The sequence below is a fragment of the Paraburkholderia sp. MM6662-R1 genome, from assembly GCF_050436245.1.
GTDB lineage: Bacteria > Pseudomonadota > Gammaproteobacteria > Burkholderiales > Burkholderiaceae > Paraburkholderia > Paraburkholderia tuberum.
Genome location: NZ_JBNDLV010000004.1, coordinates 1,147,587 through 1,203,686 on the forward strand (window position 1 = coordinate 1,147,587; position 56,100 = coordinate 1,203,686).

Genomic DNA, 56,100 nt, shown 5'->3' on the forward strand with positions numbered 1-56,100 from the left:
ATCGTCTTGGCTTCGAGATCGTCGGCGAGGATCAGACACAGTTTCACATGCGACTTGCAGCGCGCGCGCCGGCGGAAAGCGAAGCAGAACGAATGTCGGATAAAGACTGATACGGAACGAGCCTGGCAATGAACTCTGATATGACTTTTCGCGTTGCTTCAGCGATACAAAGCTGGCACGCGCACATCTACTTCGACCCGGCGAGCCGCGATGCCGCCTGGGCGTTTCGCGAGCAGATCGACGCGCATTGGGGCGACAAACTGCAGATCGGGCGCTTCCACGAACGGCCGGTCGGGCCGCATCCGATGTGGTCGTATCAGCTCGCCTTCGCGCACACGCAGTTCGCCGACGTGGTCGGCTGGCTCACGCTCAATCACGGCGCGCTCGATGTCTTCCTGCATCCGAACACCGGCGACGCGCTGCGCGATCATCGCGACGCCGCCGTGTGGATCGGGCACTCGCACGAACTCGTGCTGAAGGCGCTGCTATAGCACCGCTGCGAACGCTACGGCGGCGTGCTCACATATTCGTATACGCGCTGCACCAGCCGCGCGACGCGACCTGTTTAGTGCCGAACAGCGTGCAGCCGCCGTATGCGTCCGATGCCTTGCCCTGGAACAGCGAGCAGTTCGCGCACGATTGCCCGGCCGCGAAGTTCGGAAATCTGGCCTTGTCGACCTTCGACGCATCTTCGGTATAGCCGACCGCCTGCGCCTGCGAATCGCTCTCGCTGAGCGCATTGGGAACGGTCGCGGCGAACGCGACCCGAGACAGCGCGAGCGAAGAGCCGACGCCCGCGCTGACCAACAGGAAATGGCGCCGCGATGTTTTCATTGTCGTTTGCCTCTGGGTGGGGACTGAGGGATGCGTTCAATCGAGAAAGCGCGCGAAGCGCTCGACCGGTTCGCGCTCGGGGCGCAGCGTATTGACCGGCGCGTTGGGGTCGCCGAAACCGAGCGACATGCCGCACACAAATTGCTCGTTTTCGGGCAAGCCGAGATGTCCGGCAATCAGTCGATGAAACTGCATGAACGCGGCCTGCGGACAGGTGTCGAGACCGCGCCCGCGCGCGGCCGTCATGATCGCCTGCAGGAACATGCCGTAGTCGAGCCAGCTGCCGCGCTCGAGGCTGCGATCGATCGTGAACAGCAGGCCGACGGGTGCGTCGAAGAAACGGAAGTTGCGCGAGTGCTGTTCGTGCATGCGCGCCTTGTCGCCCTTCTCGATGCCGAGCAGGCTATACATGTCCCAGCCGATCTTGCGACGCCGGTCGATGAACGGCGACTGCCACTGGCGCGGATAGTACGCGTACTCCTCCTGGTACAGCTCGTCGCGCTGCGGATCGTCGTAGGCGGCGAGCAGATCGCGCGACAGACGCGCGAGCGATTCGCCCGTCAGCACGTACACCTTCCACGGCTGCGTGTTGGTGCCCGACGGTGCGTGGCTGGCGGCTTCGAGAATCGCTTCGATGTCGGCGCGCTGCACCGGTGTCGGCAGAAAGGCGCGCACCGAGCGCCGCGTGGTCAGCGCGGTGTCGACGGGGTTCGCGGGAGAGGTCATCGGCGGATGGCGGCAGAGCCTGCGGAGTAGGTCTGCGACGATTCTAGCGCGTACCGCTCAAAGCCTGCCCGCCAGCGCGCAGGCGTCGCCCGAAGCGTTGCGCTGCGCCCTTACATCGTCCCCAACACCACCGCCGCCGCAATCGATCCGACCACGAGCGCGAGCCCCACCGTCTTGCGCTTGTTCAACTCGGTCCACAACAGCACGCCCGTCAACGACAGCAGGATCAGGCTGCCCGCGAGCGTATCGATCAGCAGCACCCAACCGACGCCCAAGCCGACACCCTTGTGCATGTTCGTCAGCATCGCGAGAAAGGTGTTCGCGCTGCGCTTGACCGTCACGGTGTGGTTGCCGACCCAGTATTCCGCCGACGTGTTTTCCTTCGGCGACCCGAAACTCAGTTGCCAGTGCTCGGGCTGCACGACGCTGCGATCGCCCCACGCCACCGGATGCTCGGCTTCCTTCTGCACGCGCCCCGGATTGCCGGCGATTTTCAGCTCCTGCTTGAGCCACTTCGCGAGCTCGCGCGGCGTTTGCGGCGCCGGTTGCGGCAGCGGCACCTGCATCACCGACACCTGCGGCTCGCCGGTCGAGACGCGCAGCGGGCCGCCGCGATGATTCAGAAAGAAGCCCGTCGTGCCGAACAGCAGACCGAGCGCCGCGCCCCACAGTCCAACCCACCCATGCACCTGGCGCAGCCACTTGATGAAGGTCGCGCGACGCGAGCGCTGCCGGCGCGATTTCAGTTTATGGTCATCGAGCCGACGCGGCTCCTGCGCGTCATGTTCGCGCGGCCGCGGGCGGTTGAATGTCGAGGGTGTCCGAGACGCTCACGTTTCACTCCAGGTGCGCAGCAGATTGTGATAACAGCCGACGAGGCTGCGTCGCGCAGCTTCGTCGGCATGGGTGGCATTGAGCCGTTGAATCGCGGTGTCCATGTCGAACAGCAGCGCGCGATGCGTGTCGCCGCGCACGAGGCTCTGCACCCAGAAGAAGCTCGCCACCCGCGCACCGCGCGTGACCGGCGTCACCTGGTGCAGACTCGTCGCCGGATAGACGATCATGTCGCCGGCCGGCAGTTTCACCTGCTGCACGCCGTAGGTGTCCTCGATCACGAGTTCGCCGCCGTCGTATTCGTCGGGCGCGCTGAGAAACAGCGTCACCGACACGTCGGTGCGCAGCTTCACGCCGTTCGGCAGCACGCGCACCGCGCCATCGACGTGGCTGCCGAACTGCATGCCGCCCTCGTAGCGGTTGAAGAGCGGCGGATAGACCTGGTTGGGCAGCACCGCGCTGATGAACAGCGGATTGCGTTCGATCGCCGCGAGAATCACATCGCCGAGTTCGCGCGCGAGCGTCGAGTGCTCAGCGATCTGCTGATTGCGCTTGACCGGCGCGCCCTGATAGCCCGCGGTCGCGCGGCCATCGACCCACGCGTCGCCGGCTCGATCGAGCCGCTCGCGCATGAAGCGCAATTGCCCGGCGTCCAGTACCTTCGGAATGTGCAGCAACATAGTGTGTCCTTCGCGTCGGCTTGCCGTTTGCAGAAGCGGCAAGCCGTACGCATGCGCTCAGTGCGTATCAAAAGCGCGTGTCAAAAGCGGTAGTTGAACGTCGCGAGCAGCGTGCGGCCGATGCCCGGCACCGAACGTCCGCCGTCCGACGGAATCAACGCGTCGTAGTAGTACTTGTTGGTGAGGTTCAGCAGGTTCAGGCGCACGTCGTACTTCTTCGCGTGATAGGCCGCGGTCGCGTCCCAACGCGTGTAGCCCGGCACCTTCACGTAGTTCGTATTCGACGCATAACGTGGCGACATGTAGATCGGACCGCCGCCGATTTCCCAATGCGGCGTGATCGCGTACGTGGTCCAGAACGTCAGCGTGTTGCGCGGCGTGTTGGCCGGCGTGTGGCCCTGCGTGCCGTCGGCCGCTTTCAGGATCGTCGCGTCCATGTACGTGTAGCCGCCGAAAATCTGCCACTTGTCGGTGATGTGCCCCGTCACGCCCGCCTGGAAGCCGTCGACGCGAATGTTGCCGGCCAGCTGGTACTCGGTCGGTGACACCTGTGTGCGCGCGTTGTCCTTTTCCTCGCGGAAGATCGCCGAGGTCACCGACATGTTGCCGCCGAACAGATCCCACTTGCCGCCGATTTCATACGACTTCGTCGATTCCGGCGCGAGGTTCTGAGTGAGGTTCGTGACCGTCAGGTTTTCGAGCGACGGGTTGAACGACGTGCCGTACGACACGTAGTACGACTGCCAGTCGGTCGGCTGATAGATGACGCCGGCGCGCACGCTCGTGAAGTAGTTGGTCTGGCTCGCGTAAGCCGGCGCGCTAATCGTATTGCGGATTCCCGCCGAGAAACGATCCCAGCGCACACCGCCGATCAGCTTCCAGTGCGGCGTCAGCGTAATCGTGTCGTTCAGGTAAGCGGCAATTTCGTTCGCGCTCGAATCGGCGTAGTTGCCGACCGTCGTCGTCACGTTCGACGGCGTGCCCATGATCGGCGGATTGAGCATCGGCACGATCGGCAGGTTGTTGCGCGTGTACGCCTGGTTCGTATAGCTGTCGTGGCCCACTTCGACACCGACGATCAGGTCGTGCCTGATCGGTCCGGTGTCGAATTTGTATTCGAGCATCGTGTCGTTGTAGATCGCATGATTCTGGATCACGCGGTCATGACTCTGCAGCTTGATGAACAGCTGCGATGGCGACAGCGTCGTGAAGTTGCCGTTGGTCAACGCTGTGCTGGACGACAGCGGTCCGGTCAGCACCGCTTGCGGCGCGGTTTCGCGCGCGTCGGTGGTCGAGTGCGAGATCTGCGTCTGGTTCGTCAGCGTCAGGTCCTCGGAGAACTTGTGCTTGATCGCCGCGGTAAAGATCTGCACGTCCTGGATCGTGCGGTCGCTGGTAAAACCGTAGAACGTGTTCTTCGGTACCGGCGACGGGCGGCCGTTCAGCGCCTGGATGCCGTAGTCGGGCATGTCGTGGTTGTGCTGGATCAGCGCGGACAGCGTGATCTCGGTCGGCGTGCCGATGCCGAAGCGCAGTTCCGGCGCGACGCCGAAGTCCTTGTTCTTCATCACGTCGCGCGTCGAGCCGAGGCTCTGGCCGAATGCATTGAGGCGGATCGCCGAGGTGTCGGTGAGCTTGTGGTTCACGTCGACGGTGGAGCGGTAGCGGTCGTCGGTGCCGATCATGCCGGAGACTTCCGCCGAGTCCGTCAGGTTCGCCTTCTTGCTGACCTGGTTGATCACGCCGCCGGTCGAGCCGCGGCCGAACAGCATCGACGACGGACCGTACAGCACCTCGAGCGATTCAAGATTGAACGTGTCGCGGTAGTACTGGTTGCGGTCCCGAAAGCCGTCCAGATAGATGTCGTTCTGCGCGGTGAAGCCGCGCAGGTTGATGTTGTTGCCGATCTGGCCGCCTTCGGCCGCGCCGATCGTCACGCCGGGCGCGTTGCGCAGCGCGTCCGCAAACGACGTCGCGCCCTGCGAGGCGAGCAGGTCGCGATTGATCACGGTGACGGTCTGCGGAATGTCGCGCAGCGCGGTCGGCGTCTTGGCGCCGACGGTCGCCCGGTCGGCCTGGAAGTCCTGCTGAACGGCCTGAGCCTGCACGCCGATGGTCGGCAGCGTCGGCGCGGCGGCGGGTGTGTCGTTCCGTGCGCTCGTTTGTGCGTTCTGCGGCGCGCTTTGCGCGAGCGCCGGGGCCGACAAAGGAATGGCAAAAGCGAGCGCTAGCGCTGTCGCGAGCGGCGTGTGATTGAGCATGGAAATCCCGTCAGAAATGCGTTTGTCAGATCCGCATCACTGACGTCGAATTCATGACAAAGCCGCAAATGGCTGGCTGCCGCTCTCCGTAGTGTGAGAAGGAGATGACGGGATGGCTGGCTAGGTTTAAATGAGAATCGATATCATTTCACATCTACTGGATGTCAGCAATCCCGGCGTGCGTCAGGCACATCGAATCGCGACTCGGTTTATCCTTTTTACAACAATGTAGTTTCATCGCTTCGGCAGCGCTTTCCTTCCCTCTGGAGTCGACTTTATGCAATATCGCCAATTCGGCCGCACCGGCCTGACCGTTTCTCGCCTGTGTCTCGGCACCATGACCTTCGGGCTGCAAACCGAAGAAGCCGCATCGCACCGCATCCTCGACACGGCCGCGGACGCCGGTGTCAATTTCATCGATACCGCGAACGTCTATCCGCTCGGCGGCGACGAAAATCTGGCCGGGCGCACCGAGGAAATCGTCGGACGCTGGCTGAAGGGCAAACGCGAGCGCTTCATCGTCGCGACCAAGGCGGTCGGCAAGATGGGGCCCGCCGCGTGGGACCAGGGCGCGTCGCGCAAGCACCTGCTCGATGCGATCGACGCGTCCTTGCAGCGCCTCGGCACCGACTACGTCGACCTGTACCAGCTCCATTCCGACGACGCGAAGACCCCGCTCGACGAAACGCTCGAAGCGCTCGATGCGATCGTGCGCTCGGGCAAGGCGCGCTATATCGGCGTGTCGAACTTTCTCGCCTACCGGCTCGCGCGCGCACTGGGGCGCGCGGACGTACTCCGCGTCGCGCGCTTCGTGTCGGTCCAGCCGCGCTACAACCTGCTGTTTCGCCAGATCGAGCGCGAGCTGCTGCCGCTGGCCGCCGAGGAGCAACTGGCCGTGATGCCATATAACCCGCTCGCGGGCGGACTGCTGAGCGGCAAGCACCGGCTCGACGCGACGCCCGCCGAAGGGCGCTTCACCGAAAGCGTCGGCAAGGCTGGCGCGATGTATCAGGAGCGCTACTGGCATGAGCGCGAGTTCGACACGATCGAAAGGCTGAAGGCGATCGTCGCGCCGACCGGCGAAGCGCTGACGAAGGTGTCGCTTGCGTGGGTGCTCGCGAATCCGCTGATTACGTCGGCGATCATTGGTGCGAGCCGCGCGGAGCAGTTGAGCGATACGCTCGCGGCGGCCGGGCTCACGCTCGACGCCGCGATCAAGACCCAGCTCGATGAAGCGAGCGTGCAGTATCGCTGGGGGGACGCGGCGCGCTAGGCGCCCGCCGGCAGATCAGGCGCGGCCCAGCGTTCGGCCGCGCGTCTTCATCGTCCGTAGCGCAGCACGGTGCTCGTCGCGGCGAGCACGTGATCCTTGATCGCGGCGTGGAACGCGTCGCGCGTCAAGCCGGCCGGCAATGCGTCGGGCGGCAGATCGAGCGCATAGACCTGCGCCAAGTAGTGATGCGGTACCTCGCCGACGGGCGGACACGGGCCGTAATAGCCGGGGCCGCCGGTGCGATTCGTGCCGGCGACGCTGCCCGCCGGCGCGGCTTCGCCTTCGGCGAGTCCGGTCGTGGTAGGCGCGATGCCATAGACGATCCAGTGCACGATGCCGAGGCCTTTCGCGCCGTCGGGATCGAAGATCGTCACCGCGAAACTTTTCGTGCCGGCCGGCGCGTTATGCCATTGCAGCGCCGGCGACACGTTGCCGCCGCCGCAATTGTTCGCGCTCGCCGCGTGGCTTGCGTTGAGCGTGCCGCCATCGGCCAGTCCCGGCGACGACACCGCGAAGGCCTGTGCCGCATACGCATGCGCGCACGCGTAAGCGAGCAGCGCGCACGCGCCGACGGAGAGGAGGCGCCGCGCGAGGTTCAGGTGGATGCGAGTCATTGGGAGTCTCCAGGGTTGGACGTGCCGTTGAGAGCTTTGCAGTTCAGAGAGCAACTATAACGAGAATGTTGTTTTGAGATGGAAGAAGCGGCATATTGCGCATGGGGCTACGCGAATCAAACAGATAGCGATCCTACGTGATCGATTGATTAATTCGTTCTCGCCCCTTTGTCGTTCAAAGAAAGAAATGGAGTTGCCTGAATGTCTACAAAACACGCCCACTCGCATCGCCCGACGAAGACTGCGCCGCCGCAATGGAAAGAGAAGCCGGCAAGCATTGTGCCGCTCACGGTTCAGAATGCGCTGAAAGACGCCATGCGCACCGAGCGCATTCCAGACACGGATTTCAGCGATCTGCTATGGATCATGGCTCAGGAATCCGCCGGTGTCGTCGATGCGCGCAACGGGACTTCAACAGCACGTGGCCTGTTTCAACTGCTGCGCGCGCAATACAGCTTGAACCCGCGCGGAGAGGCATCATTCGGTAATGCGAAGGAGGAGTGCCAAGGCGGCATCCGTTACATTTATGGCCGCTACCATTCCGCAAATATGGCTAGGGGATTCTGGCAACAACACCACTGGTATTAAAACGATGCGTCTTTCGTCCTGGCTTATTGCCACATTGATGTTCGGCGCAGTATCCGGTTTGGCCCTTGCGGAATCGGTTCTCAGGTTTGAGGATTGTCCCGCCACTGTCGAGTCCAGGCACGCTGCGATGCCACGCATGATATTCACGGACGCGACGGCACGTCATTACCGCAGCATTCTTCGTGAAGCCGCAAAGGAGCCGATTAACTTCGCGGGCCACTACGTTCTCGCTACGTGGGGATGCGGTGCTGGCTGCGTGATGGCGGCGGCAATCGATACGAACTCGGGCCGCGTCACTTCGCTGCCGTTCACGGTTTCCGATTGGCCGCTGGACATCACGGATCCGCTTGCCTATCGCGCAGACAGTTGCCTGCTGATCGCTCACGGTAGCCGCAATGAAAACGCCGAGCACGGAACCTACTACTACGCGTTCGACGGCAAAACATTTACCTTGCGCGCGAGTACGACAAACGTCGGGCGTTAGACAAACCGCGGAAGCAGTGAACGAGACCGTCACCCCGTGATGGACAACTGGATTGCGCGAAAACTACTGTTACGACCACTGCTATTTCAACGAACCTGAGGCGAAGTATCGCACTGACCGCGCGAACTTCTGGAGTTTACCGTGAAGAAGGTCGGGGTTGGCATCCTAACTGGTTTTGCCCTCATCTTCGGCATGTCTGCTTGCTATGCAAAAGGCGATCAACGTGCGACTCCTCAAGCTGGAGCACGTACTTATGCACAGAATTACAAAGACATGGTTCTGGCTACTTGCATAGCGACCGCCTACAGGAACGACAAAGATGCTGCTATGGATGCGGGAAGCAGCGTCAGTGCATTGCGAGACTGGACTTACTACGACTTGGAGAAGGCTCCAGACGCAATCAAAACCTTGGTGGACAATTATTTGGCGCGAAATTATCAAAACCCGCTGGTTGAATCGGAAACTGAAGGTGTCCGTTTCGATTTCCTGAAGTGTCTGGACCTGTATCACAGTAAGGAATTGGACGCACAGGTCAAGCGTTTGGTCATTAACCCCAGGCGCACTTACCGGCAAGATAATCCGTTGCCAGCAAAGCCGAAGTAGTTATGAGCACGTCCAGCGTCGAAGCGCTGACCGGTGCTCGGGCACGGATCGCCTTGGCAATCGTTGAGGGGTTGATATGAACCCTTGGACGTGGAGCCGCAGCACTGGATACTTGATGGCAGCGGCAATCCACCCCCCTCACTTCGGCTTGAACCGCCCCGTCTTCTGCGTCGCCTCGGGATACTGTCGCGTCTCGCACACCGACAGCGGATGCCACAATTTCGCGCCGCCCTCGATCCCCGCGTCGTTCGATACGGTCGCCACGTTCGCCGGCAGCGAAAACTTGATACGCGCCGCGTTGCCGCCGCCGATCCACAGCTTGTCGTAATTGACCAGTGACTCGAGAATGCCGATCACCTTCTCGACACGCCGGCTCCAACGCTTGTTGCCGATCTGCTCGCGCGCGGCCTCGCCGATGTATTCGTCGTACGCCACGCCCTTCTTGCTGACCGGATGATGCGCGAGCTCCAGATGCGGCATCAGTTCGCCATCGCGAAACATCGCGGTGCCGGCGCCGGTGCCGAGCGTCAGCACGAATTCGAGGCCGTGGCCTTCGATCGCCGCGAAGCCTTGCATTTCGGCGTCGTTGATCATCCGCACCGGCAGTCCGCCCAGGCGCTGCGCGAGCGAATCCGCGAGCGCAATGTCGTGCCATCCTTCGATGCCGAAGTGCGGCGCGGTCAGAATGCGGTTGTTGCGCACGACACCCGGAAACCCGATCGAGATACGGACGGGCCGCACCTGCTCGATGAGCGGAGCCACGAGTTGCGCGAGCGCGTCCACCAGTTGATCCGGCGTGCACGGATGCGGCGTCGCAACGCGCACGCGTTCGGTTTTCATCTGCCCGTCGGCGTCGATGATCGCGGCCTTCAGGCCGGTGCCGCCGACATCGATCGCGAGGATGTGCTCGCCGCCGCTTGTCGGCGCATTCCGTTTCACTGCGTTCTTGTTGTGTGTTGCCACGATGTCTCCCGATTGTGTTGAGGCGGTTGTGATGCGGGTCTGCGGGTTGGTTCAAAGTTGCCGCTACGACTTGCCACCGGGCGCTTTCTGCTGCAACGGGCGCCACGCATGGCCATCGCGCGCGAGCAGCGCGTCGGCTTCGGCCGGCCCGTCGCTGCCGGCCGCATAGCCGCGCACGGCAACCGCGCCGCCACTCCTCGGATGCAGCACGTCGTCGACCGCGCACCAGCTCGTCTCGATGCTGTCGGCGCGCTGAAACAACGTCGCGTCGCCAAACATGCAGTCGTACAGCAGCGTCTCGTAGCCGACGTTCGCGCTTTCCGCAAAGAAGTCGCCATAGTTGAACGACGACTGTACCGGACCGACCTGCATCACCGGCCCCGGCACCTTCACGTTGAAATCGAAGCTCGAGCCGTGCTCGGGATCGATGCGAATGGTCAGCACGTTCGGCGTCAATGCGTTGACCGGCGTATCGCGGAACAGGCGGAACGGCACCGGCTTCAGCTGCACCGAAACCTCGGTGCGGCGCACCGCGAGCCGCTTGCCGGTACGCAGATAGAACGGCACGCCGGCCCAGCGCCAGTTCTCGACGAACACGCGCGCCGCCGCGTAGGTTTCCGTCGTGCTGCCGGGCGCGACGTCGGGCTCCTCGCGATAGCCCACGCCGGCTGGCCCTTTTTCGTACTGGCCGAAGACGACGTCGGCGGACGTCAGCGGCTGGATTGCGTCGAACAGCTCGGCCTTCTTGTTTCGCACGGCTTCGGCCTCGAACGAATTCGGCGGCTCCATCGCGACGATGCCGAGCAGCTGGAACAGGTGGTTCGGCACCATGTCGCGAAACGCGCCGGTCTGCTCGTAGAACCTGCCGCGCCCCTCGACGCCGATCGTTTCCGCCGCCGTGATCTGCACGCAATCGATGTACTCGCGCCGCCAGATCGGCTCGAACATCGCATTCGCGAAGCGCACCGCGAGGATGCTCTGCACGGTGTCCTTGCCGAGAAAATGATCGATGCGGTACACCTGCGACTCCCGCGCATACGACAGGATGTGCGCGTTCAGATCGCGCGCCGATGCGAGATCGGTGCCGAACGGCTTCTCGATCACGAGACGCCGAAAGCCGCCGTTTGCGCCGTCGCCTTCCTTCAGCAGGCCGGCTTTGCCGAGCCGGTCGGTGATCGGTTTGAAAAAACGCGCGCCGACCGCGAGGTAGAAGATCGCGTTACCGCCTTTCGACTGATCGAGCTTCTGCTTCAGCTTCGCGAACGTATCGTCGGATTCGAACTCGCCCGCCATGTATTCGAGGCGCTGCGCGACCCAGTTCCATGCGTTGTCGTCGAGCTTGCCGGCGTGAAAGGTGCTGGCCTTGTCGGCGGCGAACTTCTGCAGCGAGGTATGCAGTTCGTCGCACCATTCGCGCGTTTCGCGCTCGCCGTGATTGACGCCGATGATCTTCATGCTGTCGTCGAGCAGGCCATCGACCGCGAGGTTGTAGAGCGCCGGCATCAACAGACGTTTGGTCAGATCGCCGCCCGCGCCGAAGATCACGAGCGTGCACGGCGGCGCGGGCTTCTTGCCGGCCGGCGACGACAGGGCGTCGTATCGGTTCGCGCTGAGCTTGCAGCTCAGGGCGGGCGTTGCGTTGGGTTGAGCGGGAGAAGCGGAAGGGTTCGGTGTGGTCGACATGGGATTCACTTGGACCTCGGTAAGCCAATAGAACGAACGCGGCGATACATGAAAGACCACGGGCGCTGCCGCACAGTTCAATTGCGTTCGCGCGTGAGCGTGCGGCGTGCTTACTTCGTCGTCGTGGCCGCGAGCGACGGTACCGGTTCTTTCGCCACCGCCGGCGTTACCGCGGATGCAGAAGCCGCCGGCACCGGAATCGGCGCGGGCGCGGGCGCCAGCGCCGGTTCCCCCGCCAGCGGCACGTTGCCCGATGCCGCCATCGCGCGCGGCTGCAACAGCAACGCGACGAGCCCGGTCCAGCCGGTCTGATGCGAAGCCCCGACGCCACGACCGTTATCGCCATGAAAATACTCATGGAACAGGATCAGATCCTGCGAACGCGGGTCCGCCTGCAGCAGCGGGTACGCGCCCATCACCGGCCGCTCGCCGTTTTTGTCCTTCAGGAACAGCGTGGTCGCGCGGCGCGCGAGTTCGTCGGCAATTTCGCTCAACGAGAACTTCTGGCCCGACCCAGTCGGATACTCGACGCGGAAATCATCGCCGTAATAGCGATGAAACTCGTACAGCGATTCGATCAGCAGATAGTTGACCGGCATCCACACCGGCCCGCGCCAGTTCGAATTGCCGCCGAACACACGGGTATCGGATTCGGCCGGCAGATACTTGACGCAGAAGCTGTTGCCGTTGTGCTGGTACACGAACGGATGATCGCGATGGCAACGCGACAACGCCCGCACGCCGTGATCGGAAAGAAATTCACTTTCGTCGAGCGCGCGCCGTAACAACGCCTTCATCCGATGCCCGCGCAGCAGCGACAGCAAAAGCGCGTTGCCCTTGCCGGGCTCGTTCCAGCGCGACACCAGCTTCGCGAGATCGGGCCGATGCTCGAGAAACCACACGAGGCGCTCGCGCAAGCTCGGCAAGCCGCCGTGCAGACGCTCCTCGAGCACGTGCACGGCGAACAGCGGTATCAGTCCGACGATCGAGCGAACGCGCATCGGCATGCTGCTGCCGTCGGGCAGGCGCAGCTTGTCGTAGAAGAATTCGTCCTCGCTGTCCCACAGGCCCGTGTCGCAGCCGTCGTCGCAACTGACCGCTTCCGCGATGTACAGGAAGTGCTCGAAGAACTTCACACCAATATCGACGAACACATGATTCGCGTAGGCGAGTTCGAGCGCGATACGCATCAGGTCGAGCGCATACGCGGCCATCCACGCGGTGCCGTCGGCCTGGTCGATGTGGCCGCCGGTGGGCAGCGGCGACGAGCGGTCGAAGATGCCGACGTTGTCGAGCCCGAGAAAACCGCCCTGAAAAATATTGTGGCCGTCGGCGTCCTTGCGATTCACCCACCACGAGAAATTCAGCAGCAGCTTGTGAAACATGAGCTCCAGAAAATCGCGGTCCGCCTTGCCGGTCAGCGCGCGGTCGATCTCGTACACGCGCCACGCGGCCCATGCATGGACCGGCGGGTTCGCGTCGCTCAATGCCCATTCGTAAGCGGGCAACTGGCCGTTCGGGTGCTGATAGCGGTCCTTCACGAGCAGCAGCAACTGCTTCTTGGCGAACGCCGGATCGATCAGGGCAAACGCGGCCGCGTGAAACGCGAGGTCCCACGACGCGTACCACGGGTACTCCCACTTGTCCGGCATCGACACGATGTCCGCGTTGCACAGATGCCGCCAGTCGGTGTTGCGGCCGTGCTTGCGAGCGGCGGGCGGGCTCGGTTGCAGCGGATCGCCGTCGAGCCAGCGCTGCACGTCGTACTGGTAATACTGCTTCGACCACAGCATGCCGGCGAGCGCCTGACGTTGCACGAGACGCGCATCGGGGTCGGTGATCTCGTGTTGCAACGCGCCATAGAATTCGTCGGCTTCGGCGCGGCGTCGCGCGATCAACGCGTCGGCATCGAATGGCGCTTCATCGGTCGCCGATTGCGGGTGCCAGCGCAGATACACGACCGCGCGTCCGTGCGGCCCGAACTCGAGCGCCGCATGCGCGGCGGCCCGGGTGCCCGCGTCGTGACGGATCGCGTTCGCGTCGCCGTGCACGAGGTAGTCGTTGAAGCCGTCCTTGAACGGGCCCGCGCCGTCCATGCCGAACAGCCGCTTCACGTTGGTGTCGTTCTCGCAGAACAGCCATGCGAGTTGCGGCGCGTCCTTCGACCACGCGGTCACGACGATCGGTTCGTGCACATGGTGATGGCCAAGCAGACGCACCGAGCCGTCATGACCGGTACCGGCGACGAGCTTCGGCTTGTCCTTGTTCTCTTTCCACGACCACGAGTTGCGCGCCCAGATCTGCGGCAGCACATCGAGCGACGCCGCTTCGTCCGCGCGATTTTCGATCGTCACGCGCATCACGATGTCGTCGGGCGTGTGCTTCGCGTATTCGATCTGGACGTCGAAATAGCGCTGATCGTCGAACACGCCGGTATCGAGTACTTCGTACTCTGGCATATCGCCGCCGCGGCGCGCGTTTTCGTCGATCAGGTCCTGGTAGGGATAGGCCGCATGCGGGTACTTGTACAGCATGCGCATGTAGGAATGCGTGGGCGTGCCGTCGAGATAGAAGTACAACTCCTTGACGTCCTCGCCGTGATTGCCCTGCGAGTTGGTCAGGCCGAACAGGCGCTCCTTGATGATCGGGTCCTTGCGGTTCCACAGCGCGAGCGACACGCACCAGCTGAGCCGGTCGTCGCCGAAACCGGCGATGCCGTCTTCGCCCCAGCGGTAGGCGCGGCTGCGCGCATGGTCGTGCGGAAACGAGTCCCAGGCGGTGCCGTTCGCGCTGTAGTCCTCGCGCACCGTGCCCCACTGGCGCTCGCTCAGATACGGCCCCCAGCGCTGCCAGTGGCCGCATTCGGGCGAATGCAGCCGGGAACCTTCGATCGTGGCGAGCAGATTGGCAGCGCGCAGCGGTGGCATGAAACGTCCTTGCAACAGGCCTGGCGGTGGGACCCACATCGTAGCGCGGTTTACGCGCCGTTGTGCTCGAACCGGGCAAGCAGACTTTCGACGCGCAGCAATTCGCCTAGCGACCAGGCCTGGAACGGCGTGCCGGCGGGCGCGTGCGGCGCGTCGCCGGCGGTGATCTCGGACAGGTGATCGAGGCCCGCGTGATCGAGATGCGCGTACAGCGGGGCGAGAAAGCGCGCCCTCGCCTGCGCGAGATTATCGGCACTCGCGCCATTCACTCGCAGCCACGCTTCGACGAACGGGCCGATCAGCCACAACCACGCGGTGCCCTGATGATAGGCGCCGTCGCGTTCGCGCGGCGCGCCGCCGTAGCGGCCGCGATACGCGGGATCGGACGGCGCGAGCGTGCGCAGGCCGAGCGGCGTCAGCAATTGCGCTTCGACCTGACCCACCACCGCGCGCGCCGCCGCGCCTTCGAGCAGCGGAAACGGCAGGCCACCGACCGCGAAGATCTGATTCGGCCGGATCGAGCGGTCGACCGTGCCCGGCACATGATCGACGTCGACGTTATCGAACAGCGCCTGGGTGGCCGGATCGACGAAGCGCCGGCGAAACGCGAGCGTCGCGCGCTCGGCAGCTTGCCGCCACTGCGGGTTCCATGCTGACGCGATTCGCAGCGCGTTGATCCACAGCGCCTGCACTTCGACCGGCTTGCCGATGCGCGGTGTGACGACCCAGTCGCCGACTTTCGCATCCATCCACGTCAGTTGCACGCCGGGCATGCCGGCGCGCAGCAGGCCGTCGTCCGCGCACACGCCGATGTTGAAGCGCGTGCCGTTCGTGTAGCCGGTCAGGATCGTTTCGGCGGCCTGCTGCAGATGCGCGCGCGTTTGCGCGCCCGCATGCGGCGTCGCCAGATAGTCGTGAACCGCGACGATGAACCATAGCGACGCGTCGACCGAGTTGTATTCGGGCGCGTCGCCGTAGTCGGGGAAGCGGTTCGGCAGCATGCCTTCGGACAGCGTGCCCGACCATTCGAGCAGGATCGCTTCGGCATCGTCGAGACGGTTCGACTCGATCAGCAGGCCGCGCATCGCGATGAACGTGTCGCGGCCCCAGTCGGTGAACCACGGAAAGCCCGCGAGGATCGTGCGGCCTTCGTTGCGCGTGACGACGTAGGCGTCGGCCGAACGTTGCAGGCGCGAGCCGAGTGCGGCGCGGCGTTGTTGTTCGGTGTGGGCGAGTTGGGCGGCGTGGGCGGTGGTTTGGGCTTTGTCGTTCGCGCATTCGGTGGCGGACGTGCTAGACGCGCTCAGAATCATCACCGCGTCGCCCTCCGCGAGATCGAAGCTGAACACGCCGGGCGTCGCGAGATCTTCGCTGCAATCGAGACCGCGCTCCTGCTCGCGCACGTAGCAGAAGTTGCGATACCAGTCGGGCGCATGCGTATAGGCACCGTTCGTCGCCGCTCGCACGACCGGCAGTCCGCCATACGGTTGCCAGCTCGCGCACGATTGATCGGCGCTGACTTGCACGCCGAAGTTGAAGGCCGGATTCTCGTGATGCAGCGCATGATAGTCACGGCCCGACAGCAACGGTCTGATCTTCAGCACGGGCGCATCGAGTTCGCCGCCTTCGAGCCGCCAGCGCAATACCGTTTCGCACGTCGCTTTGCTGACGAACACGTCGGCGATCATCGCCGCGTGCGCACCGAGTTGAATGCGCCACCTCGGCCACGGCGCGGTGTCGAAGCCGGCAAGGCGGCCGCGCAGATCCGGATAGATCACGTCAGGCCCATAGCGTTGCATGGTCAACGCGAAGCGCTCGCCGCCCGCCTCGACCCACGCCTCGATACCGTTGACGAGCACCATGCGCCCGCCCGGCGCGCGCGTCGCGGCTAGCAGCAGCGCATGGTAGCGGCGCGTGCGCAACATGCCGAGCGTGCCCGAAGCAAAGCCGCCGAAGCCGTCGGCTTCGAGCCATTCGTCTTCGAGTTGCGAGATGTCGATGGGTGAATCGATGCGAGTCATTGAATCGTGCCCATGCGCGAACGATAAAGCAGCAAACATAGCGCAGATGGCAGCGCCATGAACATTGACCTTCCCAATACTTTCCATTTTCTTTCGATCAACCGACGATTTATCGAAAGTTATGCCGGGCGCAAACGTTTCACAATTATTTCTTGAAAGGAATGGAGACTGCACCCGCTTTCATCGAACCGGATGCAGACATGAGAACAATCAGTTGCATCGCGAGCGCCGCATTGCTGGTGCTTGCCACGATAGCGTTGAACGGTTGCGGCGTGGACGACTCCTCTTCCACGAGCATCGCGACGACCACGAGCCTTGCGCCGAACGACGCGGCGCAACGACCCGCAATGGCGGCAGCGGCAGCGGCAGTGGCGACTCCCAACGCCTCAGCGCCATTCGCGGACAACGCGGCGAACAACACGGCGAGCAACGCGGCAAGTGGCGCAACCGCCACCGACGCGATCACGCAAAACATGCAGGCCAGTCTCGCGGCCGACAGCCAGCAGGTCGCGCCGGTCATGCGCTACGCGCCCGGCGACAGCGCGAACAACTAGTTCGCAACTGATCAGCAAGAGCAACGCGTAACCGACCACGAAACACCCCAAGGCACGCTCACGCGCGCTATTCTTCCCCTACGCAGAAGGTGATATTCGATGACATCAACTAGCCGTCGCCGTTTCCTGCAAACCGTGGCTTCATCCGCGGGCGCCGCCGCCGCGATGACCGCATTGCCCGAGTCGATCCGCAACGCGCTCGCCGTGCCTGCGTTTTCGCGCACGGGCACGATTCGCGATGTCGAGCACATCGTCGTGTTCATGCAGGAGAACCGCTCGTTCGACCACTACTTCGGCCACCTGCGCGGCGTGCGCGGCTACAACGACCGCTTCCCGATTCCGCTGCCGAGCGGCCTGCCGGTGTGGAATCAACCGTCGAAGGAAGATCCGACCAAGCCGGTGCTGCCGTTCCATCTGGACACCGCGACGACGAGCGCGCAGTGCGTCGGCGATCTCGATCACTCGTGGTACAAGACCCAGTACGCGATCGACGGCGGCCGCTACGACCAGTGGCCCGCCAATAAGACCGACATGACGATGGGCTACCACCTGCGTAGCGACATCCCGTTCCACTACGCGCTCGCCGACGCCTTCACGATCTGCGATGCGTACTTCTGCTCGTTGCCGGGACCGACGCACCCGAACCGCGCGTATCTGATGACCGGCATGGTCGACCCGACCGGCACGATGGGTGGTCCGCTGCTCGACAACAACGACTGGGTCGACGGCGATGGTCCGCCGAACTATCAGTTGCTGTCGTGGACCACGTATCCGGAGCGTCTGCAGGCCGCGGGCATTTCGTGGCAGATCTATCAGCAGGGCACGTCGGGCGTCGATCCGCTGAACGGCAATTACGGCACCAACATCCTGCAGAACTTCACGAACTTCATCAACGCGCAGCCGGCTTCGCCGCTCTACGAGCGCGCGCAAACCGTGCGCACGATCGACGACCTGAAAGCCGACGTGCTCGCGAACCGGCTGCCGCAGGTGTCGTGGCTGTGCCCGCCGGCCGCCTACTCGGAGCATCCGAGCTACACGCCCGCGTACGGCGCCGAATACACGTCGCAGATTCTCGACGCGCTGACGTCGAACCCCGAGGTGTGGAGCAAGACCGTGCTCTTCATCATGTACGACGAGAACGACGGCTTCTTCGATCACCTCGTGCCGCCGCAACCGCCGACGACCTCCACCCAGGGCAAGTCGACGGTCACGACCGACGGCGAAATCCACAATGTCGTCAATCCGCTGCGCGGCGGCAGCTACACCGCCGACGGCTATCCGTACGGCCTCGGCCCGCGCGTGCCGATGACGATCGTGTCGCCGTGGACCAAGGGCGGCTTCGTGTGCTCGCAGGTGTTCGATCACACGTCGGTGATCCGCTTCATCGAAACGCGCTTCGGCGTGCATGAGCCGAACATCACGGCATGGCGTCGCGCGGTGTGCGGCGACCTGACCACCGCATTCGACTTCCGCACGCCGGATGCGAAGATGCCGTCGCTGCCGGACACCAGCAACTACATCAGCATGGCCGACAACCAGTGCAAGACGCAACCGAAGCCGACCGTGCCGACGACGCCGACTCCGGTCGATGCGCAGGAAGCGGGCATCCGTTTCGCGCGTGCGTTGCCGTACGAACTGCATGCGAACGGCGCGGCGAACGCGGGCAACGACACGTTCGAAATCACGATCGGCAACACCGGCGACCAGGGCGCGCACTTCTACGTGTACGCGACGAATCGCACCGACGGTCCGTGGCGCTACACGGTCGAAGCGGGCAAGTCGCTCAGCGACACGTTCGACCTGAGCACGACGAACGGCGTGTATGCATTCGACGTGTTCGGCCCGAACGGCTTCGTGCGCAAGTTCGCGGGCAACACCCAGGCGAGCACGCAAAGCACACAGAATGGCCATGGCAACGGTCATGGCGACAACCAGCCGGCGCGGCCTGAAGTGACCGTGCAATACGACGTCGCGAATGGCAACGTGTTCCTGAAGTTCACCAACAGCGGCGGCGGCATCGCGCATCTGACGGTGATCGACAACGCGTACGGCGCGCGCCCGCGCACCGTGGTCGTGCCGGCCAATGCGCGTATCGACGAAGGCTGGGTGCTTGCGTCGAGCCATCACTGGTACGACCTGACGGTGACGAGCAGTGACGACGCGAGCTTCTCGCGCCGCTTTGCCGGTCACGTCGAGAACGGCCGGCCGAGTATCAGCGATCCGGCTGCGGTTGCGCCGGTGCTGACCGCGAGTTGAGGCAACCACCGCCAGCCCCGCTTACTTGCGGCCTGATTCGGCTTCCTGTCCCGCCTACGTGGCGGACAGGGTGCCGATGTTTTTTAAGGCTCGTATTGAAACGCGGTGCTTAGAGACCGACGTCCGGCAGCGCCGGACGCGTGGCGAGCGCCTTGGCGACGATGTCTTTGACTTCGGCGAGCGCGTCGCCTTGCAGCGCGAGGCGCGGCGGACGCGTGACGGCGCTGCCGCGGCCGAGCAGTTCCTCGCACAGCTTGATGCATTGCACGAGGTCGGGGCGCGCGTCGAGGTGCAACAGCGGCATGAACCAGCGGTACAGCGACAGCGCTTCATCGAAACGCTTCTGCGTGGCGAGGCGGAACAGCGTCTCGCCCTCCTTCGGGAACGCGTTCGACATGCCCGACACCCACCCTTGCGCACCGACCGCGATGCTTTCGACGACGACGTCGTCGAGGCCGGCGAACAGCACGAAGCGGTCGCCCACCGCGTTGCGCAGATCGATGAAGCGTCGCGTATCGCCCGACGAATCCTTGAAGCAGACGATGTTCTCGCAGTCCTGCAGTGCGATCAGCACGTCCGGCGTGACGTCGTTCTTGTAGATCGGCGGGTTGTTGTAGATCATCACCGGCAGATCGGTGCTGGTCGCGACCGAGCGGAAATGCGCGGCGGTTTCGTGCGGCTTCGCGGAATAGACGAGCGCCGGCATGACCATCACGCCATCGACGCCGACACGCGCGGCTTCACGCACCGTCTGCCGCGCGAACTCGGTCGTGAACTCGGCGACACCCGCGACGACCGGCACCTTGCCGCCAGCCGCGTCGCGCGCGGCCTCGATCACCTGCAGTTTTTCCGACGTGCTCAGCGAGGTGTTTTCGCCAACCGTGCCGCAGACCACCAGACCCGACACCCCGTCCTTGACGAGATTGCTGACCACGCGGTGCGTCGCGTCGATGTCGAGCGAAAAATCCGGCTTGAACTGGGTGCTGACGGCGGGAAACACCCCGCTCCATTGGATAGCCTTGCTCACTTTGTCCGTCTCCTTCAAAAAGCCGGCCGCGCCGACACACACGTTGAGTATGACGACGAGTATCGGCCTTTATCCGAAGGCGGGCTTGGGCTTTTTCGTGGCTGAAAGAGATTAAATCCGCACAACAGGCGAGGCGCCGGATCGCCGACCGGGCGGCGCCGGCTACTTCGCAGCAAGGCGGCTGAGGCGCACGTCAGCACCGTCGCGCGAGGCGTCGAGGCGGCCCCTGGATGCCGAGTCCGGCATAGCCGCTACGCGATCAGGCGCCCAGCAACACGCCCGTTCGGATCGGCCGCGTGCCGGTCACGCGACCGAGCGGCGCACCGGCCGTCACGAAACGGATCGCGCGCCGCATGTACAGCACCCCTTCGGTCTTGCTCGCGATCGTGGTCGTCTTGTCGGTCAGCGGATCGACGATATCGAACAGCGGCTGGCCGACGCGGATCTTGTCGCCGATCTTCGCGCGGTGCACGAGAATCCCGCTCACCGGCGCATAGAACTGCTCGCTGCCCGCGAGCGGCGTCGCCGGCGACAGCAGCGGCGGCAACGGTTTGGCCTCGCCCCGAATCGCGCCGCGCCACACCAGATAGTCGACGAGCGCGTCGGCATCCTGCTGCGCGACTTCATACGACACGTCGCGCTGGCCGCGGCATTCGACCGTCACCGCGATCGAGCCGGTCGGCACTGGCTTACTCGCCGGCATCTGCTGCTGCAACGTCCACCACAGCAGGCTGTGGGTTTCGTCGAACGCGCCGCCGCCCGAATCGGTCGCGAGCAACGACGCCTCTGCACCGAGATAGCGCGACAGCGGCTCGAACTCGGCCCAAGCGGATTCGCTCGTGTACACATGCATCGCCGCTTCGAGCGAGCAATGCAGATCGATCACGACGTCCGCGTCGCACGACAACTTCAAGAGCGCCAGTTGCAGCGACTCGAATTCGGTCAGCGGCTTCTGTTGCGCGAGTTCGGCCGCGAGCAGCTCGCGCACGATGCGGCGGTTCTGGTTCGCGTCGGCGCCGAGCGCCTCTTTCGCATTCGCGACGAGCTTTGCGAACTGCACGAAATGCCGGTTGAAGTTCTTGCCACTGCCGAGATCGAAGCGGCCGATGAACTGCCCGAGCACGTGTTGACTGAGCCCGACCGGATTCGACACCGGCACGAGCACGATTTGAGCGCTCAGCGCGCCGGCTTCCTCGAGCTCCCGCAGACGCCGCTTCAGCAGCACCGTGGTCAGCATCGCGGGCGTTTCGTCGGCATGCAGCGACGCCTGGATGTAGATCTTCTGCCCGCTATTGGCCGGGCCGAAATGAAACGACACCAGTTCGCGGTGCGTGCCGATGGCTGGCGACACAAGCGGAATCGATTGCCTGTTCATGAATGGAAAGCCGTGAAGATAATGTTGGAAATCTGCATCAATTGCCGTACGGATCGAAGTCGAAGTACTTCTTCGCGATCCGCGCATAGGTGCCGTCTTTGCGCATCGACGCGATCGCCTCGTTGATCGATGCCTGCAACGCGGTTTCGTCCTTGCGCAAGCCGATGCCGACGCCGCGATCTCCCATCGAAAGCGGCTCGCCGACAAACGCGAAGCCCTTGCCCGCGGGCGTGCGCAGGAAGCCGTAATCGGCCTCGACGGTGCCGAGCAACGCGCCGTCGAGCCGGCCGTTCTGCAGATCGGCGAACACCTCGTCCTGGCTCTTGTAGGCGACCACGTTCGCGCCGAGCGGCGTCCAGTTCTTCAGTGCGTAGCTCTCGAACTGCGTGCCCGACTGCACGCCGATCTGCTTGCCGGCAAGTCCGCTCGCCGTAGGCGCGAGCGACGAGCCTTGCCGCGCGATCAGCCGCGACTTGAACTGGAACAGCTTCGACGAAAACAGAATCTGCTGCTCGCGCTTCTCGGTGATCGCCATCGACGACAGCACCGCGTCGATCTTGCGCGCCTGCAGCGCCGGGATCATGCCCGAAAACTCGAGTTCGACCCACTGACAATGCGCGTGGATGCGCCGGCAAATCTCGTTGCCGAGATCGACGTCGAAGCCCTTCAGGCTGCCATCGGGCGCCTTCGAGTCCATCGGCGGATAGGTCGGATCGATGCCGAGGCGCAACGTGTTGGCGTCAGCGGCGAACGCGCCGCTGCTGAAAGCCAGCGCGGCGCAGAGAGTCATCAGTGGAGTTTTCATGGAAGGCGACGATGAGCGGATCAGGACAGCGTGATCGTAAGCCGCTGTGGCGCCTCAAAGAAGTCCCGTTCGGACTATCATGATCACTTTTACCGATCAGCAAACCCTGTCGCCATGGCATTGACGATTTCCCAGCTGCGCGCGTTCACGGCGGTCGCCGAGCATGGCAGCATCCGCGCGGCCTCGCGCGCGCTCGGCATCGCGCAAAGCGGCATCACGCAGCAGTTGCAGAACCTCGAATCGATGCTCGGCGCGACGCTGTTCACGCGCACCAATCGCGGCATTGCGCTGACCGCGCTGGGCCAGCGGCTGCTGCAGCGGGCCGGCGCGATCCTCGGTGAATGCGAGCGTGCCGAGGAGGACGTGCGGCAACTGCGCGGCGACTACGTGGGCGAGGTCACGTTCGGCATGACGACAGAGCCGCTCGTCGACGCGTTCGCGCCCGTGTTGATGGAATTTCGTGCGCGCTTCGAGCGCGTCGCCGTGCATCTGCGCACGGGCACGTCGCGCATGATGATTTCGTGGATCCGCGAAGGCACGCTGGATTTCGCTGTCGCGCTCGTATCGAAGCAGACCGACACCGCCGATCTGTCTGTCACGCCGCTCTATCCGTCCGACCCGGTGATCGTGTGCCGGCGCGGTCATCCGAAGGCGCGCGCGAAGTCGCTCGCCGAACTCGTCGATTGCAGGTGGGTGACAACGCGCTCGCCGAATCTGACCGAGGAGCCGCACGTCAACCGGTTGAGCCATCTGTTCGATAGCTACGGCTTGGCGCCGCCGAAGATCGTCGCGACCGTCGAGGGCTTGTACGAGACGCTGCACCTGGTAGCCGCGACTGATTGCCTGTCGCTCGAATCATCGGTCATCGCGAAGCGCGGGCCGTTCGCGGACGTGCTGACGACGATCCCCGTGCGCGAGCGCGCGTTGCAGCAGAACGTCTGTCTGCTGCAACGCGCCGCGATTCCGCTGACCCCAGCCGCGCAGGAGTTCGCGACGATGATGGCGTCGTACACGCGCGCGGTGCGGGCGCATTGAGCGTTGAGCGTTGAGCGTTGAGTGTTGAGTGTTGAGCTCCAATGCGCCGCTCAAGCCGCCGTTGCTTCGAGCGCTATCAGTTCTTCGATGCGCTGCCTGCGCCGGATCAGCCGCGCGTTGCCGCGCTCGATCAGCACCTCGGGCGCGAGCGGCCGGCTGTTGTAGTTCGATGACATCGACGCGCCGTACGCGCCTGTGTCATGGAACACGAGCAGGTCGCCCACTCGAGGCGCGGGCATCGACCGGCTCGTGACGACACCGCCTTGCGCCTGCGTGAACACGTCGCCGGCTTCGCACAGTGGCCCCGCCACGCTGAACGAGCCGGCCGGCGCATCGCTCGGCGTGCCGTTGCGCCGAAGCACGCTGATCTCGTGATAACTGCCGTAGTACGACGGCCGCACCAGGTCGTTGAAGCCCGCATCGAGCAACGCGAATTGCCGCGACGGCCGCCGGTTCAGCGCGTGCACTTCGGCGACGAGTACACCTGCCTGCGCGACCAGAAAGCGCCCCGGTTCGATTTCGAGTCGCACGCGATGCCCGACGCGTGCTTCGATGCGGCGCCGCGCGTCGTCCCACAGCCGGAAATAATGCGCGGTATCGACACTTAGCTCGTCATCGCGATACGGCACCGACAAACCACCACCCGCGGAAATCGCCTCGATATCCTGATCGAGTTGCGACACCGCATCGACCATCGCATCGCACACTTTCGCGAGATGCGCGTAATCGACACCCGAGCCGATATGCATATGCAGCCCGACGAGCTTCAGCCGATAGCGCCGCACCAGTTCGAGCGCGCGTGGCAGTTCATCGCGCCAGATGCCGTGCTTGCTGTGCTCGCCGCCTGTGTTGGTCTTGCTGCTCTGGCCGTGACCGAAGCCGGGATTGATCCGCAGCCACACGCGATGGCCTTCGCTCGCGTGTCTCCCGAGCCGTTCGAGCATGTCGGGCGAGCCGGCGTTGACCGTGATTCGCTCGTCGAGCACGGTGGCCAGCGTCGCGTGGTCGAGCACGTCGGCGGTGAAGACGACGCCTTCGGGCCCACCGTTCGATGCGGGTTGAGCCGCATAACCCGCGGCAAAACCGCGCGCGAGTTCACCCAAAGAGACCGCATCGACCATCACGCCTTCGTCGCGCATCAGCTTCAGGATGTGCACGTTCGAACAGGCCTTCTGCGCGTAGCGGATCGTGTCGAAACTGCGCAACTGCGCGATGCGCCGGCGGATCGTGTCGGCGTCATAGACCCATAGCGGCGTGCCGTGCTGGCGCGCGAGGTCGGCGAGTTGATGGGAGTCGAATGGCGTCATGGTCGGTTGCATGTCGAAGCTTTGCGAAAGCGATAGCCGACATGATGATCCGTGGCGATCATTCAGTAAAATACCCCTCTATTGCTCGCCTATTCACTTTTGATATAGCACGGACCCACCATGGCGCTCACGCACCGGCACATCGAAATCTTCCGCGCGCTGATGACGGCCGGCAGCGTGACCAAGGCAGCCGAGATGCTGTTCACGTCGCAGCCCACCGTAAGCCGCGAACTTGCGCGCATGGAACAGAGCATCGGCTTCGCGTTGTTCGAGCGAGTGCAGGGCCGGCTACGTCCCACGCAATCCGCGCTGACGCTGTTCGACGAGATCAAGCGCGCGTATGTCGGGCTCGAACGCGTCGCGTCGACCGCGGCCGCGCTGCGCGAATTCAAGGGTGGCCAGCTGTCCGTGATCGCGCTGCCGGTGTTTTCGCATTCGATCCTGCCGGGCGCCGTCAAACGCTTTCACGATGTGCAGCCGGGCGTCAGCGTATCGATCGCGACGCAGGAGTCGCCGTTTCTCGAAGAATGGCTGAGCGCGCAGCGCTACGACCTCGGCCTCACCGAGCACGACGCGCCGCCGCCCGGCACGCGGCTCACGCCACTCATCGCCGTCGATGAAGTGTGTGTGCTGCCCGACGCTCACCCGCTGCTCGCGAAACGCGTGATCGCATTGAAAGATTTCGCCGATCAGGCGTTCATCAGCCTGTCCGCGAACGATCCATACCGGCTGCAAATCGACGAAGCGTTCGCGCGAGCCGGCATCGCGCGCCGCCTGCTGATCGAAACGCCGACCGCGGTGTCCGTGTGCAGCTTCGTGCGGCAAGGGCTCGGCATTGCGATCGTCAATCCGCTGACCGCGCTCGATTTCGCGGGCCACAATCTGCATATCCGGGCGCTCGCGTTGTCGCTGCCGTTTCGCGTCAGCGTGATCCGTCCCGAGCACCGGCCCGCGCATCCGCTCGCGGACGCGTTCGTCGGCGCGCTGCAAAGCGAAGCCGCCGCGCTGCGGCTACAATTGAAGCGCCACACCAGCCCCAAGCGGTCATCGCATTCATAGCAGTCACGGCGGCGTCCCCGCTTCATCGCCGGGCGAATCCGCGCAGCGCCACGCGCGTTCGCGCGGGGCCACCGCCCGAACCGTTCGCCGCGCGAACCGGGCACGCTTCGAGCTGACATCACCCGCATACCGATTACCGACGCGCCGCGCGTCTGCGCTGCATCGGGGCGCCGTTTTTAGCGCCGTTTTCCAGTCTTCACGTCATAGACCCTCAACAGGAGTGTTCCAAATGATGAATCGAGACAATCCCGTCTGGCTGATCACAGGCTGTTCCACCGGCTTCGGCCGCGAGCTCGCGAAGCTCGTGCTCGAACGCGGCTGGCGCGCGGTCGTCACCGCGCGCGATGCATCGAAAGTGAAGGACATCGCAGAGGGGCACGGCGAGCGCGCGCTGGTGCTGCCGCTCGACGTGACCAATCGCGCGCAGATAGAAACCGTGGTCGCGCAGGCGAAGCGCCATTTCGGCCGCGTCGACGCGCTCGTCAACAACGCGGGCTACGGTTATCTGGCCGCGATCGAGGAAGGCGAGGACAGCGAAGTCCGCGCGATGTTCGAGACCAACGTGTTCGGCCTCGTCGACATCACGAAGGCCGTGCTGCCGATCATGCGTGAGCAGCGCAGCGGTTTGATCGTCAACGTGTCGTCGATTGGCGGGATTGCGAGTTTCGCGGCGACCGGCTACTACCATGCGACGAAGTACGCAGTGGAAGGGCTGTCGGAATCGCTCGCGCTGGAAGTGAAACCACTCGGCATCGGCGTGCTGATCGTCGAGCCTGGGCCGTTTCGCACCAACTGGGCGGGTCCGTCGATCAAGCAGTCGGCAACGTTGATCGACGACTATGCGTCGACCGCCGGCGAGCGCCGCAAGCAGACCGAAGCGCGCAGCGGCAACCAGGCCGGCGACCCGGTGCGAGCCGCGCAGGCGATCATCGATGCGGCGTTGTCGGATGCGCCGCCGCTGCGTCTGCTGCTCGGCAAGACCGCGCTCGATCTCGCGTACAGGAAGCTCGACTTTCTGCGCGGCGATTTCGACACCTGGCGAGCGACGAGCGAGGGGGCGGATTATCCGGAAGGGACGGCGTAGAGCGGGTTTATCAGGCGAGCCTCGGCCCGCCGCTTAAAACTCCACCAGCGCAAAATCTTCCTTGCCCACATCGCACAGCGGGCAGCGCCAATCGGCCGGCACATCGGCCCAGCGCGTGCCCGGCGCGATGCCCTCTTCCGGCACGCCTGCGGCTTCGTCGTAGACCCAGCCGCAGATCACGCAGACCCATTGCTTGAAGTCGTCGGCTGTGGCGACGTTCGCGGCCGACGGCGCATCGGGCGTACCGGTCGCAGCGGCATCCGCCGCGCACGTGCGCGCCGTCGCATCGAGGCTCACGACGAGCGGCGCGACCGTGCCGCTACCGGTTCCCGCGAGCCGCGCCTTCAGGCTGTCGAGCAGGCGCTGCGCTTCGTCGCGGGTCAGATCGATCCAGTACGGATCGCCGGCGCCGTCGTTGAGCCGCTCGGGGGAAAACTGGATTTCTACGGCTACGCCCTTCTTGTACATGGCAATCAAAAATCTCGAGAATGCCGGCGACGCGCCGGCATATGGCCGCCCGCGCGACGCGGGCGCTGCTTCAGTGCGCGTGGACCAGCAGATTCAGCGCGATCGAGGCGATCAGGCCAGCGGCGCCGATCAGGCCAAGCAACTGCAGCAAAGTGAGGGATTTACGCGAGTTGGTGGGGGTTTGTTGCGAGGTCACGAGCGAGTCTTGAAGTTCGGAAAAAGCGCAATGGTACACGGGTGCGGACGCGACGAATGTCGATTGGCGCAAACTCGCGCGCAATCAAAGTACCGGGCGATATTATCGCCGCTCGCGCGCCGCGCATTGTCTACCGTGGGAAGATGGATTAATTCCCGGCGAGGGGGAAAGCCGTGGCGGGACGGGGTGCGCGGCGCCGGTGAACACACCCGCGCCGCGCTCAGGTCTTGGCGAGCGGATCGCCGTGACGCGAATCCCAGAAACGGATCACCGCCGTATCGCCGGTGCCCGCGCCGACCACCTGGTCCGGCGCGCCGCACTCGCGCAGCAGCGCGCGCAAGTCGTTGATGACCGGGAACACCTCGTGATTCCAGTCCGCTCCCTGCGAATCGTGGGCGCGTTGCTCCGCCTCGACGATCTCGCGATCCTCCTTGAAAATGCGTTCGGTGAACCACACCAGCAGCGGCCATGCGAGATTCATCACACCCGGAATGCCGGGCTTGCGGATCGACAGCAGCCCGAACGTTCGGTTGGTGCGCTGCTCGCGGTCGAGCGGCACATAGACGATCCACAGGTCCATCACCAGCGTCTGCTCGTCGTTGCGGATTTGCAGCGTCTGGAACGGGTATTCGGTGCGGATCGTCATGACGTCTTTGTCGCCGGAGCCACCGGTCTTGCGCCTCTCGCCGAACACCATCGCCTCGCCTAGCGGCTGCTGCCCCTCCATGCGCGCAAACGTGTAGTCGACCTCGACCCAGCCCTCACCGCGCCGCCGCCCGAGCGAACGCGCGCGCATGCGCCCCATCTGGCGGCGATGCAGGAACTGATGATTCATGTCCATCAGGTTCTCGTGCATGAATGAATAATGACACTTGACCGGACGGCCGAAACGGCGCGTCTTGTACTTCGGGTCGGACACCGAGCGAAAGCCCGGCAACGGCCGCTCCTCCGCGAGCGCGGCGTCGCCGGGAAACACGAAGATCAGCCCCTCCACTTCCTGACACGGATACGAGCGCACACCGTTCGGTAGACGCTCGCGGCCCAGGTACGGCACGTCGATGCACTTGCCCGAGCAGTCGTAGGTCCAGCCGTGATAGCCGCAGCGAATCGATTCGCCGTCGACCACGCCCTGATGCAGCGGCACCTGCCGATGCGCGCAGCGATCTTCCAGCGCGAACACTTTGCCGCTCCCGGTGCGCGCGAGCACGATCGGATCGCCGGCGAAGGTCACGCCGAGCGTCTTGCCGCGCTTCACTTCATGCGACCACGCGAGTGGGTACCAGTAATCCGGATGAATGGCGACGCGGCGCAGATCGCGCACCGGCGCCTCGTGAGTGGCTTGAGCAGGCGCGGCAGCGAGCGTTGCGCCTGCGGATTCCTGTTCCTGTTCGAGCGGGGGAACTGCATGCATAGACCAAGCCTCCGTGCACCAGCGGATGGAAGGTTGCCGCGCTGCAGGGCAGTGCGGCATCTTCATCAGTCTACTTGATGCAGCCGCCGCATGGCACTTTCGCCGGCATGCGCGATGCATCGCAGCACACATTGCGCGGCAGCGCGCATCAGGGTGACGAGCTTCCTTTACCACACCCGCCCTACGGAAACATTGACCTGCACTTCGAGCTGCTCAATCCTCGTCGACCGCGACGAGCCCGGCGCGCCGTTGCACGCCCCACGCGCGGCCGCCGCGCAGAAAATGCAGCCAGCCGAGCGCGGCGCCCAGGTGACGCGCGAGCTGGAACGAGAACGGCTCCGCAACGGCCGCGAGCATCGCCATGCCGAGACTGTTGCCACTGCGCTCGCCGGTCCAGCGCCGGTAGAGATGGATGCTCCACAGGTAAAACGCCAGATCGATCGCCGTTTTCAGGCCGATCACGCTGAAGATCGACACGACGATTGCCCCGTGTCCGCCGAACAGAAAACCGAGTAGCAATGCGAATGCCGTAAGGCCGTAGATCGGCTGCATCGTGTCGACCGCCTTGACCGGCAGCATCAGCATGCCGAGCGTACCGTAGCGCGGATTGCCGGTCATGTCGCGGTTCCAGTACTGCGTCTGCAGGAAGCCCGCGAACCAGCGGCGGCGCTGGCGCAGAAAGCTTGCGAGGGTGTCGGGCGCATCGGTGCGCGCATGCGCTTCGCCGACCACGCGCACGTCCCAGCCGAGCTCGTGATCCACCGAATAGCGGCGCAGCCGGTGAATCAGTTCGTAATCCTCGACCAGACACTGCGGATCGAAGCCGCCGACCGCGACGAGCGCATCGCGCCGGAACGACGCGAATGCGCCCGAGATCAGCAGCAGGCTGTCCGCGCGCATCCACGCGAAACGCGCGATGAAGTTGCGCATGTACTCGTAGGTCTGGAACCACTGGAACACGCGGCCCGACAGCGACTTGCCGCAGACCGGCACGAGAATGCCCGCTGCCGCGACGAGCGACGGCTCGCTCGCGAACGCGGCGCGCATCGCGTAGGTGGCGTCGTCGTCGAGCATCGTGTCGGCGTCGACGGTCATCACGGTGTCGGTCGTCATCACGGTGATCGCGGCGTTCAGCGCGCGGGCCTTGCCGCCGTGCGGCACGCGCAGCCAGAACAGGTTCGGATGCTGCGAGCTCGGCGCGCTCAGCACGCCGTCGGCGGCGGGCGTGAGGCCGAAGCGTTGCGTGAGCAGCTCGGCGGTGGCGTCGGTGGAGCCGTCGTCGGCGATCACGATCTGCGCGGGGCCGTGCGTTTGCCGCAGCAGCGCGGCGAGCGTGACCGGCAACACGGCCGCCTCGTTACGCGACGCGACGATGACACCCATGGCCGGCAACTCGCGCCGTTCGTGGTCGGCTTCGAGCGGCGCCGCGCGGCGCGTGAGCGGCAACGACTTCCACGTGACGAACGCGAGCAGCAACGTGTCGTATGCGACATACGCAATACCGGTCGACCACGCGAGCGCGCCACGCAGAAAGAATGCTCGCGCGAACAGCAGTGCCCACAGCACGACGACGCTGGAATGGATCAGCGTGCTCGATAGCGTCGCGCGACGCGGCAGAATGCGCGGCGACGCGACAGCGAGTGCCTGTTCTAGGGTCTTCTTCAAGGTGAGTGTTTCAGGTTCAACTGGGTTGCGGTTAGTTGGCGAAGCTGTGTTCGCGCCATCAAAAACACGCGGCGGCTTCACGGCGTCATGCGCTTCAACACCGATTTGCGATCGAGCCACTCATGCTTGAGCGCGCCGCCGATATGCATCGCCAGCAACGCATAGAGCGCATAACCGAGCCACGCATGCAGCGCGCCGAAGCGATCGTGCAACGTCTCTTTCAGCGTCGGGTCGAGATGCATCACATAGCCGAAGCGCGGCCATTGGAACAGGCCGAACCACTGCATCGGATGCGTGGCCGCGTCTTTCCAAGCGGAATCGTGCAGCCAGCCGGACAGCGGCAACGCAATCATCAGCAAATACAGCGCGAAGTGCGCGAGGTGCGCGGCAATCTTTTCCCACGACGGAAACTCGCGCGGCAACGGCGGCGGCTTGTGCGACACGCGCCACAGGATGCGCAGCAGCGCGAGCCCGAGCACCGTGATGCCGATCGATTTGTGTGTGTCGATCACCGGACGCACCCAGTCGTCGGGCAGCGAATCAGCGGACAGAGCGAGCACGACATTGACGCACATCAGCAACGCGATCAGCCAGTGCAGCGTCATCGCGGTGCGCGTATAGCGCGGCGGGCGAGAGGCATCGGTCGAATCGGTCAGGGAATTCGCTTGGGTGTTCATGGGGGTTCCGTTCGCGAGGGCGATGAATGCCGTGAAAGCTGTTTGAAAATCGACGCTACTGGTATCAGGCAAACGCCCAAGTGTGCCGTTTTATTCCGCAAAGCGCTTAACCTGCGTGTTTCAGTTTGTTTCGAGCTTTGGAGGCACGACACGCGCGCAAATCGCACTCGCGTGGCTGCTTTTTAGCTGGTGTTTTGGCCCATGTTCTGGCTGGCGTCCCGCAGATCAGCGCGGGACGCCCGGCAGCATCGTGTTCACCTTGCGCTTGCGCGCGTTCGAGCCGTCGCTCGAACGCGGTGTCGAACGTGACAAGGCCAGGCGCGATGTAGCGATCAAGCGTCTCCGATTTCTATCCGATCAATTCGCCAGCGCCCTTTTGAGCGCCTTCTGGTCACGTTCGAGCTGCATTCTCATGTGCCGCATGAACTGCCTCGCGGTTTCCGTGAGTGGGGTACCAGGGCGAAACACCAGCACTCCTGTGAACATTACCTCGATGTCGATCGGCTTCACGACGAGTCCCCGCTCTGCGAAGTCCAACGTCACGAGCGGATGAGCGATTCCTATACCGACTCCCGCGAGCGCCAGTTCGCAGATCGTGTGCGAATACGGCGTCTCGACGACCGGTTTGAGACGGATTTCGCGTGCCGTGAGTTGCGTTTCCAGGCGTAGCCTGGTGCTGTCTTCGGGATTCAGCGCGATGAAAGGAAATTCAGGCAGGTCCGCAACAGCGATGACAGGACGCGTGGCCAAAGGATGATGCGAGTTCATCACTGCGACAGCCCGCATACGCGCGAACACCGAGTGTTCGAGGCCGGCCATCGACATCTCGTCGGACATCAGGCCGAAATCCACCTGTCCAGCCGAGACCTTCTCATGCACTTCGCGCGAACTCATCACCTGTAGCGAAATTTGCACGTTTCTGGACGGGGCATCGAACGCCGCAATGACACGTGGCAGAAAGCCTGTGCCCAGTGCCGGCAGAGAGGCGATCGCCATCCGGCCCAATCCGTAGGAGCGCAAACTACGGATTCGATGCTCGATGACCTCAAATCCGCGAAAGTACTGGTCAACCTCACGCATCAGGGCGACGGCTTCCGGGGTGGGAACGAGCCGGCTGCGTATCCGCTCGAACAGGCCGAAGTCCGCCATGGTTTCCAGACGCCTGATGGCCTGACTGACAGCCGGTTGCGAAATGCCGAGCAGGGCCGCCGCCTTGCTCGTGCTTCCTGCGTTCATGACCGCCCTGAATACTTCGATATCCCTGATCCGCATAACCTACACTTATTGACCTAATTATTTCCGATGTTGATGCAATCCCGGGTAAAAGTAAACTTCGATCATCAATCCACCACGAGGCATCGCCGGGAGCAAGATGACAAGCAATCCCCAGAAAGCGCCGCAGCCGTTCCGCAGCCTGTCCCCATCTGTCATGCGGGCATCGACAGTTGTATTCGATTCTCTGGCCGAGTTTTCGCGCCGCAAGGAGCGGCAACCGGACGGTTACAGCTATGGCATCACCGGAACGCCAACGGCTCGTGAACTGGAGCACCGCATCGCCGAGCTCGAAGGTGGCGCGCATTGCGTGGTGACGCCTTCCGGTCAATCCGCGCTGATGACGACCGTGATGGGCTTCGTGCGCGGCGGCGATCACCTGCTGGTGTCCGCTGCCTGCTACGGCGCGCTCAAGACATTCGCGCATAAGTGGCTGGCGCACTTCGACGTCGAGGTCGAACTGTATCCGCCGGCAATCGGGGCTGCGATTCAAAAGTACATCAAGCCCAACACCCGCATGATCTGCATGGAGTCGCCGGGGACGGTGACGATGGAGATGCCCGACATTCCGGCGATCGTCGAAGTCGCGAAACGTCACGGCGTATTGACGATGATGGACAACACTTGGGCAAGCCCGCTCGCTTTCAAACCGCTCGAACATGGTGTGGATTTCAGCGTCGAAGCCGCGACGAAATTTTTTGGTGGTCATTCGGATCTACTGGCGGGCTGCATCAGCATGAACGACGCGGATTACTACGCGACCTTGCGCGAGACGCAGAGCGTTCTCGGCCAGCAGACCAGCCCTGATGACTGCTTCCTCGTCATGCGCGGCCTGCAAACCCTGAAGGTCCGCTTCGCTGCCCAGAGCGCCTCAACGCTGCAGATTGCGAGGGAACTAGAACGTCACCCGGAAGTGAGCAAGGTGCTGTTCCCGGCACTGCCGTCCGATGCCGGTCATGCCATCTGGAAGCGGGATTTTGCGAGCAGCGGGTGTCTCTTCTCCCTGATCCTCCAGCCCGCGGCGGAGGACGCGTTCAACGCATTCTTCGATACGCTCCAGTATTTCCCCATCGGGGCGAGCTGGGGAGGCGTGCATAGCCTCGCTGCCTACTACCCGGCCCCGTTGCAGGCCGAGCGTGCGTTCCCGCTTACCGACCAGCCTATCGTGCGCCTTTCGATCGGGTTGGAGGACCCGGCGATGCTGCTTGCGGATCTGAATGCCGGTCTTGACGCATTCGGACGCGCCCGGGCAACCGCTGCGTAGATTTTTTAATTCAATTTACCTGGATGAGTGAGTACGAGATGAAATCAATCAATGGATGGAGACGCTTTGCCACGGTAGCGAGTTTCGTGACGCTTTCCGCGGCATTCAGTTCACCCGCTACTGTGCAGGCAGCGGATCTTCTCGCGCAGGTGAAGGCGAATGGCACATTGCGCGTGGCCAACACCCAGAGTAGTCCCCCATGGAGCATGCTTGACGAAAACAATCAACCTGTCGGCTATGACGTTGCAATTGCAAAGGAAGTCGGCAAGCGCATTGGCGTGCCGAACGTAGTATTCGTCGCCGATTCGTTCAAGAACTTCGTGGAAGGGTTGAAGACGGGCAAGTACGACCTTGTGATGAACGATCTCACGCCTACACCTGAACGGCAACAACAGGTTGATTTCGGCGAACCATACGGCGTGGAGGATTTCCGCATTTTCGTACCCGCCGGCAACACAGACATTAAGGGCAAGGAAACCCTTAAAGGCAAGCGAGTGGGAGTGGTCACTGGCTCGAGCAATGAAACTTGGGCACGAGCACACCTGCATGACTCCGACATTCGTTCGTACGATAACGGGGGACTCGTCTTCAGCGATCTGGGCAATGGACGTATCGACGCAGTCATCATCTCGCACTTCGGCGGCATGAAGTACGCCAACGTCAACCATTTACCGGTCAAGGAAGTGGGCGAACCCTTGATCTACCAGCTATCAGCGCCGGCTTTGCAGAAAGGCCAACCGGCCCTGCTCGCAGCGGTCGATAAGGCGATTGCAGACATGATGGCTGACGGGACGATCGAGGCCCTTGCCAGGAAGTGGGTCGGGCAAGATTACGATATGGCCGGCACGATCACCAAAGCGAAGGCACACAAGGAGTAGTCATGATCGAGCTTTTCATGCGCTCGCCTTCCGCTGTTAAAGAGTGCGGTGCTGATGACACTCTTTCTCGGTTTGTTGTCGTTTGTGCTCGGTTCGACGCTAGGGTTGCTTGTCGCCTTGGCTCGTATCTCCAGCATAGGCGCACTACGCGCCTTCGCATTCGCATATGTATCCATCTTCCGTGGTACGCCGCTGCTCGTGCAGATACTGCTGATCTATTTCGGTTTGCCCCGGTACGGTCTGACACTTGACCCGGTTCCCGCCGCGCTCCTCGCGCTCACGCTGTTTTCGGCCGCGTATCTGAGCGAGAACTTCCGTTCCGGCATCAACGCGGTGGACAAGGGCCAGTGGGAAGCTGCGATGTCGCTGGGCATGGGTTACTGGAAAGCCATGTCGCGGGTTATTCTTCCCCAAGGACTACGCATCGCCATTCCGCCTGTCGGCAGCCGCATGATTGCACTCATCAAAGATACATCCCTCGCTTCGACAATTACGGTGGTAGAACTGACCCGCGTCGCCGACCAGGTCGGCGCCTCCACCTTCCGCTACATGGAAATGTTCCTGATGGTCGGCCTGATCTACTGGGGCATCAACCAGATTCTCACGATCGTCCAGACCGTCCTCGAGAATCGCATTTCGAGGCGTTTTGTATGAATACTGATATCAGGACGATTGAAGTCCGTGGACTTTCGAAGGCATTTGGCGACAACCATGTCTTGCGCGGCGTCGATTTCAGCGTATCGAAAGGCGAGGTTGTCGTTGTAATGGGTCCCTCCGGGTCGGGCAAGACCACGCTGCTGCGCTCGCTGAACTTCCTCGAGGTACCGGATGCCGGCAGCGTGACAGTATGCGGCATTGATGTCGAATGCAACGGTTTGTCAAAACCGTCACGCCAGAATCAGAAGAAGATCCGCGCGATCCGCCAGCGCACCGCGATGGTGTTCCAGTCGTTCAACCTCTTTCCGCACAGGACAGCACTGGAAAACGTGATGGAAGGTCCGGTCAGCGTCAAGGGTGTCCCTCGTGCGCAAGCGTCGGAGCGCGCAATTCACCTGCTGACACAGGTTGGGCTGGCCGCAAAAGCCAACGAATATCCGGCACGGCTGTCCGGCGGTCAGAAGCAGCGCGTAGCGATCGCGCGGGCGCTCGCGATGGATCCAGAGGTCATCTTCTTCGACGAGCCCACGTCTGCTCTCGATCCAGCGCTGCGGGAGGATGTCCTGACCGTCATGCGCGACGTTGCCAAAGCGGGCATGACGATGCTGATCGTCACGCACGAAGTGCGGTTTGCGCGAGATGTAGCGGATCGGGTTGTTTTTATGGACGGCGGCGTGGTTGCCGAAGACACGACACCGCAAGCCTTCTTTGGTGAAGGCAGCAGTCCACGGGTAAGGCAGTTTCTGCATCTGATCGAGACCTGAGTATTGAGCACGCCGCGACACCGCCTTGAATCACGCGTAGGGCTTCCGTTGCAAAAGCGTTGGCGGAAGAGTTCGTGCTTTATCGCGAGGAGCAGGAGAGGCGGAAAGCGTCGGCGACGTAACACAGCCCGCTAGCTCAACCGCAAACTCCGCAATACGTCGAGCACATGCTGAGTCGGACGCTCCACGGGACCCGCGCGAAAGGCCAGGCCCAGCTGTCGCCATAACGCAGGGCGCAGCGCCCGTGTGACGATGCGCGCGTCGGCCGACGAGCGGCTCGGTTCCTGCGGCAGCAGCGCGGCGCCGTATCCCGCTGCGACGAGACGCTTGATCGCATCCGAGTAGTTGAGCTGGATGCGCGGCGTGGGGTGCTGCCCCGCCGCGCTGAACCATTCCGTCGTCAAACGCGAAAGCCGTGTGGTCGCGTCGTTCAGAATCAGCGGCTTCGCGGCGATCCATTGCGGCGTGATGCGAGCTGGACACGTCCACCCGGCCGGCATGAACGCGACCACCGGATCGCGGCGCCATGTTTCGATCGATAGCCCTCGTAGCGGCGCTTGCGGCAGCGCCACGACGCCCACGTCGAGCGACTTCTGGGCGAGTCGCGTCAGCGTTTCCTGCGAAGTCAGCACGGCGATTTGCACATCGATGCCGGGATGCCCGGCGGCCAGTCGTTCCAACGCCTGCGGCAGCAGATTCGCGATGGCCGCGGTGGAAGCGCCGAGCCGAACCCGTCCGCCGAGCCCTTCCACCTGTCGCCGCACGTCCTCCAGTGCCTGCTCGGCATTGGCCAGCATCTGACGCGCATAGGCCACCAGCGTCTCGCCGATCGCCGAGGCCCGCACCTGACCGCGTTTGCGCGACAACAGCGGCGCGCCGACGCGGCTCTCGAGATCCGCGATATGCATTGCGAGCCGCGGGCGGCTTCGCATCGGCTAGACGCAATATCGGACAACGCCAGGTCCTTACTGCTCGGGCTCGTCTTTACAGGCGTCGTGCTGGCTTTCGCCGTGATGGCGATGATCTGGACGGCGTCTCGCCCCCCGCTCAAAGGCAAGGACTGCTCCGGCCGCATCGCAAACGACGAGCATGCGAGCTTCGTCGCGTTCTTCCAGGACCCGGCAGACCAGGGCGCGTTGCTGCGGTCGATCGAGGACTGCGCGAAATGAGCCTCGTTGCGGCGGGATAGCGCGCTCGTCGGCCGCGCCATTCCACACCCCGCCAGGGACTATCCCACTTCCTGCCATACCACGGGCACAATACCCGGCGATAATGCCGGGGGCATTCGCGCCTTTTCCGTTCGATATCCGAACGCATCGATGCCCGCGCCGCCAGTGTTCCCTTTCGATGCACCCATGAGCCACGCCACCGCCGACCACCCCGCTTCCGCCGACTCCGCCCCGAACTCGCCGCGCTTCCTGCTATTCCTGATCTGCCTGTTCGCGTCCGCCGGACAGCTCGCCATCGACATCTACGTGCCCGCGCTGCCCGCGATGGCGCGCTACTTCGGCACCTCGCCGCAAGCGATCCAGACCAGCGTCACCGGCTACATGGCCGCCTGCGCGTTCGGTCAGCTGATCTTCGGTCCGATCGCCGACGCGTATGGCCGCAAGCGCGTGCTCGCGTTCGGTCTGACGGTCTACACGGTCGGCTGCCTGCTGTCGCTCGCGGCGCCCAATCTCGAGACGTTCATCCTCGCCCGCGCACTGCAGGGCTTCGGCATCGCGAGCACGAACCTGCTGGCGAAAGCGATCATCACCGATTCGTTCGCGGGTCAGGCCTTGCTGCATGCGTTCACGTACATGTCGATCGCGTGGGGGCTCGCGCCGATCGTCGCGCCGGTGATCGGCGCGCATCTGCAGACCGCGTTCGGCTGGCGCGCGTGCCTCGTATTTCTGCTGATCTATTCGCTGGTGATGTGGGCGCTGCTGTGGCGTTATCGCGAGACCTTGCCGAAGCCCGTCCATCTCGAACCGCGCACGCTGACCGCGAACGCGCGCAAGGTGCTCGCGAGCCCCGTGTTCCAGAGCTGCTTCCTCGCGCAGGGCCTGTGCTACAGCATCCTGCTGGTGTTCAACATCGTCGGGCCGTTCATGGTGCAGACCACGCTGCACAAGCCGCCGACCTTCTTCGGCTACCTCGCGCTCGGCATCGGCATGATGTACTTTCTTGGCGGTCTGTCGAATCGCCTGCACGGTCCGGGCCTGCCGAGCGCCGAGCAGCGGCTGCGCATCGGCGCACGGCTGATGGCGGCCGCGTCGCTTGCGATGCTGCTGCTCGCGCTGACGGTCGGTCTGCGCGTGTGGACGCTCGCGACGCCTGTGCTCGTGATGGGCTTCTGCGCCGGCGCGATGTATCCGACACTGATGGCGAAGGGCAACTCGCTGTTCCCGCACATCGCGGGTCTGACGAGCGCGATTCTCGGCTGCGCGCTGCTGCTGGTTTCATCGGCGATGATGGGGTTGGCCGGCTTCGTGTCGGTGCAGGTGCTCACGCCGCTCGCGCTGTTCTTCGTGGTCCTCGCGTTCGTCGTCGTCGTGATGGTGACGAAGCTGCTGCGCCATCTCGAGCAGGTACAGCCTGCGGCCGCGGCGAGCGCGAGCGGCAAGGCAGCGTGAGCCGGCACATGAGCTCGACCGAACGCCAGACCTTCATCTGTACACGCGCGGACCGATGAGCGGCATGCGCGAGCGCGCCTGCGCATCCGCTTCCACGCGGATCGATCCGACCGTGTGGAAAGTCGCGGCGGTCGTGTCGATCGGCTCGTTCATGTCGCAGATGGACTCGACGCTGGTCAACGTGTCGCTGTCGGCGATCGGCCATACGCTCGATGCGTCGATCGCTACCGCGCAGTGGATCGTCAGCGGCTACCTGCTCGCGACGGCGTTGATGTTGCCGCTCAACGGCTGGCTGGTCGACCGCATCGGCGCGAAGCGGCTGTACCTGTTCTGCTTTTCGACGTTCACGATAGCGTCGATGCTGTGCGGTGCGGCGCAGACGATCGGCGAGCTGATCGGCGCGCGCATCTTCCAGGGCCTCGTTGCCGGTGTGCTCGGGCCGATGGCACAAATGATGATCGGACGCGTGGCCGGCAAGAACCTCGAGCGGGTGATGGGCTACACCGCGCTACCCATTCTGCTCGGTCCGATTCTCGGCCCGGTGCTGGCCGGCCTCGTGCTCGCGCACGCGAGCTGGCCCTGGCTGTTCTTCATCAATGTTCCGGTGGGCGCTTTCGGCGTCGCGATGGCGGTGTTGCTGCTGCCGCGCGATGCCGCCGGGTCGCAGAAGCGACCGTTCGATTTCACCGGCTTTGCGTTGATCTCCCCTGGGCTCGTCGCGCTTGTCTATGGACTTCAGGACGCGTCGCGAGCGGTGGGCTTGGCGTGTCTGCTCGCGGGCGTCGCGTTTCTCGCCGGCTTCGCGCTGTACGCGGCGCGCAAAGGCCACACCGCGCTGATCGACGTGCGCATGTTTGCGACACGTACGTTCTCGGTCGCCGCACTCGCCCAGTTCTTCGCGAACGCGATCATGTATGGACGGCAGCTCGCCGTGCCGCTTTTTCTGATCGCGGGCTGCGGTTTGTCGGCCACGCACGCGGGCGGCCTGCTCGCGGCAACCGGCGTCGGCATGATGTGCTCGTTTCCGCTGCTCGGATGGTTGACCGAGCGGCTCGGCTGCCGCGCGCTCGCGGCGGGCGGCGCATTGCTGGCGTTTCTGAGCACGCTCGTGTTTCTGTGGCTGAGCGTTGATTCGTTCTCCGCCGGATGGGCCGCGGTCGGTCTGTTCTTTGCGGGCGTCGGTCAAGGGACGATCAGCGTGCCGTCGATCTCGGCCGCGTATTCGTCGATCGGGAGAGAAAGGCTCGCGGTTGCGAATACTGCGTTGAACATCGCGCAGAGAGTGGGCGGTCCGTTCGCGACGACGCTGCTTTCGATGGTGATAGCGTCGACGTTGCACGGTGTTTCGGGTGCACAGCCCGGCCGCTTTCTGCCGACGTTCGTGCTGCTGGCCGGGCTGCATTTGTTGTGCTTCGCGGCGGCGATGTTTCTGCCGGTTCGCGTTCAGCGGGCGAAGAACGCCTGACCACGGATTCCCGCGCCCGTACTTCACAGTAGCCGCAAGCCGCCATCACACTCGATCACCGCCCCCGTCATAAACGTGTTCTCCAGCAGAAACTGCAGCGCGTGCGCGACATCGTCGGCCTGCCCGACGCGCCGCACCGGTAGCGTTTCGCTTTGCTGCCGAAACAGCTCACTCTTCACGCTCGCGGGAAATCTGTCCCACCACGGCGTATCGATCACACCCGGCGACACCGCGTTCACGCGCAGCGGCGCAAGCTCGCGCGCCAGCGTGCCGATCATGCTTTCGAGCGCGCCGTTGATCGCACCCAGACCCGCCGTGCCCGGATTCGCGATGCGCGCCGAAATCGCGGTCAGAAACGTCAGGCTGCCGTCGCGACGCAGCGTGGGTAGCGCGGTCTGCGCGGCTTCGAGCTGCGGCCAGAACTTGGCCTCGAAGCCACGCCGCAGCGCGGCCAGATCCAGTTCAGCAAACGGCCCCGCGCCTTCACCGCCCGACAGCGTCATCACCAGATGATCGATCCGGCCGAGGCCGCCGAAGAAGTGTCCGAGCGCCGCCCGATCGGCGCAATCGAGCGCCTCGCTCGTCACCTGTCCACCGATGCCAAGCAGCGCATCGTCCAGTTTGGCGCGGTCGCGCCCCACCGCGACGACGCTCGCGCCAGCCGCCACGAGCCGCTTCACCAGCGCGAGCCCAATGCCCGACGAGCCACCTAGCACCACGACCTTCTGATTTTGCCAGTCCATGTCATTGCTCCTGAGTGTGAACGGGAGACCCCGTGGCAGTAGAATGCGCGGTGCGAGCCCATCACTCAAATCGTTTAATGTCATGGCCAACATCATTGAAAATGATTTTCGGCGCTTCGACCTGAACCTGCTGCTGACCTTCCGCGCGCTGCTGGAAGAGCGCAGCGTCACGCGGGCCGCGCAGCGGCTGTTTCTTGGGCAACCGGCCGTCAGCGGCGCGCTCAAGCGCTTGCGCGAGACGTTCGGCGACGAGTTGTTCGTGCGCACGCCGCAAGGCATGACGCCGACGCCGCGCGCGCTCGAACTCGCGCGGCAGATCGAGCCGTTCCTGCAATCGCTGCATCAGGCGCTCACGCAGCCATCCGTCTTCGATCCGGCCCGCGCGCAGCGGGTGTTCCGCATCGGCCTCAGCGATTCGCTCGAACTGCTGCTGATGCCCGAGATCATCGCGCGCCTCGCCGACACCGCACCCGGCGTGAAGCTGATCGCGCGCTCCACAGATTCGACGCGCGCCGCCGCGATGCTCGACGATGGCGCGATCGAACTCGCGGTCGGCGTATTCCGCGAATGCGTGCCGTGGCAGCGATTCACGCCGCTGTTTTCATGGCGCTTCGTGAGCATCTACAACCCCCAGCTCGTCAGGACGCGCCGCAAGCATTTGTCGATGGACGAGTTTCTGCGCCACCGTCATGTGCTGACTTCGTTCAGCGCCGAGCTGCGCGGCTTCATCGATGAACGACTCGAGATGCAGGGACTGAAGCGCGACGTCGTGTTTTCGAGCTCGAACTTCGCGACCAGTCCGTTCATCGTGCAACGCACGGCGGCGATCGCGACGGTGCCGGAGTTCATCGGCCGCGTCTGGCGCGATACGCTCGGTCTCGCGCTGAGTCCGCTGCCATTCGAGGTGCCGGGCTACGAGGTTTCGCTGATGTGGGCCGCGGCGCACGACCAGGACCCGGCGCTCGCGTGGTTGAAGCGCGAGTTCGCGGACGCGTTCGGCACGAGCGACGGCACTGCGCGTGCAGCGCCCTGACAGCGACGTGTGCTACGGTTCGCAAGCGTCACGTTTCGTTTCGCCGCTTCGCCGTCGCCCGTTCAAGCCAGGAGGAAATTCCGATGACTCACCACCTCGCAAAAGGCACCTTCATCGTCTCCCTTCAACCGATGCCGTTTGAAAACGCGGAGGCCGAATCGAAGCTCGGCCGCATGTCGATCGACAAGCAGATCTCCGGCGATCTCGCCGCGACCACCCAAGGGCAAATGCTGAGCGCGATGACGAACGTCAAAGGCTCGGCCGGCTATGTCGCGCTCGAACAGGTCACTGGCACGCTGGCGGGCAAGCAGGGCACGTTCGTGCTGCAGCATATCGGCGTGATGAATCGCGGCGCAGCGGCGCTGGCGGTGACGGTCGTGCCGGATTCAGGCACCGGCAAGCTGAGCGGCATTGAAGGCGAGTTCAGGATCGACATCGTCGACGGCGCGCATTCGTACGAGTTCGCTTATCGTCTGCCCGGCGACTGACATGCCGAACGCGTGCCGGCGGGATACGGCGCTCGACCCCGTACCCGGCTACCCGGCTACCCGGCTACCCGGCTTTCCAGTTCAAAACCTCAGCGCTCAATGCCCCGCGATCGTCACCGACGCCGTCAACGCATTCGGATCGCGCGAAGAAGCCCCCGCGATCATCTGATAGACGCCGCCGTTGAGCTTCCACACGTGGTTGGTCGCGTCCCACGTCGACAGCAGCTTCGGCGCAATCGATACGCTGACCTGCTGCGACTGCCCCGCCTGCAGCGCGACCTTTTGCCAGCCGACCAGACGCTTCGGCGGTTCGCCCAGACCGCTCGGCAACGCGGCATAAACTTCGGCGATTTCCGCGCCCGCGCGCGAGCCCGTATTCTTGACGGTAAAGTTCACCTTCACGTTGCCACTCGCATCCACTTGCGCGTTGAGGCCCGAGTAGCTGTAGCTCGTGTAGGACAGCCCATAACCGAACGGGAACAGCGGCGCGATCTGCTTGCCGTCATACCAGCGATAACCCATGAAGAGTCCTTCGCTGTAGGTAACGGTGGTATCGGTGGCCGAGATCGTCGGTTGCGGAAGATCCGCGTCCTGCATCGGGAACGTGATCGGCAATTTGCCGGACGGGTTCACGGCGCCGAACAGCAGATCGGCAATCGCCTGACCGCCCTGCACGCCCGGATACCACGCTTCGAGCACGCCGTGCACGTTGGATAGCCACGGCATCAGGACCGGGCTGCCGTTCTCGAGCACGACGATCACGCGCTTCGCTTGCGCGGCGACCGCGCTGATCAGCGCGTTCTGATCGTAGCTCTGGTTATAGCTGTCAGTCGTATTGCTCGGCAGGCTCAGGCTCGGCAGATCCGCGCCCTCGCTTTCCCATTGCGTCGCGAACACGATCGCCACGTCCGCCTTCGCGGCGGCGGTCGCCGCTGCCGCCGCGTTCGTGCCGTCGACGAAGGTCACGCTCGCGCTCGGCGCCTTCGCCTGGATCGCGGCCAGCGGTGCCGACTTGTACCACGTCGCGCAGGTGCTCAACAGCGGCGACGGCGACACGCAACCGGACACCGCGTTGCCCGCGGCCGCCGGCACCGCGCCCGAGCCGCCGCCCGACAGCACGCCCGCATCCGCGTGAGCGCCGATCACCACGATCGACGACAGCCCCGCCGCGTTCAACGGCAGCACCGGCTGCGAATCGCCGCTCGCCACCGCGTTCTTCAGCAATACCGACGATTGTTGCGCGACCTGCAGCGCGAGCGCATTGCCCGCGGTTTGATCGACGCTGCCGCCGGTGGCGGGCGGCGAATCGAAGACGCCATAGCGAATCATCGTGCGAAGCTTGCGCTGAACCATGTCGTTGAGTCGCGACATCGGCACGCTGCCGGCGTTGACCGCGCTCGTCAGCGCGGTGTTGAAATACGACGTCAGCGTAAAGCCCGGAATCGACGCTCCGCCGCCGAGATCGCCGGGCTCTTCTTCATCGAGGCCGGCCAATGCCGAGGCGACCGTACTGTGCGTGGCGGTCCAGTCCGACTGCACCACGCCCTTGAAGCCCCACTCGTTCTTCAGCACGGTGGTCAGCAGATACGGGTTTTCGCACGCATACACGCCGTTCACCAGGTTGTACGAACACATCACGTTGCCGGGCGTTCCCTGCGTGACGCCGAGCTCGAACGCGAGCAGTTCGGTTTCGCGCATCGTGCGTTCGTCGACGACCGAGTTGCTGGTCATGCGGTTCGTTTCCTGATCGTTCATCGCGTAGTGCTTGATCGTCGCGATGACGTTCTGCGCCTGCGTGCCGATCGTGCGCGCGGCGCTCAGCGTGCCGGTCAGTACCGGATCTTCGCCCATGTACTCGAAGGTGCGGCCATTGCGTGGTTCGCGCGCGAGATTGACGCCACCGCCGAGACCTTCGCCATAACCGAGCACGCGCAGCTCGGTCGCGATACGCGCGCCGTATTGGTTCGCCAGCGTGGGGTCCCAGCTTGCCGCGAGCGCCACCGGCGCGGGCAGCGCCGTCGCGTTCGAGTTGACGACATTGACGCCGCCGGCCGAATCGGCCATTGCAAGGCCCGGAATGCCGAGCCGCGCGATGCCGGGAATATAGCCGGCTCCGTTGACGCCGGCCGGATACGGACCGCCGAGTCCCGCGTTGGGGATGCCCACGCCGTGCACGAGCTGAATCTTTTCGGCGGTCGTCATCTTCTGGACGAGCGCGGCGGCACGCGCATCGGCGCGCGCATCGGGATCGGACGGCAACGGCGGGTCACTGATGTTGCTGCCATTGCCGCAGGCGGCGAGTACCAGCGCGACACCGCAGGCGATGGCGCTTGCGGCAAAGGGTATCGTCAGCTTCCTTCTCATCATCTCGCTCCGTGTTGTCGTTGTCGGTCATGTGATTTGCATTGCGTAACGTTGTATCGACGCGCTACCGGCACGCGACGCGTCCTGCTACGCTAAGCGCTCGTGGTAATGCGCCGAAAGAAATTCTAGGGATGCGCCCGAAACGCGCTTGACCGATAGGTGCAGCACTTGACCGATGAAGAGTCAGGAAAACCCGCAGACAGGTTTCGACCGGAGGAGGCAAAGTGGATTTGCGTCAGAAGTCCGTTTCAGCGCGCATCTATCGAGGATTGCTCGACGCGGCGGAGCGCGAGGGCCTCGATCGCAGCAAAGTGGCCCACGATATCGGCATCGACGAGGCCGACATCGCCGCGGCCGATGCGCGAGTGCCGGGCGACAAGCACGTCGCAATGCTCCAGCTTGCGGAAAGCTGCCTGATGCGCGGCGCGCCGGAGGGCGACGTGTTCGATGGTCTGCTGTATTTCCCCGAGCTTGCGGGCGTGCTCTGCAATAGCCCGACGCTGCGCGATGCATTGCGCAATTACGTCACGTATCGTGACCTGATCGGTAATGTCGACTGGCTCGTCATGCAGGAGCACGGCGACGAAGTCGCATTCGAATACGTGACGGAAGGCGAAGGGCGCAACGCATCGAGCGCGCTCGGCAACTTCGCGCTGATAGCGGGTGTGGCAAAGCTCTACGACGTGCGACTGCGCGTGCGCGACGCGGGTATCACCGATGCGCGGCTCGGTGCGATCGCGGCGCTGAGCGGGACGTTGGGCGTGCGCGTTCAACTCGATCAGGCTCGCAATCGGATGGTGTTGCAGTCGTCCGCGCTGGATCGCGCGTTCGAGGTCTACAACGCGCCGCTCGCGAAGATTCACATGCATGCCGCGCATGGAATCTTGCAGCGGATTCGCGAGCAGGGCCGCTTTTCTCCGACGGTCGAGCGATGTCTGCGTGACGTGCTGCGCGAGCACGCGGATGCGATCGAGCCGAAGAGCCTGCAGACGATCGTCTGCGAGCGGCTGTCGCTGACGCGCTGGACCTTGCAACGCAAGCTCGCGGCGGAGTGCAAAACCTTCAGCGAGGTGCTGATGCAAATGCGTATCGACGAAGCACGCACGCTGCTCGCGCATACGCCGATGTCGATCAGCGAGATTAGCGAACGGGTCGGCTTTGCCTCGACGACGGCGTTTACGCGGTTTTTTACGCGTGCATGTGGGGCGCCGCCGGCGCGGTATCGGGGGCGATGCCGGGTGTTGATCGTCCCATGATGAGCATCGATCAGGACATGACTCGACTGTTCGGTGTCATGGGATCGATCGTATCCTTGGTCGCGTTTCTGCCTTATGGACTTGCGATCTGGCGCGGCACCGTACGCCCTCATCTGTTCACGTGGCTGATCTGGTCGGTCGTCACGGCGATCGCGGCTGTCGGCCATTCCGCTCTGGACACTCACCAATGATCCGACGTTGTCCATCTGTCTTGTGACGCTGATCGAACTCGTCGGCCTCTCGCCGACGGTTCGCAAGACTATTCGTGATCCGTGGAGTGAGAGTCTTTTGTACTTTGCGCTCTGTGTTTTTAAATACGCGCTCGCGATTCTTGCGCTGCCGAAATGGAGTTGGCCGTGGCGTTTTATCCGGCGGTGAATATCGTGGCGGCAAGTGGGGTTTGTTTGTTGATGGTGGTGCGGCGTCGACGGGTGCGAGCGTACTCCGAGGACAAGGTTCGGTGAGGGGCTCCCGAAAGACAGCGCGACGACTCGCAGCGCGCGATCTGAATGTGCCTTCCTTTTGTCCGATATTCATCAGGTCGCCGCAAGTAGCATCGATTACACTGGTTTTCGCTATGCGACTTTCAGGCGTGGCTGACCCACGAAGTCACCATTGCGCGGACTTTCGTGCATCCCTTCCGCACGTATCCGCCGACACCGGGCGAAATACGACTGCTTGGTGAAAGCGTTTCGCCATTCACCACTTTGGCCCGCCCCTGGTCCCTCACACGACGGCGACCAGGTATCGCTGCGGCCATTTCACATCGACTATTTTCGCTTGATTGAATCAGGCGCCTGATCCGGCAGCCGATAGGCCCCTTGCACGGCGCGATTTCACGCGCCTGATTCGCTGACAAGGAGATGAAGATGAAGACCCGCCAATTGAGCATTTGGTCGGCTGTAGCCGTTGCACTTCTGTCGCTGAGTGGCACCGCGCAGGCCGGTGGTGATGACGGCGACCGGGGCCGCGGCGGTGGCGGCGGTCTTTGCTCGAACGCAACGCTAAAAGGACCCTATGGGTTCATCGGTCACGGCGTGATCCTTGGGTTGCTGGATTCGAGCAACGTGCTGCATCCGTTCGCCACCCAGTCGATCCTCGATGACGTCGCTCTCGTGACATTCGACGGCAACGGCAAATTTACCCGCACCGATTTCGGGAGCATCAACGGCGTGCCGAAAGGTGGACAGATAACCTTCAATCCGGCGCAGACAGGCACTTATTCGGTGAACTCCGATTGCACCGGCACCATGTCGGTTGTCTATACCGCCGGAGGACCCGTGCCAGCCGGCGTCGTGACCGACCTGAACATCGTGGTCACTTCGGACGGCACGCAGGTCGAATCCGTCGTCTATCGGGCGAGCATCCCGTCGGCCGCGTCGGCCCCCGACGGCTACAGCTGCCCGATGGATTGCGTGCAAGGTGTGCAGGAGGCGTTCGAAGGGAAGAAGGTTCTGGTCTACGGCTTCCGGTAGTGGGGGACTGACGTATCGGATGAATTCGCGGTTGCCGCCGGCTTTTCAACCGGCGGCGCGCTCGCTTCATCGGTGCTTCGCTCAATGCCCCGGCCGTTCGCCCACTGCGACCGGGGCATGCTTCGTCTGCCGGCTCAACATCAGCGTCACGACCGCCGACAGCGCCAACGTCGCCCCGACCACATAAAGCCCTGCCGTATAGCCGCCCGTGACGTGCTTGAGCCAGCCGATCGCAAACGGCCCGACGAAGCCGCCGAGATTGCCGATCGAGTTGATCATGGCAATGCCCGCCGCCGCCCCGGCGCCCGACAGGAACATGCTCGGCATCGCCCACAGCGGCGCCTTCGCGGCGCTGATTCCGACGTTCACGACGACGAGCGCAAGCACGATCATCAACGCGGTGGTCGCATTACCGGCGAACACGAAGCCGATGCACGCAAGCGCGCACGGAATCACGACGTGCCACGTACGTTCGTCGGTGCGATCCGAGTGCTTCGCCCATAGCACCATCGCGATCACCGCCAGCACGCTCGGCACGCCGGCGAGCAGCCCGGTTTCGAACGTGCCGAAACCGTATTGGCGGATGATCAGCGGCGCCCACAAGCCGAGCGTATAAAGTCCCGCCGAGGTGCCGAAGTAGATCAGCGCGAGCGCTAGCACGCGCGGATCGCGCAACGCGCTGAGCGCGCCGGCCGTGTGGCCCGCATGCGCGTGCCGCGCGTCGGCTTCGAGCTTCAGCCTCGCGATCAGCCAGTCGCGCTCTTCGGGCTGCAGCCACTCGGCTTGCGCGGGCTTGTCGGTCAGATACCTGAGCACGCAGAAGCCGAGGATAATCGCGGGCAATGCTTCGAGTAGGTAGAGCATTTGCCAGTCGACGAGTCCGGCAATCGGCGGCAGTTTCATGACCGCGCCGGAAATCGGCGAGCCGATCGCAGTCGAGATCGGCGCGGCGGCCATGAACCATGCCGCCGCGACCGCACGCTGCCGCGCCGGAAACCACAGGCTCAAATACAGGATGACGCCGGGAAAGAAGCCCGCTTCCGCGACGCCGAGAATGAAGCGCAGCGCGTAGAAACTGTTCGGCCCGACGACGAACGCCGACGCGAGCGACACGAGCCCCCACGACACCATCACGCGAGCAATCCAGCGCCGCGCGCCGACCTTGTGCAGGATCAGGTTCGACGGCACTTCGAACAGAAAATAGCCGATGAAAAAGAGCCCGCCGCCGAGGCCGAACGCGGTCGGCGAAAGACCGATCGCCTTGTTCATCGACAATGCGGCGAAGCCCACATTCACGCGATCGAGAAAGCTCACGAAGTACAACAGCATGACGAACGGGATGATCCGCAGCATCAGCTTGCGGGACACCCGGCTTTCGAGTTCCGAAGTCATTGTCTCCTCCTGCGGCGCGCGGCTATTGACCGCGCGCGAGCCTCGCGCCGGCCGACGTTGGGCCGAGCTAATCGAGTCAAGGTTGTGTGCCGGCCACGTCGTGGCCGGGGCGCAGACCGCGCGCCTGATTTGCGCGCGGTTCCGCTCAGTCCGGTTCAGTTCGCGCGAAGCCGGCGCTCAAGCCGCGTTCGCCGCGGGCGTCGCCGCCTGCTCGATGAACGCGCACACGGCCGCCGTCACCTGCGCGGTCGTGGCCGTGCCGCCGAGGTCGCGCGTGTGCAGCGCTTTGTTCGCGGTCACCGCTTCGACGGCCTGCATCACGCGCCTGGCCGCGTCGAATTCGCCGAGGTGTTCGAGCAGCATCACGACCGACCAGAACGTGCCGACCGGATTCGCGAGCCCCTTGCCCATGATGTCGAACGCGGAGCCGTGGATCGGCTCGAACATCGACGGATAGCGGCGCTCCGGATCGATGTTGCCGGTCGGCGCGATGCCGAGGCTGCCGGCGAGCGCGGCCGCGAGGTCGCTGAGAATATCGGCGTGCAGATTGGTGGCGACGATCGTGTCGAGCGTCGCGGGACGGTTGACCATGCGCGCGGTCGCCGCGTCGACGAGTTCCTTGTCCCACGTGACGTCCGGAAACTCCTTCGAGATTTCGAGCGCGATCTCGTCCCACATCACCATCGCATGACGCTGCGCGTTGCTCTTCGTGATCACGGTCAACAGCTTGCGCGGACGCGACTGCGCGAGTCGGAACGCGAAGCGCATGATGCGCTCGACGCCGGCGCGCGTCATGATCGACACCTCGGTCGCGGCTTCGATCGGATGGCCCTGATGCACGCGGCCGCCGACGCCCGAATATTCACCCTCCGAATTTTCGCGGACGATCACCCAGTTCAGATCCTCGGGCTTGCAGTACTTCAGCGGTGCGTCGATGCCGGGCAGGATGCGCGTCGGGCGCACGTTCGCGTATTGGTCGAAGCCCTGGCAGATTTTCAGTCGCAGACCCCACAGCGTGATGTGATCGGGAATGTCCTTGTCGCCCGCCGAGCCGAACAGGATCGCATCTTTGTCGCGGATCGCGTCGAGCCCGTTGGCCGGCATCATCACGCCGTGTTGACGATAGTAGTCGCCGCCCCAGTCGAAGTTCTCGAACTCGAACGTGAAGGCACGCGTGGTCTTCGCGAGCGCCTCGAGCACCTGCGCGCCGGCCGGCACGACCTCCTTGCCGATGCCGTCGCCGGGGATGGTTGCGATGCAATAGGTCTTCATGTCTGCGTCCTGTGCTTGGTGAATGGCGTGAGTGGACTCTAGCGCGATCCCACCGGTAAAAACCGGTGCTAAACTCAAAGCATCTTTAACTTGCATTCACAAATGCGAAGACGCGGAAAAGACGATGCGCGACACCGTCCAGCCAGCCGATCTGGGCTTTTTCTCGACGCTCGCCGCGAGCGGCAGCCTCAGCGCGGCCGCACGCGAACTGGGGCTGACCGCGGCGGCCGTCAGCAAGCGCCTGACCCAGATGGAGCAGCGCGCGGGCGTCGCACTCGTAACCCGCACGACGCGCCGCATGATGCTGACGCCCGAAGGCGAGCTATACCTCGAGCGCGCGCGGCGGATTCTCGACGAGATCGACGAACTGGCCGAACTGCTCGGCTCGGCGAAAAAGACACCGAAGGGCTTGCTGCGCGTGAACGCGACGCTCGGCTTCGGGCGCAGCCATGTCGGGCCGGCGATCTCGCGCTTCGTCGCGCGGTATCCGCAGGTGTCGGTTCAACTGCAGTTGTCGGTCACGCCCCCGCCGCTTACCGACGACAGCTTCGACGTCTGCATCCGCTTCGGCGAGCCGCCCGATACCCGCGTGGTCGCGCGCCGGCTTGCGCCGAACCGGCGTCTGCTGTGCGCGGCGCCGTCGTATCTCGCGGCGCACGGCATGCCGCTCACGGCGCACGATCTGACGCGCCACAACTGCATCGGCATTCGTCAGGGCGACGAAGCGTACGGCGTGTGGCGGCTGACCTCGGGACGCGGCGCCGCGCGCAAGACCGAGGCGGTGCGGATCAAGGGCACCCTGACCACCAACGACGGCGAGATCGCCGTCAAATGGGCGCTCGAAGGACACGGCATCCTGATGCGCGCGGAATGGGACATCCGGCAGTATCTGACGGAAGGATCGCTCGTCCAGTTGCTACCCGATCACGACACACCGAATGCGGATATCTTCGCGGTGTATTCGCCGCGGCATCAGATGTCGAATCGTATTCGCGCGTTCGTCGAGTTTATTGCGCGGGAGTTGGGGGGGTGAGGTGGGGGCGGGGGCGTAGTGCAGCACAGCGATCGTGCGCACTCATGATGTCATCAAAAGAGCGAGCAGCACATCGGCCAAATTTTGCCTCGCTTTCCGAGTCGTCTGATTGAGCATGGTTCCGTCTTCGCCGAAGCTGACTGTGTCACGAACGTTACCTCGAGTCACCCGTCTTCTCGCTTCCGTCGCCACCACGGAGTGAACGCCTTTTCGATGTGTAAACCATGCCCGCCGAGTGCTATTTCACGCTTAACCGTCGACTCATCTCTGTATTGACCTGCAAAGGCTTTGGCAACGTGTCTGCTTTTTCGGGCAAACCAGCCCATGTCAACAACCCCGCAGATACAGCGGTCGCCGAAAGCGGTCCGCTTCCGCAAGGCCTGTACTACATCGTAGACCGACAGAGTGGCGGTCATCTGGGATGGCTGTATGACCTTGTCAAGGACGCATGGTCCGATGTCGATCATTCGATCTGGTTCGCGCTTTATCGAAACGACGGCGTGATTGACGATTGGACATTTATCAATGGCGTGAAGCGAGGCAACTTCCGCCTGCATCCGACTGGTCGCTGGGGAGAAAGTGAGGGATGCATCACGGTCACGGACCAGTCCCAGTTCGATCGCTTACGCTCGTTCTTGCTGTCGCACCCAACCCGGAAGATACCCGGCACCACACTGCAGTACTACGGTACGGTACTTGTGCAATGAAAACTGCGCTGCGGATTTTTACGGCCTTCGTGCTGACTGTCCCAGTCTGCCTTGCGTTGTCGACGATCGACCCGCTTGCGCGCTGGGTGGGCAGCGAATCCACGTTAGAAATGCTTCGCCCCCTCTTCAAGCTCGTTGGCGCCGTCGGTGTGGAGGGCGAAGAGGACGTGGTGGTTACGCTGCTGCTCGCAGTCAGTTTCCTACTATGCTGGGGGCTCTCGTGGGGCGGGTCCGTGCTTTTTGTTAGAAAGAGGTGTCGCCTTGATGTCAAATGACGTTTTCATAAAAATCGACGGGATTACGGGCGAGTCGCAGGACGCGACACACCCGGACGAAATCGAGGTGATCAACTGGACATGGAAGATGGCACAGCGGCTCTCCATGATGTCCGGACCAGGAAGCGGCGTCAGCAAAGCCTCGGTCGACGACCTCGTGTTCTTCCACAACGTGGACCGGGCGAGTCCGAGCCTGATGTCCTATTGCCTGACCGGCACGCACGTTTCGAAAGCGGTTCTTACCATGCGCAGGGCGGGTGGCAGCCCCCTCGATTTCCTCAGGCTCACAATGAACGATGTATTCATCACGGGCGTAGAGATGACCGCACAACACGAACAGGTTCGCCTCTCTTTTGCCAGGGTCAAGCAGGAATACATCGTTCAAAATGCCCAAGGCGGCAGCAACGGCGTAGTTACCGGAATCTTCGACATCAGGGCCAACCGACCTGTGCCCCGATGACAGTGTCAGCCAGACCTTTTCAATGCACATCACTGACTATCCAATAAAACCCTCTGATATCGTAAAGTTGAGGAAATAGAGACCACCTCCATCCCATCAGTCACCAAGGCCGGACCTGACCAAACCGGGTAACGATGCCGAGACCAGACCCCGCGCTGTACCGCAGCCCGACAACCCCGATGACGCGGCGGCGCCGGCGTCTTCTGATCGTCGGCGCGATCGTGCTCATCGCCGCATTCGGCTGGATGCTCGCGCTCGTGCTCGAGCCCGCGTTCCAGCGCACGATCGTCATCACCACCGGTGCGGACGGCGGCATCTATCGCGGCTTCGCCGATCGCTACGCGCCGCTGCTCAAGCGCGAAGGCGTCAAGCTCGACATCCGTAGCTCGTCGGGCTCGGTCGAAAACTACCAGCGGCTCGCGGACCCGAACAGCGCCTATCAGGTCGGCTTCATCCAGTCGGGCACGACCAGTCCGAATGACACCGACAATCTGGAAACCATCGCCGCCGTGTCGTACGAACCGATCTGGGTGTTCTATCGCGGCGATGCGACGATCGACCGGCTGTCGCAACTGCGCGGCAAGCGCATTTCGATGGGCGTGCCAGGCAGCGGATTGCTCAACGTCTCGCAGGTGCTGCTCGGCTATAGCGGCGTCACGAGTCAGAACTCGACCCTGCTGCAGATGGATGCGAACGCCGCATACCAGGGGCTCGAAAGCGGTCAGGTCGACGCGGCATTCTTCATTGGCCGGCCCGACGCCGACATGCAGCACACGCTGCTCACCAGCAACCTGAAGCTGATGAGCTTCGCGCAGGCCGATGCACTGGCGCAAAAATTCCCGTCGCTGTCGAAGATCACCTTGCCGCGTGCCTCGACGAGCGTCGCCGACGATCTGCCGCGCAGCGACGTCACGCTGCTCGCGGCGACGGCGCTGCTCGTGTCGAAGGACACGCTGCATCCGGCGCTCGTCTATCTGCTGCTCGACGCGGCGCGCACGGTGCACGGCGGCGAGGACTACTTCACGCCGCTCGGCACGTTCCCCAACCTGAACACCGAAGAATTCCCGATCTCCGACGAAAGCGTGCGGTACTTCAAATCGGGCCGGCCGTTTCTGTATCGCTACCTGCCGTTCTGGCTCGCGAGTCTGATCGAACGGCGGCTGCTGATTCTGGTGCCGTTCCTCGCGCTGCTGATCGGCCTCGCGCAGGCGCTGCCGCGCATGCTCGAAGCGCGGATGAAGAAACGCCTGATCGTTTGGTACCGCGCGATCAAGGCGCTCGAGGACGAAGTATGGAAGAACGCCGAGCCGTCTCGCGCGCAGATCGCGCAGTGGAGTGAGGAGATTGAAAGCATCGACGCGAACGCTAGTCAGATCCGAATTCCGTACCGCTACTTTCAGGATGTTTACGCGCTGAAGCAGGCGATCGGCGTCGTGCGCGACCGGATCGCGCATGTAGCGCAGAAAGTGCAGAGGTAGAGGCGGCGGTCGCTTAGCCCTGTGCGTTTCCCGGGTATTCACCACCGCGCAGCCGGTTGATTTTCCGCACGGCCTCACCGCGTGGGTGCTTGCCGCAGCGCAAGAAAAAAATCTCTGTGGAATCAGTCGGACGATAGGTCGATTCAATTGGCGCGCTCGCGATTCGCATCCTGTAATGGACTCCTGCCGTCCGCGTACCGTCCATCCAGCCTGCCGTCCTACCCGGAGAGAGACCATGTCCCAGCCTGAGCCGAATGTAGACGAAGTGGTCCGAAGCATCGCCGAGGAAACCGACACGCCGGCAGAAACGGTGTCGCGCATGTACGCCGATACGCTCGCCGAATTCCGGAACGAGGCGCGCGTGTTCGACTACGTGCCGCTGTTCGCCGCGAAGAAGGTCCGCAACGAGTTGCGTCACAAGCAACGTCGCGAGCACTGACTCGCGGCATGCGGTGATGCATCGGCTCACCGCACTGTCGCACGCGTCGTGGCTCCAGATTTTGCGAGCATGGTGGAGCTAACAATCGCGTCGCAAATTTTTTATGCTGGCGGTTCCACAGCTTTTCAAAGGAGCCGTCCACATGTCCGCCCCGCTGCAGATTCGCGCCGTCACCCGTGACGATTTCGATGCATGGCTCCCGCTATGGGACGCCTACAACGCGTTTTATGGCCGCTCGGGCGAGACCGCGTTGCCGCGCGAGATCACGCAAATCACGTGGAATCGCTTTTTCGATGGCTACGAGCCGATGCATGCATTCGTCGCGGAACGCGTCGGCCAATTGCAGGGCATCGTGCATTTTCTCTATCACCGTCATACGACGATGGCGGGGCCGATCTGCTATCTGCAGGACCTGTACACGCTCGATAGCGAGCGCGGCAAGGGTGTCGGCCGTGCGCTGATCGAGGCCGTCTATGCGCGGGCAAAAGCCGACGGCGCGCAACGCGTCTACTGGCAGACGCACGAGACGAATCACACCGCGATGCAGCTCTATGACAAGGTCGCGGATAAGTCCGGCTTCGTGGTATATCGCAAAGCGCTTTAGCGCTCAGCGCGTCATCAAGGCTCATCAAAGACGAAAGGCGCACTACCCGGTGCGCCTTTCGTTTTACTGCTCGAGCGGTCATCACGCAGTCCCGGTCAAGCCTCGAGCTGCTCCAGCACCTTGCCCTTGGTTTCGATACCGAGGAAGTGCACCGCGACCGCCGCGAGGAACGGCACGGCGGCCAGGATATAGAACGCCACTTCCAGGTTGCCGCCGATCATCGTCTTCGACACGATCGCCGGCGCGAAGATCGCCGCCACCTTCAGCCACGCGCCGCCGACGCCGCAGCCCATCGCGCGGATGCTGGTCGGGTACAGCTCCGGCGTGTACACATAGGCCGTGATGAAGCCGCTGGCGAGAAAGCCGAGCGCCAGCGCGCAGAAGGTTGCGACCACATACACCGACGAGCCGTGAAACACACCCGCCATGCCCAGCGACAACGCGCACAGCACGAACGAGATGCTGATGATCGGCTTGCGTCCCACCTTGTCGACCAGTAACGCGCAGGCCAGCGATCCGAGCACGCCGAGCACCGACGCCGCGACCGCCAGGTTCAGCGCGAGTTGCAGCGGCGCGTGATAGATCGTGCGGTAGATCGTCGGCAGCCAGGTCGACAGGCCGTACTGGATGAAGCCGCAGGTGACCCACAGCATCGCCACGGCGAGCGTGCGCTTCAGATAGGCCGGGCCGAACAGGTCCGCGACGCGGCGCTTCGGATGGCGATTGACCATCTCGTCGAACTCCGACGCCTGC

53 protein-coding genes and 3 pseudogenes (2 of these 56 running past the window's edge) are annotated in these 56,100 nt (G+C 63.6%); 30 read left to right on the plus strand and 26 right to left on the minus strand.

The window, feature by feature from the left end; translation table 11 throughout:
• A protein-coding gene (locus OKW39_RS35170; RefSeq protein ID WP_429364675.1) for an N-acetyltransferase family protein crosses the window boundary here: on the plus strand, positions 1-110 show its 3' end. The gene continues 394 nt to the left of window position 1, outside the view; the window shows 110 of its 504 coding nt (coding positions 395-504); the start codon falls outside the window, past its left edge; it ends in the stop codon at positions 108-110.
• A 30-nt stretch (positions 111-140) separates the two neighbouring features.
• Complete coding sequence (locus tag OKW39_RS35175) at positions 141-491, plus strand: DOPA 4,5-dioxygenase family protein (protein WP_429565479.1); 351 nt, start codon at positions 141-143, stop codon at positions 489-491.
• A gap of 28 nt (positions 492-519) precedes the next feature.
• On the opposite strand, the gene OKW39_RS35180 is transcribed toward OKW39_RS35175, so the two are convergent.
• From OKW39_RS35180 to OKW39_RS35200, 5 genes and pseudogenes are all read right to left on the minus strand, one after another.
• Positions 520-834 carry a high-potential iron-sulfur protein gene (locus OKW39_RS35180; protein ID WP_429564736.1) on the minus strand — a complete coding sequence of 105 codons (315 nt, stop codon included), beginning with the start codon at positions 832-834 and terminating at the stop codon, positions 520-522.
• A gap of 36 nt (positions 835-870) precedes the next feature.
• Positions 871-1,560, minus strand: a complete 690-nt coding sequence (locus OKW39_RS35185) for a nitroreductase (protein ID WP_184030536.1) — start codon at positions 1,558-1,560, stop codon at positions 871-873.
• A gap of 110 nt (positions 1,561-1,670) precedes the next feature.
• Positions 1,671-2,394: pseudogene (locus tag OKW39_RS35190) on the minus strand (PepSY-associated TM helix domain-containing protein).
• Positions 2,391-3,074 (minus strand): Fe2+-dependent dioxygenase, encoded by a 684-nt coding sequence (locus OKW39_RS35195; protein WP_429333224.1) that lies wholly within the window; start codon positions 3,072-3,074, stop codon positions 2,391-2,393. Before OKW39_RS35195 ends, OKW39_RS35190 begins: the two are co-directional and overlap by 4 nt.
• Before the next feature lie 80 nt (positions 3,075-3,154).
• Positions 3,155-5,335: a TonB-dependent receptor gene (locus tag OKW39_RS35200; protein WP_429564737.1), complete on the minus strand. Its 2,181-nt coding sequence runs from the start codon at positions 5,333-5,335 to the stop codon at positions 3,155-3,157.
• 277 nt (positions 5,336-5,612) lie between these two features.
• Here OKW39_RS35200 and OKW39_RS35205 point away from each other — a divergent pair, with 277 nt between their 5' ends.
• The gene (locus OKW39_RS35205) at positions 5,613-6,608 is read left to right on the plus strand and encodes an aldo/keto reductase (protein ID WP_429564738.1); all 996 of its coding nucleotides are present in this window, start codon (positions 5,613-5,615) and stop codon (positions 6,606-6,608) included.
• 47 nt (positions 6,609-6,655) lie between these two features.
• Here OKW39_RS35205 and OKW39_RS35210 read toward each other — a convergent pair whose 3' ends face one another.
• Positions 6,656-7,222: a YbhB/YbcL family Raf kinase inhibitor-like protein gene (locus tag OKW39_RS35210; protein WP_429364685.1), complete on the minus strand. Its 567-nt coding sequence runs from the start codon at positions 7,220-7,222 to the stop codon at positions 6,656-6,658.
• 201 nt (positions 7,223-7,423) lie between these two features.
• Here OKW39_RS35210 and OKW39_RS35215 point away from each other — a divergent pair, with 201 nt between their 5' ends.
• From OKW39_RS35215 to OKW39_RS35225, 3 genes are all read left to right on the plus strand, one after another.
• Positions 7,424-7,810 carry a hypothetical protein gene (locus tag OKW39_RS35215; RefSeq protein ID WP_184057874.1) on the plus strand — a complete coding sequence of 129 codons (387 nt, stop codon included), beginning with the start codon at positions 7,424-7,426 and terminating at the stop codon, positions 7,808-7,810.
• Entirely contained in the window at positions 7,749-8,294 is a 546-nt protein-coding gene (locus OKW39_RS35220; protein WP_429564739.1) for a hypothetical protein, read from the plus strand. The genes OKW39_RS35215 and OKW39_RS35220 overlap by 62 nt, the downstream gene beginning before the upstream one ends.
• Before the next feature lie 192 nt (positions 8,295-8,486).
• A complete protein-coding gene (locus OKW39_RS35225; protein ID WP_429565480.1) occupies positions 8,487-8,897 on the plus strand; it encodes a type VI secretion system amidase immunity protein Tai4 in 411 nt (136 codons plus the stop codon).
• 138 nt (positions 8,898-9,035) lie between these two features.
• On the opposite strand, the gene OKW39_RS35230 is transcribed toward OKW39_RS35225, so the two are convergent.
• From OKW39_RS35230 to OKW39_RS35245, 4 genes are all read right to left on the minus strand, one after another.
• Complete coding sequence (locus tag OKW39_RS35230; RefSeq protein WP_429564740.1) at positions 9,036-9,860, minus strand: ROK family protein; 825 nt, start codon at positions 9,858-9,860, stop codon at positions 9,036-9,038.
• Between the two features lie 63 nt (positions 9,861-9,923).
• A complete protein-coding gene (gene zwf, locus OKW39_RS35235) occupies positions 9,924-11,543 on the minus strand; it encodes a glucose-6-phosphate dehydrogenase (RefSeq protein WP_429564741.1) in 1,620 nt (539 codons plus the stop codon).
• Positions 11,544-11,653: 110 nt separating this feature from the next.
• Positions 11,654-14,470: an MGH1-like glycoside hydrolase domain-containing protein gene (locus tag OKW39_RS35240; protein ID WP_429564742.1), complete on the minus strand. Its 2,817-nt coding sequence runs from the start codon at positions 14,468-14,470 to the stop codon at positions 11,654-11,656.
• A gap of 50 nt (positions 14,471-14,520) precedes the next feature.
• Positions 14,521-16,491 (minus strand): amylo-alpha-1,6-glucosidase, encoded by a 1,971-nt coding sequence (locus OKW39_RS35245; protein ID WP_429564743.1) that lies wholly within the window; start codon positions 16,489-16,491, stop codon positions 14,521-14,523.
• Between the two features lie 200 nt (positions 16,492-16,691).
• Here OKW39_RS35245 and OKW39_RS35250 point away from each other — a divergent pair, with 200 nt between their 5' ends.
• Together OKW39_RS35250 and OKW39_RS35255 are read left to right on the plus strand one after the other, a co-directional pair.
• Positions 16,692-17,045, plus strand: coding sequence for a hypothetical protein (locus OKW39_RS35250; protein ID WP_429564744.1), 354 nt, complete (start codon positions 16,692-16,694; stop codon positions 17,043-17,045).
• Positions 17,046-17,144: 99 nt separating this feature from the next.
• Positions 17,145-19,301, plus strand: a complete 2,157-nt coding sequence (locus tag OKW39_RS35255; protein WP_429564745.1) for a phosphocholine-specific phospholipase C — start codon at positions 17,145-17,147, stop codon at positions 19,299-19,301.
• Positions 19,302-19,410: 109 nt separating this feature from the next.
• Here the strand turns inward: OKW39_RS35255 and OKW39_RS35260 are convergent, their stop codons facing one another.
• The 3 genes from OKW39_RS35260 to OKW39_RS35270 all read right to left on the minus strand — a co-directional run bounded on the left by OKW39_RS35260 (position 19,411) and on the right by OKW39_RS35270 (position 22,508).
• Complete coding sequence (locus tag OKW39_RS35260) at positions 19,411-20,328, minus strand: dihydrodipicolinate synthase family protein (RefSeq protein WP_090807963.1); 918 nt, start codon at positions 20,326-20,328, stop codon at positions 19,411-19,413.
• Positions 20,329-20,587: 259 nt separating this feature from the next.
• A complete protein-coding gene (locus tag OKW39_RS35265; protein WP_429564746.1) occupies positions 20,588-21,703 on the minus strand; it encodes a succinylglutamate desuccinylase/aspartoacylase family protein in 1,116 nt (371 codons plus the stop codon).
• Positions 21,704-21,740: 37 nt separating this feature from the next.
• Complete coding sequence (locus OKW39_RS35270; protein ID WP_429364699.1) at positions 21,741-22,508, minus strand: transporter substrate-binding domain-containing protein; 768 nt, start codon at positions 22,506-22,508, stop codon at positions 21,741-21,743.
• A gap of 114 nt (positions 22,509-22,622) precedes the next feature.
• Between OKW39_RS35270 and OKW39_RS35275 the strand changes: the two genes are divergently transcribed.
• Complete coding sequence (locus OKW39_RS35275) at positions 22,623-23,543, plus strand: LysR substrate-binding domain-containing protein (RefSeq protein WP_429564747.1); 921 nt, start codon at positions 22,623-22,625, stop codon at positions 23,541-23,543.
• Between the two features lie 50 nt (positions 23,544-23,593).
• On the opposite strand, the gene lysA is transcribed toward OKW39_RS35275, so the two are convergent.
• Positions 23,594-24,850 (minus strand): diaminopimelate decarboxylase, encoded by a 1,257-nt coding sequence (lysA, locus tag OKW39_RS35280; protein ID WP_429564748.1) that lies wholly within the window; start codon positions 24,848-24,850, stop codon positions 23,594-23,596.
• 120 nt (positions 24,851-24,970) lie between these two features.
• On the opposite strand from lysA, the gene OKW39_RS35285 reads away from it, so the two are divergent.
• Positions 24,971-25,909 (plus strand): LysR family transcriptional regulator, encoded by a 939-nt coding sequence (locus tag OKW39_RS35285; protein WP_429564749.1) that lies wholly within the window; start codon positions 24,971-24,973, stop codon positions 25,907-25,909.
• 229 nt (positions 25,910-26,138) lie between these two features.
• Positions 26,139-26,993 (plus strand): oxidoreductase, encoded by an 855-nt coding sequence (locus OKW39_RS35290; protein ID WP_429333211.1) that lies wholly within the window; start codon positions 26,139-26,141, stop codon positions 26,991-26,993.
• Positions 26,994-27,026: 33 nt separating this feature from the next.
• On the opposite strand, the gene OKW39_RS35295 is transcribed toward OKW39_RS35290, so the two are convergent.
• The 6 genes from OKW39_RS35295 to OKW39_RS35320 form a co-directional block, all read right to left on the minus strand.
• Positions 27,027-27,461 carry a rubredoxin gene (locus OKW39_RS35295; RefSeq protein WP_184030601.1) on the minus strand — a complete coding sequence of 145 codons (435 nt, stop codon included), beginning with the start codon at positions 27,459-27,461 and terminating at the stop codon, positions 27,027-27,029.
• A 70-nt stretch (positions 27,462-27,531) separates the two neighbouring features.
• Positions 27,532-27,657 carry a hypothetical protein gene (locus OKW39_RS35300; RefSeq protein ID WP_260321012.1) on the minus strand — a complete coding sequence of 42 codons (126 nt, stop codon included), beginning with the start codon at positions 27,655-27,657 and terminating at the stop codon, positions 27,532-27,534.
• Between the two features lie 220 nt (positions 27,658-27,877).
• Positions 27,878-29,068, minus strand: a complete 1,191-nt coding sequence (locus OKW39_RS35305) for a Rieske 2Fe-2S domain-containing protein (RefSeq protein WP_429364705.1) — start codon at positions 29,066-29,068, stop codon at positions 27,878-27,880.
• A 213-nt stretch (positions 29,069-29,281) separates the two neighbouring features.
• On the minus strand, positions 29,282-30,733 hold the full coding sequence (locus OKW39_RS35310) for a glycosyltransferase family 2 protein (protein ID WP_429564750.1): 1,452 nt from the start codon (positions 30,731-30,733) through the stop codon (positions 29,282-29,284).
• 77 nt (positions 30,734-30,810) lie between these two features.
• Positions 30,811-31,410 (minus strand): cytochrome b, encoded by a 600-nt coding sequence (locus OKW39_RS35315; RefSeq protein ID WP_090807993.1) that lies wholly within the window; start codon positions 31,408-31,410, stop codon positions 30,811-30,813.
• Between the two features lie 357 nt (positions 31,411-31,767).
• The gene (locus OKW39_RS35320; RefSeq protein WP_429333208.1) at positions 31,768-32,682 is read right to left on the minus strand and encodes a LysR substrate-binding domain-containing protein; all 915 of its coding nucleotides are present in this window, start codon (positions 32,680-32,682) and stop codon (positions 31,768-31,770) included.
• A 100-nt stretch (positions 32,683-32,782) separates the two neighbouring features.
• On the opposite strand from OKW39_RS35320, the gene metC reads away from it, so the two are divergent.
• Genes metC through OKW39_RS35340 form a run of 4 tightly spaced genes read left to right on the plus strand, consistent with a single transcriptional unit; the run spans position 32,783 to position 36,245 of the window.
• Complete coding sequence (gene metC, locus OKW39_RS35325) at positions 32,783-33,946, plus strand: cystathionine beta-lyase (RefSeq protein WP_187630028.1); 1,164 nt, start codon at positions 32,783-32,785, stop codon at positions 33,944-33,946.
• 38 nt (positions 33,947-33,984) lie between these two features.
• Positions 33,985-34,824, plus strand: a complete 840-nt coding sequence (locus OKW39_RS35330; protein ID WP_244144749.1) for an ABC transporter substrate-binding protein — start codon at positions 33,985-33,987, stop codon at positions 34,822-34,824.
• Positions 34,825-34,878: 54 nt separating this feature from the next.
• Positions 34,879-35,478, plus strand: a complete 600-nt coding sequence (locus OKW39_RS35335) for an amino acid ABC transporter permease (protein ID WP_429564751.1) — start codon at positions 34,879-34,881, stop codon at positions 35,476-35,478.
• The gene (locus OKW39_RS35340) at positions 35,475-36,245 is read left to right on the plus strand and encodes an amino acid ABC transporter ATP-binding protein (protein ID WP_090808004.1); all 771 of its coding nucleotides are present in this window, start codon (positions 35,475-35,477) and stop codon (positions 36,243-36,245) included. The genes OKW39_RS35335 and OKW39_RS35340 overlap by 4 nt, the downstream gene beginning before the upstream one ends.
• 131 nt (positions 36,246-36,376) lie before the next feature.
• Here OKW39_RS35340 and OKW39_RS35345 read toward each other — a convergent pair.
• A pseudogene (locus OKW39_RS35345) lies at positions 36,377-37,165 on the minus strand (LysR substrate-binding domain-containing protein); the annotation flags it as partial.
• A 75-nt stretch (positions 37,166-37,240) separates the two neighbouring features.
• Between OKW39_RS35345 and OKW39_RS35350 the strand changes: the two are divergent.
• From OKW39_RS35350 to OKW39_RS35360, 3 genes are all read left to right on the plus strand, one after another.
• Positions 37,241-37,414, plus strand: a complete 174-nt coding sequence (locus OKW39_RS35350; RefSeq protein ID WP_018423952.1) for a hypothetical protein — start codon at positions 37,241-37,243, stop codon at positions 37,412-37,414.
• Between the two features lie 186 nt (positions 37,415-37,600).
• Positions 37,601-38,863 carry a multidrug effflux MFS transporter gene (locus tag OKW39_RS35355; protein WP_429564752.1) on the plus strand — a complete coding sequence of 421 codons (1,263 nt, stop codon included), beginning with the start codon at positions 37,601-37,603 and terminating at the stop codon, positions 38,861-38,863.
• 55 nt (positions 38,864-38,918) lie between these two features.
• Positions 38,919-40,328, plus strand: coding sequence for a DHA2 family efflux MFS transporter permease subunit (locus OKW39_RS35360; RefSeq protein WP_429564753.1), 1,410 nt, complete (start codon positions 38,919-38,921; stop codon positions 40,326-40,328).
• Between the two features lie 23 nt (positions 40,329-40,351).
• Here OKW39_RS35360 and OKW39_RS35365 read toward each other — a convergent pair whose 3' ends face one another.
• Positions 40,352-41,071, minus strand: a complete 720-nt coding sequence (locus OKW39_RS35365; protein ID WP_090808012.1) for an SDR family oxidoreductase — start codon at positions 41,069-41,071, stop codon at positions 40,352-40,354.
• An 82-nt stretch (positions 41,072-41,153) separates the two neighbouring features.
• Here OKW39_RS35365 and OKW39_RS35370 point away from each other — a divergent pair, with 82 nt between their 5' ends.
• Positions 41,154-42,104 carry a LysR family transcriptional regulator gene (locus tag OKW39_RS35370; RefSeq protein WP_429564754.1) on the plus strand — a complete coding sequence of 317 codons (951 nt, stop codon included), beginning with the start codon at positions 41,154-41,156 and terminating at the stop codon, positions 42,102-42,104.
• An 83-nt stretch (positions 42,105-42,187) separates the two neighbouring features.
• A complete protein-coding gene (locus OKW39_RS35375; RefSeq protein ID WP_429564755.1) occupies positions 42,188-42,592 on the plus strand; it encodes a DUF3224 domain-containing protein in 405 nt (134 codons plus the stop codon).
• A gap of 96 nt (positions 42,593-42,688) precedes the next feature.
• Here the strand turns inward: OKW39_RS35375 and OKW39_RS35380 are convergent, their stop codons facing one another.
• Positions 42,689-44,956, minus strand: a complete 2,268-nt coding sequence (locus tag OKW39_RS35380; RefSeq protein WP_429565481.1) for a beta-glucosidase — start codon at positions 44,954-44,956, stop codon at positions 42,689-42,691.
• A gap of 224 nt (positions 44,957-45,180) precedes the next feature.
• Between OKW39_RS35380 and OKW39_RS35385 the strand changes: the two genes are divergently transcribed.
• The 3 genes and pseudogenes from OKW39_RS35385 to OKW39_RS35395 all read left to right on the plus strand — a co-directional run bounded on the left by OKW39_RS35385 (position 45,181) and on the right by OKW39_RS35395 (position 47,687).
• A complete protein-coding gene (locus tag OKW39_RS35385; RefSeq protein ID WP_429564756.1) occupies positions 45,181-46,212 on the plus strand; it encodes a helix-turn-helix domain-containing protein in 1,032 nt (343 codons plus the stop codon).
• Positions 46,209-46,676, plus strand: a pseudogene (locus OKW39_RS35390) (hypothetical protein). The gene OKW39_RS35385 and the pseudogene OKW39_RS35390 overlap by 4 nt, the downstream one beginning before the upstream one ends.
• Positions 46,677-47,081: 405 nt before the next feature.
• Entirely contained in the window at positions 47,082-47,687 is a 606-nt protein-coding gene (locus OKW39_RS35395) for a hypothetical protein (protein WP_187614296.1), read from the plus strand.
• Between the two features lie 81 nt (positions 47,688-47,768).
• On the opposite strand, the gene OKW39_RS35400 is transcribed toward OKW39_RS35395, so the two are convergent.
• Positions 47,769-49,079 (minus strand): MFS transporter, encoded by a 1,311-nt coding sequence (locus OKW39_RS35400; RefSeq protein WP_429564757.1) that lies wholly within the window; start codon positions 49,077-49,079, stop codon positions 47,769-47,771.
• Positions 49,080-49,256: 177 nt separating this feature from the next.
• Positions 49,257-50,351, minus strand: a complete 1,095-nt coding sequence (locus OKW39_RS35405) for a tartrate dehydrogenase (RefSeq protein WP_429564758.1) — start codon at positions 50,349-50,351, stop codon at positions 49,257-49,259.
• 124 nt (positions 50,352-50,475) lie between these two features.
• Here OKW39_RS35405 and OKW39_RS35410 point away from each other — a divergent pair, with 124 nt between their 5' ends.
• From OKW39_RS35410 to OKW39_RS35440, 7 genes are all read left to right on the plus strand, one after another.
• The gene (locus tag OKW39_RS35410; protein WP_429493158.1) at positions 50,476-51,384 is read left to right on the plus strand and encodes a LysR substrate-binding domain-containing protein; all 909 of its coding nucleotides are present in this window, start codon (positions 50,476-50,478) and stop codon (positions 51,382-51,384) included.
• Between the two features lie 224 nt (positions 51,385-51,608).
• Positions 51,609-52,091: a DUF2778 domain-containing protein gene (locus OKW39_RS35415; protein WP_429564759.1), complete on the plus strand. Its 483-nt coding sequence runs from the start codon at positions 51,609-51,611 to the stop codon at positions 52,089-52,091.
• On the plus strand, positions 52,088-52,366 hold the full coding sequence (locus tag OKW39_RS35420) for a hypothetical protein (RefSeq protein ID WP_187617598.1): 279 nt from the start codon (positions 52,088-52,090) through the stop codon (positions 52,364-52,366). The genes OKW39_RS35415 and OKW39_RS35420 overlap by 4 nt, the downstream gene beginning before the upstream one ends.
• Complete coding sequence (locus tag OKW39_RS35425; RefSeq protein WP_184057793.1) at positions 52,356-52,826, plus strand: Hcp family type VI secretion system effector; 471 nt, start codon at positions 52,356-52,358, stop codon at positions 52,824-52,826. The genes OKW39_RS35420 and OKW39_RS35425 overlap by 11 nt, the downstream gene beginning before the upstream one ends.
• A 179-nt stretch (positions 52,827-53,005) precedes the next feature.
• Positions 53,006-54,304, plus strand: a complete 1,299-nt coding sequence (locus tag OKW39_RS35430; RefSeq protein WP_429564760.1) for a TAXI family TRAP transporter solute-binding subunit — start codon at positions 53,006-53,008, stop codon at positions 54,302-54,304.
• Between the two features lie 235 nt (positions 54,305-54,539).
• Positions 54,540-54,743 carry a DUF3562 domain-containing protein gene (locus OKW39_RS35435; protein ID WP_090808029.1) on the plus strand — a complete coding sequence of 68 codons (204 nt, stop codon included), beginning with the start codon at positions 54,540-54,542 and terminating at the stop codon, positions 54,741-54,743.
• Positions 54,744-54,885: 142 nt separating this feature from the next.
• Complete coding sequence (locus tag OKW39_RS35440; RefSeq protein WP_429564761.1) at positions 54,886-55,347, plus strand: N-acetyltransferase family protein; 462 nt, start codon at positions 54,886-54,888, stop codon at positions 55,345-55,347.
• A gap of 95 nt (positions 55,348-55,442) precedes the next feature.
• On the opposite strand, the gene OKW39_RS35445 is transcribed toward OKW39_RS35440, so the two are convergent.
• Positions 55,443-56,100, minus strand: the final stretch of a protein-coding gene (locus tag OKW39_RS35445; protein ID WP_429564762.1) for an MFS transporter. The gene runs 746 nt beyond the window's last position; 658 of the gene's 1,404 nt are visible here — the last part of the coding sequence; its start codon lies off the right edge, out of view — the gene reads right to left on this strand; it ends in the stop codon at positions 55,443-55,445.

Bases quoted from the DNA above. Each gene is read 5' to 3' on its own strand.
- OKW39_RS35245 (WP_429564743.1), bottom strand. From the start codon at position 16,491: ATGACTCGCATCGATTCACCCATCGACATCTCGCAACTCGAAGACGAA.
- OKW39_RS35425 (WP_184057793.1), top strand. From the start codon at position 52,356: ATGTCAAATGACGTTTTCATAAAAATCGACGGGATTACGGGCGAGTCG.
- OKW39_RS35240 (WP_429564742.1), bottom strand. From the start codon at position 14,470: ATGCCACCGCTGCGCGCTGCCAATCTGCTCGCCACGATCGAAGGTTCC.
- OKW39_RS35185 (WP_184030536.1), bottom strand. From the start codon at position 1,560: ATGACCTCTCCCGCGAACCCCGTCGACACCGCGCTGACCACGCGGCGC.
- metC (WP_187630028.1), top strand. From the start codon at position 32,783: ATGACAAGCAATCCCCAGAAAGCGCCGCAGCCGTTCCGCAGCCTGTCC.
- OKW39_RS35395 (WP_187614296.1), top strand. From the start codon at position 47,082: ATGAAGACCCGCCAATTGAGCATTTGGTCGGCTGTAGCCGTTGCACTT.
- OKW39_RS35330 (WP_244144749.1), top strand. From the start codon at position 33,985: ATGAAATCAATCAATGGATGGAGACGCTTTGCCACGGTAGCGAGTTTC.
- OKW39_RS35405 (WP_429564758.1), bottom strand. From the start codon at position 50,351: ATGAAGACCTATTGCATCGCAACCATCCCCGGCGACGGCATCGGCAAG.
- OKW39_RS35290 (WP_429333211.1), top strand. From the start codon at position 26,139: ATGATGAATCGAGACAATCCCGTCTGGCTGATCACAGGCTGTTCCACC.
- OKW39_RS35265 (WP_429564746.1), bottom strand. From the start codon at position 21,703: ATGAACAGGCAATCGATTCCGCTTGTGTCGCCAGCCATCGGCACGCAC.
- OKW39_RS35295 (WP_184030601.1), bottom strand. From the start codon at position 27,461: ATGTACAAGAAGGGCGTAGCCGTAGAAATCCAGTTTTCCCCCGAGCGG.
- OKW39_RS35360 (WP_429564753.1), top strand. From the start codon at position 38,919: ATGAGCGGCATGCGCGAGCGCGCCTGCGCATCCGCTTCCACGCGGATC.
- OKW39_RS35340 (WP_090808004.1), top strand. From the start codon at position 35,475: ATGAATACTGATATCAGGACGATTGAAGTCCGTGGACTTTCGAAGGCA.
- OKW39_RS35305 (WP_429364705.1), bottom strand. From the start codon at position 29,068: ATGCATGCAGTTCCCCCGCTCGAACAGGAACAGGAATCCGCAGGCGCA.
- OKW39_RS35195 (WP_429333224.1), bottom strand. From the start codon at position 3,074: ATGTTGCTGCACATTCCGAAGGTACTGGACGCCGGGCAATTGCGCTTC.
- OKW39_RS35210 (WP_429364685.1), bottom strand. From the start codon at position 7,222: ATGACTCGCATCCACCTGAACCTCGCGCGGCGCCTCCTCTCCGTCGGC.
- OKW39_RS35430 (WP_429564760.1), top strand. From the start codon at position 53,006: ATGACGCGGCGGCGCCGGCGTCTTCTGATCGTCGGCGCGATCGTGCTC.
- OKW39_RS35175 (WP_429565479.1), top strand. From the start codon at position 141: ATGACTTTTCGCGTTGCTTCAGCGATACAAAGCTGGCACGCGCACATC.
- OKW39_RS35250 (WP_429564744.1), top strand. From the start codon at position 16,692: ATGAGAACAATCAGTTGCATCGCGAGCGCCGCATTGCTGGTGCTTGCC.
- OKW39_RS35180 (WP_429564736.1), bottom strand. From the start codon at position 834: ATGAAAACATCGCGGCGCCATTTCCTGTTGGTCAGCGCGGGCGTCGGC.
- OKW39_RS35205 (WP_429564738.1), top strand. From the start codon at position 5,613: ATGCAATATCGCCAATTCGGCCGCACCGGCCTGACCGTTTCTCGCCTG.
- OKW39_RS35370 (WP_429564754.1), top strand. From the start codon at position 41,154: ATGGCCAACATCATTGAAAATGATTTTCGGCGCTTCGACCTGAACCTG.
- OKW39_RS35415 (WP_429564759.1), top strand. From the start codon at position 51,609: ATGCCCGCCGAGTGCTATTTCACGCTTAACCGTCGACTCATCTCTGTA.
- OKW39_RS35380 (WP_429565481.1), bottom strand. From the start codon at position 44,956: ATGAGAAGGAAGCTGACGATACCCTTTGCCGCAAGCGCCATCGCCTGC.
- OKW39_RS35335 (WP_429564751.1), top strand. From the start codon at position 34,879: ATGACACTCTTTCTCGGTTTGTTGTCGTTTGTGCTCGGTTCGACGCTA.
- OKW39_RS35410 (WP_429493158.1), top strand. From the start codon at position 50,476: ATGCGCGACACCGTCCAGCCAGCCGATCTGGGCTTTTTCTCGACGCTC.
- zwf (WP_429564741.1), bottom strand. From the start codon at position 11,543: ATGTCGACCACACCGAACCCTTCCGCTTCTCCCGCTCAACCCAACGCA.
- OKW39_RS35355 (WP_429564752.1), top strand. From the start codon at position 37,601: ATGAGCCACGCCACCGCCGACCACCCCGCTTCCGCCGACTCCGCCCCG.
- OKW39_RS35225 (WP_429565480.1), top strand. From the start codon at position 8,487: ATGTCTGCTTGCTATGCAAAAGGCGATCAACGTGCGACTCCTCAAGCT.
- OKW39_RS35255 (WP_429564745.1), top strand. From the start codon at position 17,145: ATGACATCAACTAGCCGTCGCCGTTTCCTGCAAACCGTGGCTTCATCC.
- OKW39_RS35420 (WP_187617598.1), top strand. From the start codon at position 52,088: ATGAAAACTGCGCTGCGGATTTTTACGGCCTTCGTGCTGACTGTCCCA.
- OKW39_RS35400 (WP_429564757.1), bottom strand. From the start codon at position 49,079: ATGACTTCGGAACTCGAAAGCCGGGTGTCCCGCAAGCTGATGCTGCGG.
- OKW39_RS35435 (WP_090808029.1), top strand. From the start codon at position 54,540: ATGTCCCAGCCTGAGCCGAATGTAGACGAAGTGGTCCGAAGCATCGCC.
- OKW39_RS35220 (WP_429564739.1), top strand. From the start codon at position 7,749: ATGGCCGCTACCATTCCGCAAATATGGCTAGGGGATTCTGGCAACAAC.
- OKW39_RS35215 (WP_184057874.1), top strand. From the start codon at position 7,424: ATGTCTACAAAACACGCCCACTCGCATCGCCCGACGAAGACTGCGCCG.
- lysA (WP_429564748.1), bottom strand. From the start codon at position 24,850: ATGACGCCATTCGACTCCCATCAACTCGCCGACCTCGCGCGCCAGCAC.
- OKW39_RS35365 (WP_090808012.1), bottom strand. From the start codon at position 41,071: ATGGACTGGCAAAATCAGAAGGTCGTGGTGCTAGGTGGCTCGTCGGGC.
- OKW39_RS35440 (WP_429564761.1), top strand. From the start codon at position 54,886: ATGTCCGCCCCGCTGCAGATTCGCGCCGTCACCCGTGACGATTTCGAT.
- OKW39_RS35320 (WP_429333208.1), bottom strand. From the start codon at position 32,682: ATGCGGATCAGGGATATCGAAGTATTCAGGGCGGTCATGAACGCAGGA.
- OKW39_RS35200 (WP_429564737.1), bottom strand. From the start codon at position 5,335: ATGCTCAATCACACGCCGCTCGCGACAGCGCTAGCGCTCGCTTTTGCC.
- OKW39_RS35275 (WP_429564747.1), top strand. From the start codon at position 22,623: ATGGCATTGACGATTTCCCAGCTGCGCGCGTTCACGGCGGTCGCCGAG.
- OKW39_RS35375 (WP_429564755.1), top strand. From the start codon at position 42,188: ATGACTCACCACCTCGCAAAAGGCACCTTCATCGTCTCCCTTCAACCG.
- OKW39_RS35270 (WP_429364699.1), bottom strand. From the start codon at position 22,508: ATGAAAACTCCACTGATGACTCTCTGCGCCGCGCTGGCTTTCAGCAGC.
- OKW39_RS35285 (WP_429564749.1), top strand. From the start codon at position 24,971: ATGGCGCTCACGCACCGGCACATCGAAATCTTCCGCGCGCTGATGACG.
- OKW39_RS35315 (WP_090807993.1), bottom strand. From the start codon at position 31,410: ATGAACACCCAAGCGAATTCCCTGACCGATTCGACCGATGCCTCTCGC.